The organism is Bradyrhizobium sp. CCGUVB1N3, from assembly GCF_024199925.1.
Taxonomy (GTDB): Bacteria; Pseudomonadota; Alphaproteobacteria; order Rhizobiales; family Xanthobacteraceae; genus Bradyrhizobium.
Window position 1 is genome coordinate 1,649,402 of the sequence record NZ_JANADR010000001.1, and the last position, 57,671, is coordinate 1,707,072.

47 protein-coding genes and 2 pseudogenes (2 of these 49 running past the window's edge) are annotated in these 57,671 nt (G+C 63.6%); 7 read left to right on the forward strand and 42 right to left on the reverse strand.

The features are described from left to right. Nucleotides 1–1,512, reverse strand: the 5' portion of a protein-coding gene (locus tag NLM33_RS07805; RefSeq protein ID WP_254095515.1) for a glutamine--tRNA ligase/YqeY domain fusion protein. The gene continues 168 nt to the left of window position 1, outside the view; the window shows 1,512 of its 1,680 coding nt (coding positions 1–1,512); it begins with the start codon at nucleotides 1,510–1,512; its stop codon lies beyond the left edge, outside the window. A 155-nt stretch (nucleotides 1,513–1,667) separates the two neighbouring features. On the opposite strand from NLM33_RS07805, the gene gltX reads away from it, so the two are divergent. Beyond that, nucleotides 1,668–3,092: a glutamate--tRNA ligase gene (gene gltX, locus NLM33_RS07810; RefSeq protein WP_254095516.1), complete on the forward strand. Its 1,425-nt coding sequence runs from the start codon at nucleotides 1,668–1,670 to the stop codon at nucleotides 3,090–3,092. A 142-nt stretch (nucleotides 3,093–3,234) separates the two neighbouring features. Further along, a complete protein-coding gene (gene gltA, locus NLM33_RS07815; RefSeq protein ID WP_254095517.1) occupies nucleotides 3,235–4,536 on the forward strand; it encodes a citrate synthase in 1,302 nt (433 codons plus the stop codon). Between the two features lie 167 nt (nucleotides 4,537–4,703). On the opposite strand, the gene lpxB is transcribed toward gltA, so the two are convergent. The 3 genes from lpxB to lpxA are packed head-to-tail and all read right to left on the reverse strand — an operon-like array spanning nucleotide 4,704 to nucleotide 7,550. Then, entirely contained in the window at nucleotides 4,704–5,882 is a 1,179-nt protein-coding gene (gene lpxB / locus NLM33_RS07820; protein WP_254095518.1) for a lipid-A-disaccharide synthase, read from the reverse strand. Beyond that, entirely contained in the window at nucleotides 5,879–6,736 is an 858-nt protein-coding gene (locus NLM33_RS07825; RefSeq protein ID WP_254095519.1) for an LpxI family protein, read from the reverse strand. The genes lpxB and NLM33_RS07825 overlap by 4 nt, the downstream gene beginning before the upstream one ends. Before the next feature lie 19 nt (nucleotides 6,737–6,755). Beyond that, nucleotides 6,756–7,550 carry an acyl-ACP--UDP-N-acetylglucosamine O-acyltransferase gene (gene lpxA / locus NLM33_RS07830; protein WP_254095520.1) on the reverse strand — a complete coding sequence of 265 codons (795 nt, stop codon included), beginning with the start codon at nucleotides 7,548–7,550 and terminating at the stop codon, nucleotides 6,756–6,758. Nucleotides 7,551–7,873: 323 nt separating this feature from the next. Here lpxA and NLM33_RS49575 point away from each other — a divergent pair, with 323 nt between their 5' ends. Next, nucleotides 7,874–8,038, forward strand: coding sequence for a KTSC domain-containing protein (locus NLM33_RS49575; protein WP_371930107.1), 165 nt, complete (start codon nucleotides 7,874–7,876; stop codon nucleotides 8,036–8,038). A 19-nt stretch (nucleotides 8,039–8,057) separates the two neighbouring features. Here NLM33_RS49575 and fabZ read toward each other — a convergent pair whose 3' ends face one another. The 20 genes and pseudogenes from fabZ to NLM33_RS07930 form a co-directional block, all read right to left on the reverse strand. Further along, on the reverse strand, nucleotides 8,058–8,516 hold the full coding sequence (gene fabZ / locus NLM33_RS07840; protein ID WP_254095521.1) for a 3-hydroxyacyl-ACP dehydratase FabZ: 459 nt from the start codon (nucleotides 8,514–8,516) through the stop codon (nucleotides 8,058–8,060). Then, entirely contained in the window at nucleotides 8,516–9,583 is a 1,068-nt protein-coding gene (gene lpxD, locus NLM33_RS07845) for a UDP-3-O-(3-hydroxymyristoyl)glucosamine N-acyltransferase (protein WP_254095522.1), read from the reverse strand. The genes fabZ and lpxD overlap by 1 nt, the downstream gene beginning before the upstream one ends. A 32-nt stretch (nucleotides 9,584–9,615) precedes the next feature. Then, nucleotides 9,616–12,150, reverse strand: a complete 2,535-nt coding sequence (gene bamA / locus NLM33_RS07850) for an outer membrane protein assembly factor BamA (protein WP_254095523.1) — start codon at nucleotides 12,148–12,150, stop codon at nucleotides 9,616–9,618. Nucleotides 12,151–12,330: 180 nt separating this feature from the next. Beyond that, entirely contained in the window at nucleotides 12,331–13,482 is a 1,152-nt protein-coding gene (locus NLM33_RS07855) for an RIP metalloprotease (protein ID WP_254095524.1), read from the reverse strand. Nucleotides 13,483–13,526: 44 nt separating this feature from the next. Next, entirely contained in the window at nucleotides 13,527–14,750 is a 1,224-nt protein-coding gene (gene dxr, locus NLM33_RS07860) for a 1-deoxy-D-xylulose-5-phosphate reductoisomerase (protein ID WP_254095525.1), read from the reverse strand. 4 nt (nucleotides 14,751–14,754) lie between these two features. Continuing rightward, complete coding sequence (locus NLM33_RS07865) at nucleotides 14,755–15,597, reverse strand: phosphatidate cytidylyltransferase (protein ID WP_254095526.1); 843 nt, start codon at nucleotides 15,595–15,597, stop codon at nucleotides 14,755–14,757. Then, nucleotides 15,594–16,352 (reverse strand): isoprenyl transferase, encoded by a 759-nt coding sequence (locus tag NLM33_RS07870; RefSeq protein WP_254095527.1) that lies wholly within the window; start codon nucleotides 16,350–16,352, stop codon nucleotides 15,594–15,596. Before NLM33_RS07870 ends, NLM33_RS07865 begins: the two co-directional genes overlap by 4 nt. A gap of 12 nt (nucleotides 16,353–16,364) precedes the next feature. Next, entirely contained in the window at nucleotides 16,365–16,928 is a 564-nt protein-coding gene (frr, locus tag NLM33_RS07875) for a ribosome recycling factor (RefSeq protein ID WP_254095528.1), read from the reverse strand. A 53-nt stretch (nucleotides 16,929–16,981) separates the two neighbouring features. Beyond that, nucleotides 16,982–17,698, reverse strand: coding sequence for a UMP kinase (gene pyrH, locus NLM33_RS07880; RefSeq protein ID WP_254095529.1), 717 nt, complete (start codon nucleotides 17,696–17,698; stop codon nucleotides 16,982–16,984). A gap of 61 nt (nucleotides 17,699–17,759) precedes the next feature. Then, on the reverse strand, nucleotides 17,760–18,683 hold the full coding sequence (tsf, locus tag NLM33_RS07885; protein WP_254095530.1) for a translation elongation factor Ts: 924 nt from the start codon (nucleotides 18,681–18,683) through the stop codon (nucleotides 17,760–17,762). 126 nt (nucleotides 18,684–18,809) lie between these two features. Then, nucleotides 18,810–19,799, reverse strand: a complete 990-nt coding sequence (locus NLM33_RS07890) for a 30S ribosomal protein S2 (RefSeq protein ID WP_254095531.1) — start codon at nucleotides 19,797–19,799, stop codon at nucleotides 18,810–18,812. A gap of 214 nt (nucleotides 19,800–20,013) precedes the next feature. After that, nucleotides 20,014–22,404 carry a caspase family protein gene (locus tag NLM33_RS07895; protein WP_254095532.1) on the reverse strand — a complete coding sequence of 797 codons (2,391 nt, stop codon included), beginning with the start codon at nucleotides 22,402–22,404 and terminating at the stop codon, nucleotides 20,014–20,016. Between the two features lie 170 nt (nucleotides 22,405–22,574). Continuing rightward, nucleotides 22,575–23,309, reverse strand: coding sequence for a carbonic anhydrase (locus NLM33_RS07900; protein ID WP_254095533.1), 735 nt, complete (start codon nucleotides 23,307–23,309; stop codon nucleotides 22,575–22,577). 126 nt (nucleotides 23,310–23,435) lie between these two features. Then, complete coding sequence (gene dnaE / locus NLM33_RS07905; RefSeq protein WP_254095534.1) at nucleotides 23,436–26,939, reverse strand: DNA polymerase III subunit alpha; 3,504 nt, start codon at nucleotides 26,937–26,939, stop codon at nucleotides 23,436–23,438. Between the two features lie 496 nt (nucleotides 26,940–27,435). Then, nucleotides 27,436–28,161 (reverse strand): outer membrane protein, encoded by a 726-nt coding sequence (locus tag NLM33_RS07910; RefSeq protein ID WP_254095535.1) that lies wholly within the window; start codon nucleotides 28,159–28,161, stop codon nucleotides 27,436–27,438. A gap of 214 nt (nucleotides 28,162–28,375) precedes the next feature. After that, nucleotides 28,376–28,573, reverse strand: a complete 198-nt coding sequence (locus NLM33_RS07915; RefSeq protein ID WP_254095536.1) for a hypothetical protein — start codon at nucleotides 28,571–28,573, stop codon at nucleotides 28,376–28,378. A 521-nt stretch (nucleotides 28,574–29,094) separates the two neighbouring features. Further along, nucleotides 29,095–30,852, reverse strand: a complete 1,758-nt coding sequence (locus tag NLM33_RS07920) for a cytochrome c3 family protein (RefSeq protein WP_371930108.1) — start codon at nucleotides 30,850–30,852, stop codon at nucleotides 29,095–29,097. A 339-nt stretch (nucleotides 30,853–31,191) separates the two neighbouring features. Next, nucleotides 31,192–31,443, reverse strand: a pseudogene (locus NLM33_RS49580) (hypothetical protein); the annotation flags it as partial. Between the two features lie 97 nt (nucleotides 31,444–31,540). Next, nucleotides 31,541–32,044, reverse strand: coding sequence for a DUF2721 domain-containing protein (locus tag NLM33_RS07925; RefSeq protein ID WP_254095537.1), 504 nt, complete (start codon nucleotides 32,042–32,044; stop codon nucleotides 31,541–31,543). A gap of 390 nt (nucleotides 32,045–32,434) precedes the next feature. Beyond that, nucleotides 32,435–35,116, reverse strand: coding sequence for an arylsulfatase (locus NLM33_RS07930; RefSeq protein WP_254095538.1), 2,682 nt, complete (start codon nucleotides 35,114–35,116; stop codon nucleotides 32,435–32,437). Between the two features lie 343 nt (nucleotides 35,117–35,459). Here NLM33_RS07930 and NLM33_RS07935 point away from each other — a divergent pair, with 343 nt between their 5' ends. Both NLM33_RS07935 and NLM33_RS07940 read left to right on the forward strand, forming a co-directional pair. Next, nucleotides 35,460–36,512, forward strand: a complete 1,053-nt coding sequence (locus NLM33_RS07935; RefSeq protein WP_254095539.1) for a transporter — start codon at nucleotides 35,460–35,462, stop codon at nucleotides 36,510–36,512. A gap of 197 nt (nucleotides 36,513–36,709) precedes the next feature. Beyond that, nucleotides 36,710–37,339 carry a hypothetical protein gene (locus NLM33_RS07940; RefSeq protein ID WP_254095540.1) on the forward strand — a complete coding sequence of 210 codons (630 nt, stop codon included), beginning with the start codon at nucleotides 36,710–36,712 and terminating at the stop codon, nucleotides 37,337–37,339. 127 nt (nucleotides 37,340–37,466) lie between these two features. Here NLM33_RS07940 and NLM33_RS07945 read toward each other — a convergent pair whose 3' ends face one another. Genes NLM33_RS07945 through NLM33_RS07960 form a run of 4 tightly spaced genes read right to left on the reverse strand, consistent with a single transcriptional unit; the run spans nucleotide 37,467 to nucleotide 42,377 of the window. After that, nucleotides 37,467–38,549 carry an ABC transporter ATP-binding protein gene (locus tag NLM33_RS07945; protein ID WP_254095541.1) on the reverse strand — a complete coding sequence of 361 codons (1,083 nt, stop codon included), beginning with the start codon at nucleotides 38,547–38,549 and terminating at the stop codon, nucleotides 37,467–37,469. A gap of 4 nt (nucleotides 38,550–38,553) precedes the next feature. After that, nucleotides 38,554–39,738 carry a carbohydrate ABC transporter permease gene (locus NLM33_RS07950; protein ID WP_254095542.1) on the reverse strand — a complete coding sequence of 395 codons (1,185 nt, stop codon included), beginning with the start codon at nucleotides 39,736–39,738 and terminating at the stop codon, nucleotides 38,554–38,556. Further along, the gene (locus NLM33_RS07955; RefSeq protein WP_254095543.1) at nucleotides 39,735–40,892 is read right to left on the reverse strand and encodes a carbohydrate ABC transporter permease; all 1,158 of its coding nucleotides are present in this window, start codon (nucleotides 40,890–40,892) and stop codon (nucleotides 39,735–39,737) included. Before NLM33_RS07955 ends, NLM33_RS07950 begins: the two co-directional genes overlap by 4 nt. Nucleotides 40,893–40,901: 9 nt before the next feature. Continuing rightward, nucleotides 40,902–42,377: an ABC transporter substrate-binding protein gene (locus NLM33_RS07960; RefSeq protein WP_254095544.1), complete on the reverse strand. Its 1,476-nt coding sequence runs from the start codon at nucleotides 42,375–42,377 to the stop codon at nucleotides 40,902–40,904. 264 nt (nucleotides 42,378–42,641) lie between these two features. Between NLM33_RS07960 and NLM33_RS07965 the strand changes: the two genes are divergently transcribed. After that, nucleotides 42,642–42,857 carry an Lrp/AsnC ligand binding domain-containing protein gene (locus tag NLM33_RS07965; RefSeq protein ID WP_371929916.1) on the forward strand — a complete coding sequence of 72 codons (216 nt, stop codon included), beginning with the start codon at nucleotides 42,642–42,644 and terminating at the stop codon, nucleotides 42,855–42,857. Here NLM33_RS07965 and NLM33_RS07970 read toward each other — a convergent pair. Next, on the reverse strand, nucleotides 42,854–43,627 hold the full coding sequence (locus NLM33_RS07970) for a helix-turn-helix transcriptional regulator (RefSeq protein WP_254095545.1): 774 nt from the start codon (nucleotides 43,625–43,627) through the stop codon (nucleotides 42,854–42,856). The genes NLM33_RS07965 and NLM33_RS07970 overlap by 4 nt on opposite strands. A gap of 113 nt (nucleotides 43,628–43,740) precedes the next feature. Here NLM33_RS07970 and NLM33_RS07975 point away from each other — a divergent pair. Continuing rightward, nucleotides 43,741–44,820: pseudogene (locus NLM33_RS07975) on the forward strand (zinc-binding dehydrogenase). A gap of 129 nt (nucleotides 44,821–44,949) precedes the next feature. Here the strand turns inward: NLM33_RS07975 and NLM33_RS07980 are convergent. From NLM33_RS07980 to NLM33_RS08040, 13 genes are all read right to left on the reverse strand, one after another. Next, the gene (locus tag NLM33_RS07980) at nucleotides 44,950–45,651 is read right to left on the reverse strand and encodes an ABC transporter ATP-binding protein (protein WP_371930109.1); all 702 of its coding nucleotides are present in this window, start codon (nucleotides 45,649–45,651) and stop codon (nucleotides 44,950–44,952) included. A gap of 4 nt (nucleotides 45,652–45,655) precedes the next feature. Further along, on the reverse strand, nucleotides 45,656–46,936 hold the full coding sequence (locus NLM33_RS07985; RefSeq protein WP_254095547.1) for a lipoprotein-releasing ABC transporter permease subunit: 1,281 nt from the start codon (nucleotides 46,934–46,936) through the stop codon (nucleotides 45,656–45,658). Nucleotides 46,937–47,010: 74 nt separating this feature from the next. Continuing rightward, complete coding sequence (gene proS, locus NLM33_RS07990) at nucleotides 47,011–48,330, reverse strand: proline--tRNA ligase (protein WP_254095548.1); 1,320 nt, start codon at nucleotides 48,328–48,330, stop codon at nucleotides 47,011–47,013. Nucleotides 48,331–48,504: 174 nt separating this feature from the next. Beyond that, nucleotides 48,505–50,067 (reverse strand): CopD family protein, encoded by a 1,563-nt coding sequence (locus tag NLM33_RS07995; RefSeq protein WP_254095549.1) that lies wholly within the window; start codon nucleotides 50,065–50,067, stop codon nucleotides 48,505–48,507. Beyond that, the gene (locus NLM33_RS08000; RefSeq protein ID WP_254095550.1) at nucleotides 50,067–50,594 is read right to left on the reverse strand and encodes a YcnI family protein; all 528 of its coding nucleotides are present in this window, start codon (nucleotides 50,592–50,594) and stop codon (nucleotides 50,067–50,069) included. The genes NLM33_RS07995 and NLM33_RS08000 overlap by 1 nt, the downstream gene beginning before the upstream one ends. 15 nt (nucleotides 50,595–50,609) lie before the next feature. Beyond that, the gene (locus tag NLM33_RS08005; protein ID WP_254095551.1) at nucleotides 50,610–51,386 is read right to left on the reverse strand and encodes a DJ-1/PfpI family protein; all 777 of its coding nucleotides are present in this window, start codon (nucleotides 51,384–51,386) and stop codon (nucleotides 50,610–50,612) included. A gap of 107 nt (nucleotides 51,387–51,493) precedes the next feature. Next, nucleotides 51,494–52,027 (reverse strand): copper chaperone PCu(A)C, encoded by a 534-nt coding sequence (locus NLM33_RS08010; RefSeq protein WP_254095552.1) that lies wholly within the window; start codon nucleotides 52,025–52,027, stop codon nucleotides 51,494–51,496. 40 nt (nucleotides 52,028–52,067) lie between these two features. Then, entirely contained in the window at nucleotides 52,068–54,533 is a 2,466-nt protein-coding gene (locus NLM33_RS08015) for a TonB-dependent receptor domain-containing protein (RefSeq protein ID WP_254095553.1), read from the reverse strand. Between the two features lie 85 nt (nucleotides 54,534–54,618). Next, complete coding sequence (locus NLM33_RS08020) at nucleotides 54,619–54,993, reverse strand: DUF2946 family protein (protein WP_254095554.1); 375 nt, start codon at nucleotides 54,991–54,993, stop codon at nucleotides 54,619–54,621. Nucleotides 54,994–55,070: 77 nt separating this feature from the next. Then, nucleotides 55,071–56,003 carry a copper homeostasis membrane protein CopD gene (gene copD, locus NLM33_RS08025; RefSeq protein WP_371929917.1) on the reverse strand — a complete coding sequence of 311 codons (933 nt, stop codon included), beginning with the start codon at nucleotides 56,001–56,003 and terminating at the stop codon, nucleotides 55,071–55,073. A 14-nt stretch (nucleotides 56,004–56,017) separates the two neighbouring features. After that, entirely contained in the window at nucleotides 56,018–56,386 is a 369-nt protein-coding gene (locus NLM33_RS08030) for a copper resistance CopC family protein (RefSeq protein ID WP_254095555.1), read from the reverse strand. Between the two features lie 3 nt (nucleotides 56,387–56,389). Then, entirely contained in the window at nucleotides 56,390–57,391 is a 1,002-nt protein-coding gene (locus NLM33_RS08035) for a hypothetical protein (protein WP_254095556.1), read from the reverse strand. A 55-nt stretch (nucleotides 57,392–57,446) separates the two neighbouring features. Further along, nucleotides 57,447–57,671, reverse strand: partial view of a DUF2946 family protein gene (locus tag NLM33_RS08040; protein ID WP_254095557.1) — the 3' portion only. 150 nt of this gene lie beyond the right edge of the window; the window shows 225 of its 375 coding nt (coding positions 151–375); its start codon lies beyond the right edge, outside the window — the gene reads right to left on this strand; its stop codon occupies nucleotides 57,447–57,449.

Genomic DNA, 57,671 nt, shown 5'->3' on the forward strand with positions numbered 1-57,671 from the left:
GGGAAGGATCTCCAGCGACTGCGGGTTGAGGTCGGCGGCAAAATTGGCAGCGTTCGGGCTCGGGTTCGAGAACAGCTGGTTGTAGACGCGGATCTCCGCCGGCACCGACTGCGCCGCAGGCAGCCAGTGCATCGTCGCCTTGACCTTGCGGCCATCGGGCGCGTTGCCGCCCTTGGTCAGGGGATCATAGGTGCAGCGGAGCTCGATGACCTCGCCGGCGTCGTTCTTGATCACGCCGGTGCACTTGATGAAATAGGCGTAGCGCAGCCGCACCTCGTTGCCCGGCGACAGGCGGAAGAACTTTTTCGGCGGGTTCTCCATGAAGTCGTCGCGCTCGATATAGATCTCGCGGGAGAACGCGATCTTGCGCGTGCCGGCGGACGCATCGTCGGGATGGTTGATCGCCTCGAGCTCCTCGACCTGCCCTTCCGGATAGTTCTCGATCACGACCTTCAGCGGTCGCAGCACCGCCATGCGCCGCTGCGACGTGCGGTTCAACTCCTCGCGGATGCAGAATTCGAGCATGCCGACGTCGACCACGCTGTTGGCTTTCGCCACGCCGATACGCTTGACGAACTCGCGAAGGGCCGCCGGCGGCACGCCGCGACGGCGCAGGCCCGCCATGGTCGGCATGCGCGGATCGTCCCAGCCTGCGACGTGGCCGTCGCGCACGAGCTGGGTCAGCACGCGCTTCGACAGGACCGTGTAGGTCAGGTTCAGCCGCGCGAATTCGTACTGATGCGGCTCCGAGGGCACCGGCAGCTTCTCGATGAACCAGTCGTAGAGCGGGCGGTGATCCTCGAATTCCAGCGTGCAGATCGAATGGGTGATGCTCTCGATCGCATCCGACTGGCCATGCGCGTAGTCATAGCTCGGATAGATGCACCATTTGTCGCCGGTGCGCGGATGATGCGCATGCAGGATGCGGTACATCACGGGATCGCGCAGATTGATGTTCGGCGAGGTCATGTCGATCCTGGCCCGCAGCACGCGCGCGCCGTTCGGGAATTCGCCCGCCTTCATGCGGCGGAACAGGTCGAGGTTCTCCTCCACCGTGCGGTCGCGGAACGGCGAATTCTTGCCGGGCTCGGTCAGCGTGCCCCGTGTGAGCCTGATCTCGTCCTGGGTCTGGTCGTCGACATAGGCAAGGCCATCCCGGATCAGCTTCTCCGCCCATTCGTAGAGGCGGTCGAAATAGTCCGAGGCGAAGAACAGGTTCTTGCCCCAGTCGAAGCCGAGCCAATGCACGTCGGCCTGGATGGAGTCGATATACTCCTGCTCCTCCTTGACCGGATTGGTGTCGTCGAAGCGCAGGTGGCAGCGGCCGCGAAATTCCTCGGCGATGCCGAAATTGAGCGCGATCGACTTGGCATGGCCGATATGCAGGTACCCGTTCGGCTCCGGCGGGAACCGGGTCACGATCTCCTTGTACCTGGCCGCATCGAGATCGGCCTGGACGATGTCACGAATGAAATCGCGCCCCGCCTCAGTCGCCACCGGTTCTGTCGTCATTCCGAAAATCCTGTAGGGAAATCAGCGGTCCTTCTGCCAGTTTCGGGAGGCTGAGCCAAGCCCTCAGCCCGGTCCGAAGCGGTCCGCCGGCAGGCTTTAGTTATGCACCGTTCCTGCTATACACCACCGCCTCCAATGCATAGGCCGTTCCACTCATGACCGATTCCGTCGTCACACGCTTCGCCCCCTCGCCGACCGGCTTCCTGCATATCGGGGGCGCCCGCACGGCGCTGTTCAACTGGCTCTATGCGAAGAAGCACGGCGGCAAGATGCTGCTGCGGATCGAGGACACCGACCGCGAACGCTCCACCGAGGCGGCGATCGGCGCCATCCTCGACGGGCTGAAATGGCTGGAGCTCGGCTGGGATGGCGACGTCATCTACCAGTTCAGCCGCGCCGCCCGTCACCGCGAGGTGGCCGAGCAGCTGCTCGCCGACGGCAAGGCCTATCACTGCTACGCCACCGCCGAGGAGCTCGCCGCGATGCGCGAGAAGGCGCGCGCCGAGGGCCGCACCCGCCTCTATGACGGGATGTGGCGCGATCGCGATCCGGCAACCGCGCCAGGCAACGTCAAGCCGACGATCCGGCTGCGCGCGCCGCAGACCGGCGAGACCGCGATCGAGGACCAGGTGCAGGGTCGCGTGGTCTGGCAGAACGAGAACCTCGACGACCTCGTCCTGCTCCGCGGCGATGGCACGCCGACCTACATGCTCGCGGTGGTGGTCGACGACCACGACATGGGCGTCACCCATGTGATCCGCGGCGACGACCATCTGATCAACGCCGCCCGCCAGAAGCAGATCTACGATGCGATGGGCTGGACGCTGCCGAGCATGTCGCACATCCCGCTCATCCACGGCCCGGACGGCTCAAAACTCTCCAAGCGGCACGGCGCGCTCGGCGTCGACGCCTACCGCGCCATGGGCTATCTGCCGGCCGCGCTACGCAACTACCTCGTCCGCCTCGGCTGGAGCCATGGCGACCAGGAGATCTTCTCGACCGAGGAGATGATTGCCGCGTTCGACCTCGCCAGCGTCGGCCGCGCCGCCGCGCGTTTTGACTTTGCCAAGCTCGAGAACCTCAACGGCCACTACATCCGTAGCGCGGACGATCAATCGCTCGTGAAGATGTTCGAGGACGTGCTCGACTACGTCCCAGGGAAGGCCGAGCTCAAGGCCAAGCTGAACGATGCCACGCGCGCTCAGATTCTGAAGGCCATGCCGAGCCTGAAGGAGCGCGCCAAGACGCTGATCGAGCTGATCGACGGCGCCTATTTCATCTTCGCCGACCGCCCGCTGGAGCTCGATCCCAAGGCGGCAGCCCTGCTGACGCCGGAGAACCGGGCGCTGATCGGCCGGCTTCATTCCGCGCTGGAGAATGTCGAGAGCTGGAGCGCGGCCACCGCGGAAGCCGCGCTGCGCGCTTTCGCCGAGGAAAATAGTCTCAAGCTCGGTGCGGTCGCCCAGCCACTGCGGGCCGCGCTGACGGGACGGTCCACCTCGCCCGGTATTTTCGAGGTTTTGGACGTCCTGGGACGCCAGGAAAGCCTGGGCCGGCTGAAGGATCAGTCTACGACGTAAGTCCTGTGCGGTGCCCATCTTGCAGCGCACACAGCAATAATATACCCATCTCACCCGTACCTTCTGGAATATCCGGCTTGCCCCGCCATCTCGTGGGGAACGATCAGGTCCGGCCCGTTTCACAATTCATCGGGGACTTACGATGGACGCAAAATCCACAAAAACAGCAACGCTGACGGTCGGAAACAAGAACTACGATCTCCCGATCCTGAGCGGCAGCGTCGGGCCTGACGTCGTCGACATCGGCAAGCTGTACGGCCAATCCGGCCTCTTCACCTACGATCCGGGCTTTACCTCGACCGCGAGCTGCCAGTCCAAGATCACCTATATCGACGGCGACGCCGGCGTTTTGGAATACCGCGGCTATCCGATCGAGCAGCTCGCCGAGCACGGCGACTTCCTGGAGACCTGCTACCTCCTGCTCTACGGGGATCTGCCGACCGCGGCCCAGAAGAAGGATTTCGACTACCGCGTCACGCACCACACGATGGTGCACGAGCAGATGGCCCGCTTCTTCCAGGGCTTCCGCCGCGACGCCCATCCGATGGCGATCATGGTGGCGGCCGTCGGCGCGCTCGCCGCCTTCTATCACGACTCCACCGACATCAACGATCCGAAGCAGCGCATGATCGCCTCCATGCGCATGATCGCGAAGATCCCGACGCTGGCGGCAATGGCCTACAAGTACACCGTCGGCCAGCCTTTCGTGTATCCGAAGAACTCGCTCGGCTTCGCCGAGAACTTCCTCAACATGTGCTTCGCGGTACCCTGCGAGGAGTACAAGGTCAGCCCAGTGCTCGCTGACGCGCTGGAGAAGATCTTCATCCTGCACGCCGACCACGAGCAGAACGCCTCGACCTCCACGGTGCGCATCGCCGGCTCCTCCGGCGCCAATCCGTTCGCCTGCATCGCGGCCGGCATCGCCTGCCTGTGGGGCCCGGCGCATGGCGGCGCCAACGAAGCCGCGCTGAACATGCTCTATCAGATCGGCACGGTCGACAAGATTCCCGAGTTCATCGCCAAGGTGAAGGACAAGAACAGCGAAGTCCGCCTGATGGGCTTCGGCCATCGCGTCTACAAGAACTACGATCCGCGTGCCAAGATCATGCAGAAGATGTGTCACGCCGTGCTCAAGGAGATGGGCCATGGCGACGATCCGATGCTGAAGGTCGCGCTGGAGCTCGAGAAGATCGCGCTCAGCGACCAGTACTTCATCGACCGCAAGCTCTACCCGAACGTCGACTTCTATTCGGGCATCACGCTGAAGGCGATGGGTTTCCCGGTCTCGATGTTCACCGTGCTGTTCGCGGTCGCGCGCACCGTCGGCTGGATCAGCCAGTGGAGCGAGATGATCGAGGATCCGCAGCAGAAGATCGGCCGCCCGCGCCAGCTCTACACCGGCGTCACCAAGCGCGACTACCTGCCGATCGGCCAGCGCAAGTAAGGTCGGGTCCAAGGCCAAACGAAACGGCGCCATCATGGATGGCGCCGTTTTTGTTTGGGTAGATCGTAGGGTGGGCAAAGGCGCAAAGTGCCGTGCCCACCATCTCTCCCCAACAATGACAGAAGCGGTGGGCACACTACGCTTTGCCCACCTTACGAAGCGGCCTCTTAACGCCTCCCCTTCCGCATCGTCGCAAGCACGATGTCGGCGGCGAGCACGCTCGGCGACTTGTTGCCGGTCGACATGATCGTGTCGAGCCGAGCGAAGGCCTCGACCTGTTGCTTCCGTGATGGCGTATCCGTCAGCACCTCGGTCAGCGCCTCGGAGAGCTTTTCCGGCGTGCAATCCTCCTGCAAAAACTCGGGGATCACCTCTTTGCCGATCACGAGATTGGCGAGGATCACGGAGGAGACGCGGACGGCGCGGCGCAGGATGAAGGCCTCGATCGCGCCGACGCGATAGGCCGTCACCATCGGAATGCCCGACAGCGCCAGCTCCAGCGTCACCGTGCCGGATTTCGCCAGTGCCGCGCGCGCGGTCCGGAACGCGGTACGCCGCTCGGCTTCGCCGACCACGATCTGCGGCTTGACCAGCCAGCTTGCGGTGCCCTCGCGCACCGTCGGTTCGAGATGCGACATGGTCGGCAGCACCAATTCGAAACGCTGGCCGCCGGCCTGCAACCGGCCGAGCGCCGCGCCGAACACGTCGAGATGATGCCTGATCTCGCTGCGGCGGCTGCCGGGCAAGACCAGCAGGATCGGCGGCTCGCCATCGCGGCGCTTCTGCTCCTCCGCATTCGGCCGCAGCGACGACAATTGCTCGATCAGGGGATGACCGACATAGCTGCACGGCGGGCCGCGGAGCTTGCGGTATTCCTCGGGCTCGAACGGCAGCAGGCCGAGCACGTGATCGACATAGGACAGCATGGCCCGTGCCCTGCCCGGCCGCCAGGCCCAGACCGAGGGCGAGACGTAGTCGACGATCGGGATCGCCGGATTGCTCGCGCGGACGCGGCGCGCGACGCGATGGGTGAAGTCGGGACTGTCGATGATGACGAGTGCGTCGGGCGCAGCTTCCGTCACGGCATCCGCGGTCTCGCGGATCAGCCGCAGGATTTTCGGCAGTTGCTGCACGACGGCGGCAAAACCGACGATCGACAGCTCCTCGATGGGGAAAAGGGAGACCAGCCCCTCGCGCGCCATGGTGCGGCCGCCGACGCCTTCGAACTGCACACCATCGCCGAGCCGCTGGCGCAGTACCTTCATGAGCGCGCTTCCCAAGCGGTCGCCGGATTCCTCCGTGGCGATCAGAAAGATCTTCCGCTTTGGATCTCGCACCGGCATCACGCTTGCAGGCCGATGACGAAGAGATAGTTGGCGTCGGCGCGCTCGATCATCGCCTGCGGCTCGGCGGCGATGGTGTTGCCCGCGATCACGGCGACGCCCGAAAGACCAGCGCTGGCGACACCTTCGACGGTGCGCGGGCCGATCGTCGGCAGATCGAAGCGCAAATCCTGTCCGCTCTTCGGCGCCTTGACCAGCACGCCGCGCCCGCGCGCCGCGCGGATGCGGCCCTCGCTGCGCAGCCGCGTCACGCGCTGGAGCAGCCCGTCGGTCCCCTCGATGTCCTCGACCGCGACCACATGGCCGTCGATCACGACCACGGCCTGGCCGATGTCGAACGGGCTCAGCGCAGCCAGCACCGCGCGGCCGCGCTCGATGTCACTCCTGGCGTTGTCTGCCGGCCAGGCGCGGGTGATGCAGCCCTCGGGCATCAGCAGATCGGGCGCGACGTCCTTGATCCCAACCATGCGAAAGCCGTCCTGCTCGAGCATGCGGCCGACGCCGGACAGAAGATGGTCGTCGCCGCCGCGAAACGCGCGGACGACATGCCCGAGGAGCCGGAGCGTCTTGAGATCGATGCGCACTTCCGACAGCGACGGCCGCATCAAGGTGCCGATGAAGATCAGGTCGCGGCAGCCCTCTTCGCGAAACAGCCGCATGGCACGGCCGAGCTGCCCGACCGAGATCCAGCGATGTCGGAATTTTTCCACCTGGACCGGATCGCAGGCGCCGCGCAGCGGAAACAGCACCGGCGCGATGCCACGCGCGGCGAGCGACTCCGCAACCGCAAACGGCATGGCGCCACCGCCGGCGATGACGCCGACCGGTGACGAAATCTCTGGAGCCGCCGATGTCATGCCTGCGGCCATCCCGTGACTATTGGCCGATCGCGGGAAGACAGAGCGGGCGATGCTTGGCCTTGCCGATGAAGTCGAGGATTTCGGCGATCGCGGGATCCTCAGCCGCAAGCGGCTGCACCGAGGCGAGCCGCTCGGCGAAAATGCCGGGGCCGTGGAACAGCTTTTGATAGAACGCGCGCACGCTCGCCAGCCGCTGCTTGGTGAACTTGCGCCGCTTCATGCCGATGATGTTGAGACCTTCGAGCACCGCATACTGGCCGTTGACGAGCCCGAACGGGATGATGTCGTCGCGCACGCCACAAACGCCACCGACCATGACCTGCGGGCCGATGCGGGTGAACTGGTGCACCGCAGACAACCCGCCGATGAAGACGAAGTCGCCGATCTCACAGTGACCTCCGAGCGTCGCCGAGGTCGCGAAGATTGCGTCGTTGCCGACGTGGCAGTCATGCCCGACATGGCTGCAGTTCATGAAATAGCCGCGGTCGCCGACCTCTGTGAGGCCGCCGCCAGCGACGGTGCCGGCATTCATGGTCACGGATTCGCGGATGGTGCAGCCTGAGCCAATCCGTAGCTTCGTCAGCTCGCCGCGATAGCTGAGCGACTGTGGCGGCGTGCCGAGCGAGGCGAACGGATAGATGGTGCAATCGTCGCCGATCGTCGTCTGTGCCGTGATGTGCACATGCCCGATCAACTTGCAATTTTTGCCGATCACGACGTTCGGGCCGATGATGCAGTAGGGCCCGATCTCTGTGCCCTCGCCGATCACGGCGCCGTCTTCCACGCGCGCGGTGGGATCAATCTTGCTCATTAAGAAGGTCTGGCTATCCGTTGAAGTCGCTCGGTTTTCCGGTGGTTAGCGCGACTTTGCGTGATCTGTCCAGTGACGTATCATCTCGGCTTGTTTCAAGTCCCAAAGGAGCGAGCCTCCTCGGCTCGTTAACGACTTCACACGGAGCTTGAAGAGACCGTGGTCAGGACCATAGCAATCCTGCTTTCGCAGTTGATGGCTGCGCCGATCGTATCTGAAATGGTCGAGATACGAGGACGCGGCCCCGTCGATCTCGCGGCGTTCGCGTGCCGCGATATCAACCGCAGTAGCGCGTCTGCTACGACGTCGCGCAAAATAATCTGATCGTCGCCGTCAACGGTACCTATGATCGCTATTGCGGCGTACCGCCCCACACCGTTGCGGCACTGATGGGCGCGCCGTCGATGGGCCAGTTCTTCAACCGGACGATCCGGCGACCGGCCTCCGGCGAACGCTATGACTGTCCGACGCAAAAGCCGGTGAAATAGCGCCGCTGGCCGGCTGGCCTCAGTCCGTCAGCATCGCGCCGACGTCGGCTTCGGCGACGACCTGGCCGTTGACCTTGGCGTCGCCGTGAAACCACCACATCGCCTTGCGACGGCCGATCGAGCGCATGTGATATTCGATGGTGTCGCCGGGCAGCACGGGCTTACGGAATTTGCACTTGTCGATGGTGAGGAAATACACCGCCCGTGGCTTCTCGGTGCCATCGACCGAGGTGATGCCGATCACGCCCGCGGTCTGCGCCATCGCCTCGATCATCATCACGCCTGGATAGACCGGCCGCTCGGGGAAATGCCCCTGGAAGGCCGGCTCGTTGAAGGTGACGTTCTTGACCCCGATGCCGCTATAGTCGGTGCGGATGTTGATCACCCGATCGATCAGCAGCATCGGAAAGCGGTGCGGAAGCGTACGCAGAATCGCGTTGATATCCACGAGCTCGAACCTGACCGGTGCTTCCTCCATCACTCCTGTCCCTCGTCCTTCGGATCGGCCTTGCTGTCGCGCACCAGACGCTCCACCGCGATAATCTCCTTGAACCACTGCTTGGTCGGCTTGGCAAAAAAGCCGCCCCAGCGTCCGCCTGCCGGGATGTCGTCCTTGACGCCGCTCATCGCGGTGACCTGAGCCCCATCGCCGATCTTGAGGTGATTGTTGATGCCAACCTTCGCTCCCAGCGCCACGTTGTCGCCGATCGTCAGGCTACCGGCGAGGCCGATCTGAGCTGCCAGCAGGCAGTTCCGGCCGATGGTCACATTGTGGCCGATCTGGACCTGGTTGTCGATTTTGGTCCCCTCGCCGATCACGGTGTCACGCAAGGACCCGCGATCGATCGTGGTGCCGGCGCCGACCTCGACGTCATTCTGGATCAGCACTCGTCCGGTCTGCGGGACCTTGAGATGGCCCTCGGGACCGAAAAAAACGAAGCCGTAGCCGTCCTGGCCGATCGAGCAGCCGGGGTGGATCAGCACGTTGTTGCCGATCAGGGCGCACTGGATCGCCGTGCGGGCGCCGACGTCGCAGTCCCGGCCGATCTTGACGCCGGGGCCGATCACCGCGCCTGCGCCGATCACGGTGCCGCTGCCGATCTCGACCTCGGGGCCGATCACGGCCAGCGGATCGACCACGACGCCGTCCTCCAGACGCGCCGTCGGATCGATGATCGCTGACGGCGCGATTCCGTCATTGCCGACCGAGGATTGCGGCCTGAGCGCATCGCCGTGCCATTCCCGGGAGATCCTGACGAAGGCGCGGAACGGCTGCGCCACGCGTAGCGCGGCGACGTGGGCCGGCACCTGCGCCTCGAAGCGCGGGCTGACGAGGCACGCGCCGGCCTTGGTCGCCTTGAGCTGGTCGACATATTTGAGGTTGTCGAAGAACGTCAGATGCATCGGGCCGGCTTCGTCAAGCGAAGCCAGGCCCGTGATGATATGGCCGGCCCGGGCCGGGTCGACCAGCTGCGCCTTCGTCAGCGTGGCGATATCAGCCAGCGCCGACGCAGGCGGCTTCTTGAAGAAGGACGGCTGCGCCATTCCACCCCGTCGAGGTCCGGCCGGAGATCCGCTTAGAACGACGTACCGCCGCCGAACCGGAACTGCTGCACGCGGTCATACGCACCCTTGGTCAGCGGGACCGCATAGTCGAAGCGCAGCGGTCCGAACGGAGACTGCCAGATCAGACCGACACCCACCGACGAGCGGACGACATTACCGTTGTCATACACCAATCCCGTACACGTTCCAGCCGTGGCCGGGTTGACCGTCGACGGCGTACAGTTCGAGTTCTTCGTCGTCGTCGTTTCGCCGGTAAGCGCCCAAGTCGTCGGGCCCTGGTAATCGTAAAGGCCGCCGGCGTCGGCATAGACCGCGCCCTTCAGACCCACTTCCTTGGGCAGGAACCAGAACGGCATCTGCAATTCGAGCGATGCGCCCCAGTACTTGGTGCCGCCAAGCGCGTCCTGCGTGCCGAACGGATTCAGGTCGCGCGGACCGATGCCGTTCGGCGCAAAACCGCGCACGAGGTTCGGACCCATCTGGAAGTGGTCGAGCATGCGCAGTTCGGTGCTGCCCCACTTGTTGAGGATACCGCCCTGCACGTGGACGAGGCCGACGAGATCGGACACCAGCGACTGGTAGTACTTCGCATCGACCGCAGTCTTCAGGTAGGAGACGTCGCCGCCGACGCCGGCGAAGTCCTGCTTGAAGTCGATCAGGAGGCCGTCGTTCGGGTTCTTGTTGTTGTCGAGCGTGTTGTAGTTCAGCGAGTAGCCGAGCGCCGAGGTCAGCGTCGCACCGTTCGCCAGCTCCTTGCGCACCGGCAGCGAAGCTTCGCCGTTCTGGTAGCACCCGAGGCCGTTGGTGGAGCTGAGATCGGGGACACCGCCATTTGCGGCGGAGAAGGCCGGGCTCGTATTCGCCGCGGTGCCCAACGTGTTGTTACAGTCCTGCAGATAGGACGGCAGCGTGATTTCCTGACGATAGACCGAGTACCGCAGCTGCAAGGCCAGATCTTCGCGCAGGCTGAAGCCGAGGCGCGGGCTGAAGCCCAGCGTCTTGGTGCCGTAGGAGATGTAGCTGTTGGACAGCTGCTGGCGCTGATAGAGGTCGAGGCCGAGCGCGACGCGGTAGTCGAGCAGGTACGGCTCGACGAAGGACAGCGAATAGCCGCGCGCATACTGCCCGTAGGTGACGGACGCCTTGGCGAATAGGCCTCGGCCGAGCAGGTTGCGCTCGGAGATCGAGACTTCGGCCAGCGCACCGTCGGTCGTGGAGTAGCCGCCCGACACCGAGAAGTCGCCGGTGGACTTTTCCTCGAGGTCGACGATCAGGACCACGCGGTCGCTGGACGAGCCGGGCTCGGTGGTGATCTTGACGTTCTTGAAGTAGTCGAGGTTCTTCAGGCGGCGCTCGGCGCGATCGACCAGCGCACGGTTATAGGCGTCGCCCTCGGAGAGGTCGAACTCGCGCCGGATCACATAGTCGCGCGTGCGGACGTTGCCGCGAATGTTGATGCGCTCGATATAGGTGCGCGGACCTTCGTCGACGTTGAACACGACCGACACGGTGTGCGCATCGAAATTGCGGTCGCCACCGGGCCGAACCACGGCGAAGGCAAAGCCGCGGCGCGAGGCCTCGATCTGCATTTCCTCGACCGACTTCTCGACTGCTTCGACGTTGTAGAGCGAACCGACGCTGACGCGCGAATAGGTGCGCAGCACGTTGGCATCGAAGTTCGGAATGCTCGTGCGGAAGTCGACCGAGCCGACGCGGTACTGCTGGCCTTCGTCAATCTTGAAGGTGACGAGGAATCCCTTCCTCTCCGGATCGTATTCGGTGATCGCGGCGACCACCTGCACGTCGGCGAAGCCGTGCTTGAGGTAGAAGCGGCGAATCAGGTCGCGGTCGGCCTCGACCCGGTCCGGATCATAGACGTCGGCACTGCCGAGGAAGCTCAGGAGATTCGTCTCGCGAGTCTTGATGACGTCCCTCAGGCGATAGCTCGAGTAGGCAACGTTGCCGACGAAGTCGATCGACTTGACGCCGGTCTTGGCGCCCTCCTCGACCGTGAAGACCAGATCGACGCGGTTGTTCGGCTGCTCGATGATCTCGGGCGTGACGTGCACGTCGTAGCGGCCGGAGCGGCGATAGATTTCGGCGATGCGCAGCGTGTCCGACTGCACCACGGCGCGAGAGAAGGTGCCGCGCGGCTTGGATTGGACTTCGGCGGTGAGCTGCTCGTCCTTGATCTTCTTGTTGCCCTCGAAGGCGACGCGGCCGATCACGGCGTTTTCGACCACCGAAACCACGATCCGGCCGCCGACGCGGTTGATCTTCACGTCCTGGAACAGACCGGTCTCGATCAGCGCCTTGAGGCCGTCGTCGATGGCCGCCTGGTCAAGGCGCCCGCCGGGGCCCGGCTTGAAATAAGAACGGATGGTCTCAACCTCGACACGGCGGTTCCCCTCCACCGAGATCGAATCCACGGTCTGGGCCGCAGCAGGCGAGGACACCAAAGCGGCCCCGACCGGGGCGAGCGCCGGCACGCCGAACATGATCAGGGCAGCGAGCAGGCCCCCCCGGACCTTCATACCAAACATCATGCGCAACGACGCCCTTATCATTCCAGTGCCAGACCCAACCCCAAGGCCCGGTCTGGGAGATTCCCCAAGTTTCATGCCGCTTGTAGCCAATTTCACCGACGCCGCAAACGGCCGAGCGCGTCGTGATTTCAATTTCAGTCCAAGACGTTGCCTAAGAGCAACGTCACAAAAAAGCCCGCTTCACGATGCCGCCAGATGGAGGATGTCGTTGTAGGTCGCGAACACCATCAACATCAGTACAAGCCCGAGCCCGATTCGGAACCCCATCTCCTGCGCGCGCTCCGACAAAGGCCGGCCCCGCACCGCTTCCACCGCATAGAACAAAAGGTGCCCGCCATCGAGCAGCGGAACCGGAAACAGGTTCAACAGCCCGATCGAGATCGACAGCACCGCGGCCAGATGCACCAGCGCCGCAAGCCCGATGGTCGCGACCTGCCCGGAGATCTGGGCGATTCGTAAGGGTCCGCCGACCTGATCAGCCGCCTCGCGGCCCGCAAACACCCCGCCGATATAGGCCAGCGTCCGGTCGATCACGAACCAGGTTTCCTTCACGCCCAGCCACAGCGCGGTGGCCGGATCGACCCGCTCGGTGACGGTATCACCGGCCGCCGTCTGCCGGGTGATTCCGAGCACGCCGAGCCGGTGCACGTTGCCGAACGGATCCTTCACCTCGCGCAGCTCCGGGGTCCCGGCCAGATCGACCAGGGAATCGCCCCGCTTCACGGTGAAGGTCAGCTTGTCGCCGGCATGCGTGCCGACGATTCGCTGCATGTCGGAGAAGCTTCCGATCTTGGTTCCGTCGATGGCGGTCACGACGTCGCCGACCTGGAAGCCGGCCGCCGCTGCGGCGCTGCCGGCCTCGATCTTGTCGACTCGCGCCGTCGTCGATGGCTTGCCGAAGAAGGTGAAAAGACAGGTGAAGATCACGATCGCGAGCAGGAAATTCGCGATCGGTCCAGCCGCGACGATCGCCGCCCTCGGGCCGACCTTCTTATGGTGGAAGCTGCCGGCGCGTTCTTCCGCCGACATCGCAGCCAGCGTCTCGGCCGACGGCGTCGAGGCCTCGGTGTCATCGCCGAAGAATTTCACATAGCCGCCGAGCGGGATCGCCGAGATCTTCCAGCGCGTGCCATGACGGTCGTTGAAGCCGACGAGCTCGGGGCCGAAGCCGAGCGAAAAGGTCAACACCCTCACGCCGGCCCAGCGCGCGACCAGGAAATGGCCGAGCTCATGGAAGAACACAACGATGGTCAGGACGAACAAAAAGGGGATCGCGTAGCCGATGAGCCCATGGCTCAACGTGCTGAAACTATGGACAAAAAACTCAGTCATCGATTTCCCTCACCCGCGGCCTCGCGGCCCCGGTCCCGAACCCTCTAGGTTGCCTTTAAGGCAATTTGAGGCAATAGGGTGGCCGCTCTATTTCGCGCAACATGGTCAACGGTGATCGCATCATCCGCGGAGGACAAGGGCGCCAGATTACCGCCCTTGATCCAGTCTTCGAGCGTCGCTTCGACCAGCCGCGCGATGGCGCCGAATCTGATCTTGCCGGCGATGAAGGCCGCGACCGCCACCTCGTTCGCTGCATTATATACAGTAGTCGCGCCCCGTCCGGTCCTTAACGAATCGTAAGCAAGCCGCAGTCCCGGGAAGCGTTCGAAATCCGGCGCCTCGAAGGTCAATTGCCCGATCTTGGCGAGGTCGAGCTTGGCGGCCGGTCCCTTGATGCGGTCGGGCCAGCCGAGGCAATGCGCGATCGGCGTGCGCATGTCGGGCGCGCCGAGCTGGGCAACGACCGAGCAGTCGGAGAATTCGACCATGCCGTGGATGATCGACTGCGGATGGACCAGCACGTCGATCTCGTCCGGCTTCAAGGCGAACAGATAGGACGCCTCGATCACCTCGAGGCCCTTGTTCATCATCGAGGCGGAGTCGATCGTGATCTTCTGGCCCATGCTCCAGTTCGGATGCTTGAGCGCCTGGGCGAGCGTCGCCTGCTCGATGTCGTTGCTCTTCCAGGTGCGGAACGGGCCGCCCGAGGCGGTGATGATGACGCGCACGAGCTCGTCACGATTGCCCGAGCTCAGCGCCTGGAACAGCGCGTTGTGCTCGGAATCGGCAGGCAGAATGCACGCACCCGCCTTGGCGGCGCGCTGCATGAAGAAATCGCCGGCGCAGACGAGGCATTCCTTGTTGGCGAGCGCGACATGGGCGCCGCGATCGACCGCGGCGAGCGCGGGCTTCAGTCCGGCCGCACCGCTCACCGCCGCCATCACCCAGTCGGCCGGCCGCGCACCGGCCTCGATGACCGCGCTCTCGCCGGCGCCGCATTCGGTCTTGGTGCCGGCGAGCGCGTCCTTGAGCTCGGCAAATTTCGAGACGTCCGCGATGGCGACGAAGCGCGCGGAAAACTCCTTCGCAAGCTTTGCAAGCGCCTCGACGTTGCCGTTGGCGGTCAGCGCCTCGACGCGATAGCGCCCGGGCGAAGCACGCAACAGATCCATCGTGCTGTCGCCGATCGAGCCGGTGGCACCGAGGACGGTGACGCTGCGCACCGCAGATGCCGCGGGCTTGTTGTTACGCAAAGGGACTGGGCTCATTGTTTCACCAAACCATAAGACCGCTTCCAGCGCTATGCACACCATGGCGCAGGTAGCCGAAAATCCAGGCCACCAGAATGGCTGCGATGAAGCCGTCCAGACGGTCCATCAGCCCCCCATGGCCGGGGATTAAGTGACTGGAATCCTTGACGCCGAACCGGCGCTTGACCGCGGATTCGAAGAGGTCGCCGGCTTGGGAGACCACCGACAAAATGGCGCTGAGGGCAAGCAGCGGAACCGCCTTGCCGAACCCGGAGGCGGCAAAACCGCCTGCGACCGCCAGGCTCGCGACGAAGCCGCCGAACGCGCCGGCCCAGGTCTTCTTGGGGCTTACGCGCGGCCACAATTTTGGACCGCCGATGCCCCGGCCCGCAAAATAGCCACCGATGTCGGTCGCCCACACCACAAGCAGCACGAACATCAGTGCGACGAATCCGTTCACCGGATCCTGCCGCACCAGGATCGAGGCGAGCAGCGCAGCCACCGCATAGGCGAAGCCGGTCCCTGCCCAGACAAACTTGTCTTTCGCCAGCAGCATGATCACGACGCCGCCGACGACGCCAATCACGACGGCAGCCTTGAGCGCCCCGAAGGCGACACAGAATCCCATGATGGCGAGAACGATCGTCCCGCACGCTGTCAGGACAACGCGCCCTGCCCCGACCACCGTCAGCCATTCGACGAACAACCCGATCGAGACGAGCGTAACCAGGAACGCCCAGAGCCAACCGCCGGCATAGGCGAGCGCGATCGCAAGCGGCGCCAGCACGAGGGCAGCGAGGACACGCATCATCAGGTTGCTTGAAGCCGGCGTTGAGCCCGCCGGCGCGGCGTCGTTTTCGGTCACGAGGCGGTTTTCGCGACCAGGCCGCCGAAACGGCGCTCGCGTCTGGCAAATTCGGCGATCGCGCCTTCGAGCGCGGCCTTGTCGAAATCCGGCCAATGGATCGGCACGAACACCAGTTCGCTATAGGCCGCCTGCCACATCAGAAAATTGGACAGGCGCTGCTCCCCGGAGGTGCGGATGATGAGATCGGGATCGGGAATCTCGGGTGCGTCGAGATAGTGCCCGAGCGTTTCGGCATCGATCGAGGCCGGATCGCGCTTGCCCTCGGCGACTTCGCGCGCGAGCTTTTGCGCCGCCTTCGCGATCTCCTGCCGCGAGCCGTAGTTGAACGCGACGATGAGGGTGAGACGGGTGTTGTTGCGCGTCAGCTCCTCGGCCTCGTTCAGAAGGGCGCAGATGTCGCCTTCGAGGCCGTCGCGCTCGCCGATGATGCGCACCTTGACGCCATCGCGGTGCAGGCTCGCGAGATCGTTGCGGATGAAGCGGCGCAACAGGCCGAAGAGATCGCCGATCTCGCTCGCCGGACGCGACCAGTTCTCCGAGCTGAAGGAGAAGATGGTGAGATAGCGGATGCCGAGCTCATGCGAGGCACGGACGACGCGGCGCAACGCTTCCACGCCGCGGCGGTGGCCCTCGGCGCGCGGCAGGCCACGGGCAGCCGCCCAGCGCCCGTTGCCATCCATGATGATGGCGACATGCGCGGGCGCCTCGGACCTTTCCGGTCCTTCCGTGACGGGCGCGGCGGCGTTGGACATGAAGGCGATGCCTTAGACGGTGAGAATTTCTTTTTCCTTGGCTGCCAGCAGCTGGTCGATCTCGGTGATCGTGCCGTCGGTCGCCTTCTGCACCTCGTCGGCATGACGCTTCTGGTCGTCCTCCGACATCTCGTGATTCTTCTCGAGCTTCTTGAGGACGTCGAGACCGTCGCGGCGGACGTGGCGCGCGGCGACCTTGGCGGCTTCCGCGTATTTGTGCGCGACCTTCACCAGCTCCTTGCGCCGCTCTTCGTTCAGCTCGGGGATGCGCAGGCGCAGCACCTGGCCCTCGGTGGCGGGCGACAGGCCGAGGTTGGAATCGACGATCGCCTTCTCCACCGGCTTGACCATCGACTTGTCCCAGACCTGCACCGAGATCAGCCGCGGCTCCGGCACGCTGACGGTGGCGAGCTGGTTGAGCGGCATGTGGCTGCCATAGGCCTCGACCTGCACCGGATCGAGCATCGAGGCGGAGGCGCGCCCGGTGCGCAGGCCCCCGAGCTCGTGCTTGAGGGACTGGACGGCGCCCTGCATGCGGCGCTTCAATTCGTTGAGGTCGAAATTACCCGTGGCCATCACGCTCTCCCTTCAAATACTTGGCCGGGCGCGCGAGCTGCGCCCGGCGGCCGTCAGCCGGCGACGATCGTCCCGTGGCCGGTGCCGCGCAGAATAGCGCCGATCGAGCCCGGCTCAGCGATCGAGAATACGATGATAGGCAGCGACGTCTCGCGGGCAAGCGCGAAGGCGGTCGCATCCATCACCTTGTAGCCGCCCTCGATCGCCTGCGAATGGGTCAGCCGGTCGAAGCGCTTGGCGGCCGGATCCTTCTTGGGATCAGCCGAGTAGACGCCATCGACATTGGTCGCCTTGAGGACGGCCTCGGCGCCGATCTCGGCGGCGCGTAGCACCGCCGTCGTATCGGTCGTGAAAAACGGATTGCCGGTTCCGCCGCCGAGCAGCACGATTCGGCCCTCGGCGAGGTATTTGTGCGCCGCGGCGCGGGTGAACAGCTCGGAGATCTCGGGCATGACGAAGGCCGACAGGGTGCGCGCCGGCGTGCCCTTGCGCTCGATCGCCGCTTCCACCGCGAGGCAGTTCATCACGGTGGCGAGCATGCCCATGGTATCGCCGGTCGGGCGCGACACGCCGCGGGAGGACACCTCGACCCCGCGGACGATATTGCCGCCACCGATCACCACCGCGACCTCGGCACCGAGACGGCGCGCGGCGATCAGATCGTCGGCAACCCGGTCAACCGTCGGCTGGTCGATCCCAAAACCCTGCTGTCCGGCGAGATATTCGCCGGACAGCTTGATCACCACGCGACGATAGACCGGATCAGTCATGAGCACTTTCCTTCTCCGGGCGCCGCTTCCGGCGGCACGCCGGAAGGAAACGTCCCGGCGCTTACTTCTTGCCGCTGGCGGCCGCGACTTCCGCCGCGAAGTCGCTTTCCTGCTTCTCGATTCCCTCACCGAGAGCATAGCGCACAAAGCCGGCGATCTTCACGGGTCCCCCGACCTTGCCCTCAGCTTCCTTCACCGCCTGCGCCACCGACTTGCCGGTGTCGTGGATGAAGGCCTGCTCGAGCAGGCAGACTTCCTTGTAGTAGGTCTTCAGGCCGGACTCGACGATCTTCTCGATCACGTTCTCCGGCTTGCCCTGCTGGCGGTACTTGTCGGCGAGCACGTCCTTCTCGCGCTTGACGACCGCCGGATCGAGACCGGCCGGTTCGAGCGCGAGCGGATTGGCGGCCGCGACATGCATCGCGAGCTGGCGGCCGAGCGCTGCCAGCTCATCGGCCTTGCCGGGCGATTCGAGGGCGACGATGACGCCCATCTTGCCGGCACCATCGATGACGGCACCATGGACGTAGCTCGACACCACGCCCTGCTGCACTTCGAGCGCAGCGGCGCGGCGCAGCGTCATGTTCTCGCCGATGGTGGCGATCGCGTCGTTGATCGCAGCTTCGATCGTGACGTCGCCGACCTTGGTGGCCTTGATCTTCTCGACATCGGCGCCGGCGTCGAATGCGACCTGGGCGATCATCTTGACGAGGCCCTGGAACTGGCCGTTGCGCGCAACGAAGTCGGTCTCGGAGTTGACCTCGACCACGACGCCCTTGGTGCCCTTGGTGAGCGCGCCGATCAGGCCCTCGGCCGCGACACGGCCGGACTTCTTGGCGGCCTTCGACAGGCCCTTCTTGCGGAGCCAATCCTGCGCCGCTTCCATGTTGCCGTCGTTTTCGGTGAGCGCGGCCTTGCAGTCCATCATGCCTGCGCCGGTCGACTCGCGCAGATCCTTGACCATCGCAGCTGTGATCGTAGCCATCGTTGAAAATCCTTCTTGCCTGCCGGTTGACCCGCGGCGCGGCGCTGTCTCGCCCCACCGCGGTCCATCACAGGACGTCGCGTCAATTGAAATGGCGGCCGGAATGATCCGGCCACCCCTCGACTGTTATTCCGCTTCCGCGGTGAGCGCCTTGGCCTTGGCCACCCAGGCATCCGCACGGCTGGGCAGACCGACCTCTTCGCCGATCTTGTGCGCGGTGGCGTGATCGAGCTCGGCGAGCTGCCAGTAGTGGAAGATGCCGAGGTCGTTGAACTTCTTCTCGATCGCACCCGACACGCCCGGAAGCTTCTTGAGATCGTCGGCGGTGCCGCGCGGACCTGCAAGGCCCTGGAAACCGCTGGTGGACGGAAGCTCTTCAGCAGCCGGCTTGACCGAAGCGCCGATATCGATGCCCGCATCGCCCTGGGCGCGCGAGATGCCGTCGATCGCCGCACGCGCAATCAGGTCGCAATAGAGCGAGATCGCACGGCCCGCGTCGTCATTGCCTGGCACCACATAGGTGATGCCCTTGGGATCCGAGTTGGTGTCGACGATCGCCGCGACCGGGATGTTGAGCCGCTGGGCTTCCTGGATCGCGATGTCTTCCTTGTTGGTGTCGATCACGAAGATCATGTCGGGCAGGCCGCCCATGTCCTTGATGCCACCGAGCGAGCGGTCGAGCTTGTCGCGCTCGCGCTGGAGCGTCAGGCGCTCCTTCTTGGTGTAGGAGTTGGCTTCACCGCCGGACAGCACCTCGTCGAGATGACGCAGGCGCTTGATCGAGGCCGAGATCGTCTTCCAGTTGGTCAGCGTGCCGCCGAGCCAGCGCGAATTGACGAAGTACTGCGCGCAGCGCTTGGCAGCGTCGGCAACGCCGTCCTGCGCCTGGCGTTTGGTGCCGACGAACAGGATGCGGCCGCCCTTGGCAACGGTGTCACTGACCGCCTGAAGGGCGGTATGCAACATCGGAACGGTCTGCGCGAGGTCGACGATGTGGATGTTGTTGCGGCTGCCGAAAATGAACGGTGCCATTTTCGGATTCCAGCGGTGGGATTGGTGACCAAAGTGCACGCCAGCTTCGAGCAGCTGACGCATAGTGAAATCGGGTAGCGCCATAGTGATAATTCTCCGGTTGGTTCCTCCGGAAACGTGTGAGCAAGACGGAGCGTTCTCGCCCCGGCTGCCACCGGACGGCCTTTTGAGCCATGTTTCCGTGTGAGATGGCGCGCTATATAGCGCGATTTCGGCCAGAAGCAAGGAAATAAGGGCCTTTGGAGGGCGTTTTGGCGCCCAGCCCCAGGCCCATTTTTCCGTAGTTCCACGCCCCTCCCTAGCACTTTGGCTGGTTCGGGGGGCATTTCTTCGCGGCAGCCGGTGCCGGGCGCGGCGGCGGCGGTGCGGCCGGACGCGGCGGCGGAGCAACCGCCACCCGCGGTGGCGGGGGCGGGGCCGGCCTCGCAGCCGGCGGCGGAGCTGGCCGGGCCGCAGCGACGGGCGGAGGCGCGGCGCGCGGGGGCGGCGGTGCGGCGACTCGCGGCGGAGCCGAAGGTACCGGTTTCGCGATGGCTTGCGGGCGCGGCGGCGGCGCGGCCGGCTTGGCCGCCTGCGGCGGCGGGGTGATCACCCGCTGATTCTGCGGCTTCAACGACTCGCGACCCGTAGGCTGCACCGCAGTGATGGCAGGCTTGCCGCCCGCCCCCGCCGCGGATGGCGGCGTGGTGCCCTGCTGAGGGATGGTCGACTTCGCGCGGCTATCCGGGGCGGTCGTCGCCGGGGTCCCGGCGACAGGCGGCTTTTGGCCCGGCGCTATGGCCGCATGTCCGGCCGGCGTCGTTGTGGTTGTGGACGGAGCCGTTGCGGTCGCCGCATTCGGATGGCCTGCTGGCGTGCCATTGGCCGGCGCGGTCGCAGTCGGTGCGAGCCTGCCATTCGGCGTCAGGGCAGCCGAGGGCGCCGGCCCGGTCGCGGCGGGTGCCGGCGGGGTCCCATGGGTGCCGGGGACCGGCAGCGTATTGGCCTCGGGCAGCCTGGTCGGCGGCGCGGCGGCGGTCGGCGCGACATTCGCGGGCGTCGCAGCCGGTGTCACCGGCCTTGCCGTGGGCGTGATGGTCGCACTCTGCGGCATCGGCAGCTTGCCCTGCTGGATCAAGGCGGCGCGCTGCGCAACGGCCTGCGGCACGGCTGGTCCCGCCGGCGTGGCGCGGCCGGCGACGGCCGGCGCGAGGCTGCCGGGCGCGAGGCCCGCCGCGGTCGCGGGCGGCCGGTTGATGACGTTGTTGATCACCGTGGTGTTGTGGATGTTCTGGTAGATGATGTTGTTCGGCGGCGGCGCGACATAGATCGGCGGCCGGACGAACACCGGGATCGGCACAAACAGCGGCTGCGGCAGCACGAACAGTCCGACCACCGGCAGCGGCGGCGGCAGCACGATGAAATCCGGTGGCGGCGGCGGCAGATAATAGACCGGCGGCGGCGGTGGCGGCACGAAGCCGAACACGGGATCGCTGAACACGAGGACGGGCCGGTCGACATAGACGATCTCTTCCGGTGGCGGCGGCGGCACGTCGTAATCCATCATGGCAAAGCTCGGCGGCGGCTCGAGCGGCGCGGTCAGGATCGCAAGCCTGCGCCGTGCGTCGCCCGCATGCGGCCCGCGCGGATAGCGGCGCAGATAGGACCAGTAGGCGTCCGGCGTGTCGGCGCGATAGGTCCGCCGCCAGGTGATCGCCTCGCGGCGCGCCGCGACGATCGCCATCACGCGCTTGGCCATGGGATCGCCGGGATACGCGGCGAGGAATTCCTCATAGGCCGGCAGCGTGTCGCGCTCGAGCGCGGCCGCATAGGCGTCCTGCACGCCGAGATCGCGGATCGGCTTGTTGCGAATCGCGGCAACCTGATCGGGCGCCGCCTGCGGCGGCGGCGCGTCGGGCCCCCGCTCGAAGAACGAGAACTGCGCGCTGATCTTCTGATCGTCCCAGGGCACCTGCGCGCCCTTGCTGGCGTCGTTGACGCGCAGGCGTACGCGGTCGAAGACCTCCGGCAGCAACAGGCCCCCGGTGCGGATCATCTCGGCGAGCGATTGGGCGTAGACGCCGTAGGGCCCCGGCTCTTCCGGCGCCACGGTGCCGGGCGCGGCGTTGTAGGCGATCAGCATGTTCGCATCGGGCTCGACCAGCGCGAGCCCGCTTGCGATCGGCTGGCCGCCCTCGATGAAGGGCTGCGCCCGGGCCGCATCGAGCACGACGATGTTCGCCTTCAGCGGCAGCGCGGCGAGCTGGCGGACGTAGTCGCTGATGCGCAGCGCCTCGGTCGGAACGTCGGTATCGCGCGCGATGTTGGAATCGACCGGGATGAAGTAGTTCTCGCCGGCGAGCTGCACGCCATAGCCGGCAAGATAGATCATCGCGACCGTGCCGGGTCCCGATGTCTGGGCCTTCTGGAGAAAATCGCGAAAGCTCTTGCGCAGCGTGTCGCCGTCGAGGTCGCGGGCGCCGACCACATCGAAGCCGGCGGCCTGGAGCGTCTGCGCGATCAGGCCGGCATCATTGGCGGTCGTTGCCAGCGGCGACTTGGCGTAGGCACCGTTGCCGACCACCAGCGCGATGCGCTTCTCCTGCTGCTGGGCATAGGCGGGGTCGAGCAGTCCGCCTGCCGCGAGCAGCAGGCTCGGAAGCAGCAGACCGAGGAAAGATCCAAGGAAAGATTGTCGTGTCCCACGCATGGCTTTCTCGCCCGCTATTGTTGTTGAGCTTGCCACCGCACATGAGACGCGCGGCTGGCTGAATGGCGTTTGAACGAAAAGCGCTTGGATTGAGGCGACGGCATGGCCGCCATCCGTCGCCCGTCAGCTCCGCGTCAGGTTCGCGCTTGCGAAAGCCTGGCCTGGGGCACCTACCCCTGGGAGATCAGGTCGACGGTGCCCGTGGCCAGCCGGTAGATGCCGCCGACAACCTTGAGCTTGCCCTGCTCGACCGCCGCATTGAGGATCGGTGCCGCGGACTTGAGCTTGGCAACGTTGTCGATCACGTTTTGCCGGATCGCCGCGTCGAGCGCGTCCCCGCCCTGCTGCATGGCCGCCTTGGCAGCCGGCGCGATCGCCTCGACCAGCGAGGGAATGTGTCCCGGCGGCGATTTGTTGTCCTTGAGCGCTTTCAGCGTCGCATCCACGGCACCGCAGCTGTCGTGGCCCAGCACCAGAATCAGCGGCGTGTTGAGCACGGCGACCGCGTATTCCATGCTGGCGATCGTCTCGTTGCCGGCGAAATTGCCGGCGACGCGACAGACGAAGAGATCGCCGCGGCCGGTGTCGAAGGCATATTCCGGCGCGATGCGCGAGTCCGCGCAGCTCAGGACCGCAGCATACGGATTCTGTCCCGCGGCAAGAGCTCCTCGCTCGTGCTTGAAGTCATGGCGCCGAGTCACGCCGTCGACGTAACGCGCATTGCCGTCCATCAGCCGCTTCAGGGCAGCGTCGGGAGACACCACGTTCTGCGGCTTGGGCGGCGTTTTCGTCTCCTTGGCGAAGGCCGTCGAACCGAACGCCAATGCCGAAGCGGCGAACAGGATCATCGAGCGCCGCGAGGGCGCGAGCGGATGACGCAAATTTTCAGAGCACTTGTCGCACATGTCTTTCCCCTACCATCTCAGTACAAATCTGCATGAACAGTACAGGACGTAAGTAACAGCAACGCGTCGCCGCCGACAAAATCATGCATGACCGGCACCGCCGGGATCGATCGGCAGAGACGGATGCTACAATTGCTGCACGTCGACGACACCCGCGACCGCCTTGATCGCGCCTGCGATCTGCGGCGAGACCTTGAAGCGGCCGGGCAGCTTCATTTCCACCTCGGTCTCGAGGTCCAGCATCATCACCAGCGAGACCTCGCCGTCGCCATTGGAGCGCGGCGCGATGCCGGGGCTGCCGACCTTCGGCGCGGCGCCGTTCGCGGGTGCGGCGTCGGGACCGGCAAGCCGCCGCGCGATGGATTCCAGCGGCTTGGTGTCGCGCAGGAAGATGCGCAGCCCCTTCTGCGTCTTGGCGGCGGCGTCATCGAGCGGCTCGGCGTGCAGCACGCGCGCGCGCACGTCCTCGCCCTGCAATTCCGCACCCAACTGCAACAGCACCGCAGCGCCGGGCTCGAGCACGTCGCGATATTGCGCGAGCCCTTCGGAGAACAGCACCGCTTCAAAGTGGCCCGTGGGATCAGAAAGTCCCATGATGCCCATCTTGTTGCCGGTCTTGGTGCGCCGCTCCATGCGCGACACCACCGTGGCGGCAACCTTGCCGGCGGTCGCGCCGGTTTTGACGGCGCGCGAAAACTCCGCCCATGTCTGCACCCGCAGGCGCTTGAGGATCGTCGCGTAGTCGTCGAGCGGATGGCCGGACAGGAAGAAGCCGATCGCATCATATTCGCGCCGCAGCCGCTCGGCCGGCAGCCATGGTTCGATCTGCGGCAGCATGATAGTGGGCGCGTCGGCCGCACCTCCGAACATGTCGTTCTGGCCGACGGTCGCCGCCTCATGCGAGCGCTGGCAGGCGGCGAGGATCGCATCCGCACCGGCAAAGACACGGGCGCGGTTCGGCTCCAGCGTGTCGAAGGCGCCGGCGGCTGCGAGGCTCTCGATGATGCGCTTGTTGATCGCGCGCGGCGACACGCGCGCGGCGAAATCCGCAAGCGAGGTGAACAGGCCGTTCTTGGTGCGCTCCTCGATGATCTGCTCGACGGCCTGCAGGCCGACGCCCTTCAGCGCAGCGAGCGCGTAGTAGATGGTCTTCTCGCCGACCTCGAAGGTCGCGCCGGAGCGATTGACGTTCGGCGGCTCGACCTTGATGCCGAGGCGCTGCGCCTCGGAGCGGAATTCGGACAGCTTGTCGGTGTTGTTGAGATCGAGCGTCATCGACGCCGCGATGAACTCCACCGGATAATGCGCCTTCATGTAGGCGGTGTGGTAGGACACCAGGGCATAGGCCGCCGCGTGGCTCTTGTTGAAGCCGTAGTCGGCGAATTTGGCGAGCAACTCGAAGATCGTCTCGGCCTGCGCTTTCGGCACGCCGTTCTTCACCGCGCCGGCGACGAAGATGTCGCGCTGCTTGTCCATCTCGGCGCGGATCTTCTTGCCCATCGCGCGGCGCAGCAGGTCGGCGTCGCCGAGCGAATAGCCCGACATCACCTGCGCGATCTGCATCACCTGTTCCTGGTAGATGATGACGCCGAACGTCTCCTTCAGGATCGGCTCCAGGACGGGGTGGAGATATTCCGGCTCCTCATCGCCGTGCTTGCGCGAACAATACGTTGGAATGTTCGCCATCGGGCCCGGGCGATAGAGCGCGACCAACGCGATGATGTCCTCGAAACGGTCGGGGCGCATGTCGACCAGCGCGCGCCGCATGCCCTGACTTTCAACCTGAAATACGCCGACCACCTCGCCGCGCGCCAGCATCTGGTAGCTCTCGGCATCGTCGATCGGCAGCGTGGCGAGATCGATGTCGATGTTGCGCGGCTTGAGCAGCTTGATCGCGACGTCGAGCACGGTCAGCGTCTTCAGGCCGAGGAAGTCGAATTTGACGAGGCCCGCCGGTTCGACCCATTTCATGTTGAACTGGGTCACCGGCATGTCGGATTTGGGATCGCGGTAGAGCGGCACGAGCTCGCTCAAGGGGCGATCGCCGATCACGATGCCGGCCGCGTGCGTCGAGGCATGCCGCGTCAGGCCTTCGAGACGTTGGGCGATGTCGAAGGCGCGCGCCACCACCGGGTCTTCGTCGCGGAACGCCTGCAGCTTCGGCTCGCTCTCGATCGCGGCGGCCAGCGTGACCGGCGCGGCCGGGTTCTGCGGCACCAGCTTGGTCAGCTTGTCGACCTGCCCATAGGGCATCTGCAGCACGCGCCCGACGTCGCGCAGCACGCCGCGCGCCTGCAGCGTACCGAAGGTGATGATCTGTGCGACCTGGTCACGGCCGTAGCGCTGCTGCACGTATTGGATCACCTCGCCGCGGCGGTCCTGGCAGAAGTCGATGTCGAAGTCCGGCATCGAGACGCGCTCGGGATTGAGGAAGCGCTCGAACAGGAGGCCAAACTTGATCGGATCGAGATCGGTGATGGTCAGCGCCCAGGCAACCAGCGAGCCGGCGCCCGAGCCGCGGCCCGGCCCGACCGGAATGCCCTGCGACTTCGCCCATTTGATGAAGTCGGACACGATCAGGAAGTAGCCCGCATATTTCATGCGGGTGATGACGTCGAGCTCGAAGGCGAGCCGCTTGTTGTAGTCCTCCTCCGTCGTGCCCTGCGACAGGCCGTGCACGCGCAGGCGGTTGGCAAGCCCCTCCTCCGCCTGCCGCTTCAATTCGCCCGCCTCGACCGCTGCCGCATCGGAGCTGCCTGCGGCGCCGACAGTGAAGAACGGCAGGATCGGCTTGCGCGTCATCGGGCGGAACGAGCAGCGCTCGGCGATCTCGATCGTCGAGGCCAGCGCCTCTGGAATATCGGCGAACAGCACGGCCATCTCGGCGCGCGTCTTGAAGCGGTGATCGGGCGTGAGCTGCTCGCGCTCGGTCTCCGCGATCAACCGCCCGCCGGCGATGCAGAGCAGCGCATCGTGCGCCTCATAGTCGTCGGTCGAGGCGAAGTACGGCTCGTTGGTCGCAACCAGCGGCAGGCCTTTTGCATAGGCGATGTCGATCAGCCCGCTCTCGATGCGGCGCTCCTTGTCGATGCCGTGGCGCTGCAATTCGATGTAGAGGCGGTCGCCGAACAGGGCCGCGAGGCGCTCGCAGCGCGCCGCCGCGAGCTCGGCATGGCCGGCCCCGAGCGCGAGCGAGATCGGCCCGTCGGGCCCGCCCGTGAGCGCGATCAGGCCGTCGGTCTCGCCGTCAAGCCAATCGAACTTGATGAACGGCGCGTGGCTGTCGGGCGTCTCCAGGAACGCACGCGAGTTCAGCCGCATCAGGCTGCGATAGCCGTGCTCCTGGGCGGCCAGCAGCACCACCCGAGAGGGCAGAATCGCGCTGCGCGCATTCGGATCCTGATCGCCGAAATCGATCGCGAGCTCGCAGCCGACGATCGGCTGGATGCCCGAGCCCGCCATCTTGTCGGAGAACTCCAGCGCACCGAACATGTTGTCGGTGTCGGTCAGCGCCAGCGCCGGCTGGTGGTCCTTTTTCGCAAGCTCGGCGAGCTTGGCGATCTTGATGGAGCCCTTGAGCAGCGAATAGGCCGAGTGAACGTGAAGATGGACAAATCCGGCGCTCGGCATGGTCGCTTACGGCCTCTCAGCATCGTGGGGACACCAGCCGGACCAGGGCGCAGCATGCGCACTTCGCTGGCCCGACTCGCCCGACAATGGTGGTGCCTCCGCCCCCAGGAGTCTACGGGGAGTCCACGGCGCGGGCGCACATTCCTCGCGCCGTCCCGCTTTTCAACAAGGCGCCACCGGTCCCCGCTCAGAGCTGGGGAATCAGAGCTGGGGGATGACTTGCGCCCAGATCGCGATCATCCCGACGAACAGCGTGATCGATGCCAGTGCAGCGGCTTCTTCCACGAAGATCTTCAACATAGCCTTGCTCCCTCGCTAGAACATAGAGAGAACATTGTTCTATTTTTGTTCCAAGAGTCAAGCGCCACCCCCGGCTCTCACGGCCGGCTTCGCACCCAATGGTTAACTCGATGAATTCCTGAAAGAAAAAAGCCCCGGCGCAAGGCCGGGGCTTTCGCAACCGCTCCAAGGGAGCGATCTTGTCGGTACTTGATAATCAGTACTTGGCGATGATCGGGCCGCCGAACTTGTAGTTCAGGCGGACGAGGCCCATGTCGACGTCCTGACGGATGCGATCGGTGCCGACGAGACCCGTGAAGGTCACGTCCTTGTCCTGCAGGAAGATGTGGTTGTACTCGACGCCAACCGACCAGTTCGGAGCGAAGCCGACTTCGAGGCCGGCACCGACCGTGCCACCCCAACGGGTCTGGCTGGTCGAGGCAAGCAGCGCGCCGGTGGCGGTGCTGTAGACGTCGAACTTGTCGCCGACCACGGCCGCGCCGCCCTTCGCGTACACGAGCACGTTGTTCCAGGCGTAGCCGACCTGGCCGGTGATCAGACCGAACGAGTTGATGCGGCTGCGGTTGCGATCCGCGAACAGTGCGCTGACGTTGTCGCCGGAGAAGTCGGCCCAGTTGCCCTGGCCTTCGACGCCGAACACCCACTGGCCGGTCTGCCAGCGATAACCGATCTGACCACCGACGGTGCCGCCGGTCGCGTTGTGCGAACCTTCAGTGCCCGTGCCGACGAAATCCCAGGTCGTGTGAGCCGAACCGCCACCGCCGTTGATACCGATGTAGAAGCCGCTCCAGTCGTAGATCGCGGCGACCATCGCGGGCGGAGCCTTCGTGTAAGGCCGTGCTGCGAGGTCAGCAGCCACCGCCGGCGCAGCCGCGCTGAGCGCGACGAGGCTCGCAGTGACAAGCAACAAACTCTTCTTCATTTGATTCCCGTTCCAGTTTCTTCAGTAGGCCCCCGGGCCGTGGGCACCTCTTAACAGCGATCGACGGAATTGCTGTAACCGTGACGCAACAGTCCTATCGAAAGGACCTGCGAGGTAAATGAATGTTTCTGGGGCACACCCGGAACTCGCTTGAGTCCTATTTTTACAGTGGTTCCGCGCCCATCGCAGACTCTCTGACGCGCACTGAAACTCTTCACATCTTGGTGTGAATGACGAGTGTGGCGCGCAAACTTTTTGTCTCCGCATTGTCGCCACAATCGCGCCAGCGCTGTTCCACAATGCGGCGCGCTCGCACTGGCGTGTAGATGACGAGCTTCAACGCAGGATCACGATCGAACAGTTTCACATGAGCCCGCTTGCAGACATTCCAGCTGCAGTCCACCTGATCCACGCGCTGCCATGCTGTTCCCTCCGCTAGACTAGGCGCTCCGGCGCAACACGTGCCGACGTGAGGACTTTAGGCTGTCTGCCATCGGCAACCGATATCCGCTCATGGTCACGAGCGGCGGTTGAGGGCAGCGCGAAGCAAGTCCGGTCGACTTGCGACAACGGACACCGCTGGGCCTCGAGCTTCCAAGGTTCGGGTCCACTTTGGGGCGGGACGGGCAGCGCCTGTCATCGGTAGCGCGCTACGGCTTTCGAACCCAAAACCGATGAAGCTTGCGGCGAGTTAATCCGCCTTACCAAAAGGATATTTGCAGCGGCGCGTGGCCTGGGGTTGCTGCACCGTAGTGTTTCCACGGAAGCGTAGCCTCCTCGCCGCACGAGGGGGACTTTAGTGGAGGAAACACTCGGCCCGGAAGTCTCCCCGACCCTCCGGGCCGTTTTCTCCCTCGGACTGATCGGAAATGTTCTGCGCTTAGGATTTGGATCCGTCCGCGAAACTAGCGAGCTGCGGCCTTTTGCGGCTCTCTACTGCTCGAGCTGCTTGATGAGGACCTCGATCTCGCGATTGCCCGGCATCAGGCGCGACAGCTGTTGAGCATAGCCCAAGGCCGATGCGCGATCCCCTTTTTCGCGGCTTAGCGCGAGCGCCGCAGAAAGGAGATCGCGATCGTTGCGATGCTTTTGCAGGCTGTTCCTGAGGACGGCAAGGGCGTCGTCGCGACGGCCGAACGAATGTAGCCCCACGGCATAGACGTAAGCATATCGCGCCTGGTTGGGGTCCAGCACCGCTGCTTGACGCAGCTCATCGAGCGCCGCCTCGCTACGCTTCAGACGCACGAGCGTCAAACCGAGTGCGTGGTGAAGCGGGGCATCCTGGGCGGACGCGGAGAGAGCCTCACGCAAGACCCGCTCGCCGTCACCGTCGCGTCCGAGCTGCCGGTAGAGATCGGAAAGATTGATGGCGGCAGGCGAGAACGACGGATCAAGCCCAAGTGCGGCCCGATATTCGGCCTCGGCCTCTGCGGCTCGGGCCTGTCTTGCGAAGAAGGTGCCGAGCGCAGTCCGGGCGCCCGGACGGTCCGCATTCAATTTCTGCACTGCTACGAATTCGGCTGCGGCCTGCGCGAACTTGTCACGATCTGCGGCGAGTTGGCGCGCGGAAGGCACGGAGGCGAGAAGCTCGGCGGCGCGGATGCGCACGGCCCGTAACGGATCGCTCAATTGCGCGGAGGCGAGTGTCCAAAGTTGGTCGGGGGGCACCCCTTCCAGCCCATCGAGCGCTCCCAGTCTTACGAGCGGATCGGGGTCGGACAGCCCGCGGCGGATCAGGTCGAAATCAGGCACAGGAAGCTCGGCCAGCGCGCTGGCGCGAACGATTCGGGGAACGTCGCCTGCGCTGGCGACCGCAGCAAGCAGGGCTTGCGCCTCGGCTGCTTCAGTCCAGGCGGAATGAAACGCGCGTGCGTAAGTCTGATAGCCACGCCGCTCCGGCCCGAACCAGGTCTCGATCTGCTGGGCCGCCCAAGCGGCAGCCTTGTCCTGATGGCAATCATTGCACGCATTCGGCGTCCCCAACTGTGCCGAGAGATCGGGGCGCGGAATCCGGAAGCCGTGGTCGTGGCGGCGGTCGACGACCATGTAGCGGCGTTCCGGCATGTGACAGGAAGCGCAAGCCGGCGGCGGCGACATGTCTGCGTGGTGCCGGTGCGCGGCGGATTCATATTTCGCTTCTGCATGGCACTGTGCGCAGACGCCGTCGCCGGGCGCCTTCAGGACCGCACTGTGAGGGTCGTGGCAGTCGCTGCAAGTCACGCCCTTGGCGAACATCTTGCTTTGCCTGAAGGGCGCGTAATTGTAGGTCTCCTCGTCATCCCGCATTTGGCCGTCGGCATAAAAGCGCTGCCGATCGAGCAACGACACCCGGTGGGTTTCCGAGAGTGGCCGGCCCGGCGTCCAATCCTCCGAAAGCTGGCCGCGTCGCGCGTGGCAGCGTCCGCAGGTCTCGACCTCCTTGTGCAAGTCTGGCGCGGGCGCGCTGCGTTTCGGCGTCAACGTGCCCGTCTCGGTTGACCAGGTGATGCCCGTTCGTTCATCGAACCTGACGAGCAAACCATCGTCCGGACCGCGCGACGCCGGCTTCTCGCGAGCCCACGCGACATGGCGCGAACCTTGTCCGTGACACGCCTCGCAACCGACGCTGATCTCGGCGAACGTCGTTGCGAACCTGTCGTTGGCGGCGTCATAGTTCTTGTGAACGCCGGTCGAGTGACACTCGGCGCACATGAAATTCCAGTTCTGGTTCAGCCGGGTCCAGTGCAGGGGATCGCTGCTGATGACGGCTGCATCCGGATAGAGGTGAAGCCAGCGTTGGCCGCCCCGATCCTTGGGCCTGGTATCCCATGCGATCGAAAGCGCCTGGATGCGGCCGTCGCTGAATCCGATCAGATATTGCTGCAGCGGCTCGACGCCGAAAGTATATCTGATCTCGAACGTCGCGAGCTTGCCGTCCGGCCCGTCGGTCTCGACGAGGAATTTCTTTCCTTCCCGGAAGAAGCGGGAGCGCGTGCCGGCATATTGGAACGTCGCATCGTTGAAATCGCCCCGCACGGATTGATCGGTGGCGTGATCCATGGCGCGGCGGTGCTGCGAGTTCTGCCAGAGCCTTGCCTCGGTCTGATGGCATCCGGCGCAGGTGTGGCTGCCGGCGAAGTTCAGTTCGGCAGCCTGATGCGGCTGGATAGGAACGTCCGAAGTCGCGAACCTGTAGATCGCCCCGGCCATCATCAGCATCAGCAGGCTGGCGCAGATCGCCAGCCAAGGGAGCGTCTTGCGGGTAGGAGCCTGGTCTGGTTGCGACGTGTCGAGAGCCCGCATCGGACGCGGGCCAGCGCGGGCCTTCTGGCGCTTGCGGTTCTTTCCGGAGCCTTTTGCCACATCCAACTACCGATCCGGGCGACCTCTATCGTCTGGATTATATGCGCAGGTCGTTGTCGTGGAGCGCGATTCTCGTCTCGCGCGCGAGATCGATCAACGACGCGCAGAACATCACCATGGCCGCCATGAACAGGATCGCGACGCCATATTCGTGCGCAAAGTGCAGCAGCGCGCTGACAAAGGCGATGATGACTATCAGGGCCGTCAAGATCGCCGCTATCACGGCGCAGTACAGGGACCGGTTGAGAAAGACTGCTCGCTGGCGGAGCCGCGGCAGATCGGCCTTGAGAAACGACCTCGACGCATCACTTTCGGGAATACCGTGGATGAACTGCGACCGGTCGATCACCCGGTTAATCCTGGAGATCAGCACGGAAATGAAAGCCGCGACGGCGCCAAGCAGGAAGGCTGGCGCCGCCACGCTGGCGATGATACGGCCGAGTTGGTCGATCGACGGCGTCACTGGAATCAAGTCGACTACACTCTGCATGTCTCGAGCCGCCGATGTGCCGATGCAAGCTTGGTCATCGAAGAGGCTCAACCTTCGCAGCCATATCAGGAGCGCGGCTCACGCGGTAACTCGCGTTGCTGCATCTAAGCACCCAGACCGCATGATCGGGCCTGGAACGCTTTGCATCCTTGCCTGCGCCGAGAGCCTTGTCGCACGCAAATCCCTGCGAGCGGATTTGGGCGGCGAGCATGCTCTGTACCGTCTCTTCGGCGGCTTGCAAGGAAGTTCCGCCGAGAGCCAGCGCACCAGCCAGCACAAGACTCCGCACGCATGTCCGACGATTATTTGTCATCAACACCTCCAATTCGCGGCATCGCGAGAATAGCCGACCGAAGCCGATTACATCCACAGGCTCTCATCGAGACGAGGGCAGGCAAAGCCAGCCCTCGTTGATTGGATGCGCATTCTGGCGCACTCGCGTCACTTCTGGACACATTGCTGGACGAACTTGACGCGGTCCGCCATGCCGAGCCCCTGCGCCTCGGCCTGCTTGCGACACCCCTCGCGCTTGTCGATTCGGAGCTGGACCTTATCGACCAGGCTCAGGCCGACAGTGCCGACTTGTGGTACGGCCGATGCCATTTTTCCGTCGTCCGCCGACGGACCGTCGCCGGCCGCACGCGCGGCCTCCTGCAGCCGCTTGACGTCCTCCGGGCTCAGCTTTGGCCGATCGATGTCCAGCGCGATCCTGTTGATCTTGCCGGTGAAGGCGAACGGCGCCTGATAGTCGTTGTCGTCGACCGGCGTGCCGGTGTCGGAGCCGATGTCGAACGCCTCGTCCCATTGCAATATGAGAGGAAGCGTGTGTTCCATCTTCTCCGTGGCCACGGCGTTGCCGTCGACTTTCAGCGTGCCGGTACCGCCCTGTCCGATGCCGCTATAGTTTCCGAACACCATGGTGGCAGCGCCGAGACCGTCATATCTGAAGTCGAACTCGATTACGTGCTTGCCGGGCGTCAACTCCGGCCCCTCCCAGCGCACGCGCTTGAGGTCGACGAGATTCCACGTGAACACGGGCTTGTTCTTCAGGAGATAGAGGCCATAACCGGCGAAGCGGCCGCCTTGTGTCACCAGCATGCCCTCGGCGCCTCCCTGCGGAATGTCCACATCGGCCTTGAAGGTGTAGGACGAGTTGAGCAGGCTCGGCGCATCGCCATTGGGCGTGCCGGTCAGCGGCCGCGTCCACGCAAAGCTCGTGCGGCCCGCGCTCAGGCTCGGACGCGGCGTGACCAGCCGGGCGGCCACCGATGAATCGAGCGGCAGCACCTGGTATTTCTCCGCCTCCTTCCAGAACAGCGCCTGCAGTTCCTTCAGCTTGTCCGGATACTTGGCCGCGACGTCCTCTGCCTGCGTCCAGTCGTTGCGGAGATCATAGAGCTCCCATGGGTAATCCTGCGGGCTCGGCAGTTTCGCAATCGTCACCCACGGCGGACGCAGGACCTTGGTGCTCGCGATCCAACCGTCATTGTAGATGGCGCGATCCGCAAACATCTCGAAATACTGCGTCGTGTGGGTGGATGGTGCGTTCGCCTTACTGGCATCGAACGTGTACATCATGCTGACGCCCTCGATCGGACTCTGCTTGATGCCATCGACGAATTCCGGCTGCTTGATCTGAGCCGCCTCAAGGATGGTCGGCACGATATCGATGACGTGGTGAAACTGAGTCCGGATGCCACCCTTGTCCTTGATCACCGCCGGCCAGGAGATCGCCATGCCCTGGCGCGTGCCGCCGAAGTGGGACACAATCTGCTTGGTCCAGGAGAACGGCGTGTCGAACGCCCAGGCCCAGCCGATCGACATGTGGTTGTAGGTGCGGTCAGTACCCCAGACGTCGTAGAAGTACTTGAGCTGATCCTCGACCGACGGGTTGATCTGGTTGAACATCGCCACTTCGTTAGGCGTACCGTTCGGCTGGCCTTCCGCGCTCGTTCCGTTGTCGCCCTCGATGTAGATGATCATCGTGTTGTCAAGCTTGCCCATATCCTGAATGGACTGGATCACCCGACCGATTTCATTGTCGGCGTAGGCGGCAAACGCGGCAAAGACTTCGGCCTGGCGGACAAAGAGCTTCTTCTCGTCGGCCGAAAGCTGATCCCATTCCTTGATCAGATCCTTCGGCCACGGCGTTAGCTTTGCATTCTGCGGAATGACGCCGAGCCGCTTCTGGTTCTCGAAGATCGTGTCGCGCAGTTTGTTCCAACCCTGGTCGAACAGATGCATGTCGCTGATCTTCTTGACCCACTCCGGCGTCGGGTGGTGCGGCGCGTGGGTTGCGCCGGGAGCGAATTTCACGAAGAACGGCGTGTCCGGCGACAGCGCGTTCATCCGATTCACATAATCGATCGCCTCGTCCGCCATCGCGGTGACCAGATTCCAGCCGGGCTTTCCTTGGAAGGGATAGATTGGCGTGGTGTTGCGAACCAGATTGCCCGGCTCCCATTGGTTAGTGTCACCACCCATGAAGCCGTAGAAATATTCGAAGCCCATGCCGGTCGGCCACTGGTCGAACGGACCGGCCTGGCTCGACTGGTATTCAGGTGTGTTGTGGTTCTTGCCGAACCAGGCGGTGCGATAGCCGTTGTCCGTCAGAATCCGGCCGATCGTCGCCTTATCCTTCGTGATGACGCTGTCATAGCCGGGATAACCGGTCGCCTGTTCGGCGACCACGCCATAGCCGACCGAATGATGATTGCGCCCGGTGATCAGCGCGGCGCGCGTCGGCGAGCACAGCGCCGTTGAGTGGAAATTGGTGTAGCGCAGCCCGTTCTGTGCGATGCGGTCGAGCGCAGGCGTCGGGATCACGCCGCCAAAGGTGCTCGGCACGCCATAGCCGGCATCATCGGTGATGATCAGCAAAACATTCGGCGCGCCTTTCGGCGGCACGACGCGCGACGGCCAATATGGTTTCGACTCCCTGGCGTCGCGTTCGATCTTGCCGCCGAATTTTTGTGGCGGGGGCGGAAGCTGATCGCCCGGAATCGTGATCGTCGCGGCGGGAGATCCGGGCGGTGGCGCACCTTGTTGTGCTTGCTGCGCGTTCGCGGGAGCAGACAATGCTGATGTCAGGATCAGCGCGACAAAGGTCTTGCGAATATTCATTGCAAAATCCTCGGCGATACGCGGACGCGCGCAATTTGAGGAGCCTTCGGAACCGCAGATGTTGACCCAGATCAACCCACTCCAAAGTGGTTACTCCGGAATAGTGAGGGGTTCGACGGGAGCGACGCGCCGACCAGCGGTATCGGATTGTGTAGTACGCAAGGTGACTCCGCAGCCGAATACCGCAAACGAGCGACGTTGTGTTCTTTCGATCACAACCTGCTGCAAACGACTCCAGTTGTTGCAACTGTACCATAGCCGCGTGCGGCGAGGCTGCTAGATTGTCTGCACTTGCATTCGGCGTGTGAGCGCGACTCGTGGTTTAACGAAGAAGGGGATCACCATGAGAGTGACGAAAGCATGTGTCGCTGCTGCATTTGCAGCAATTGTATCGGCGCCGTCGACAGCGTTGGCAGATGAAGGTGGAGTGAGCTTCTGGATTCCCGGCCTGTACGGCAGCCTCGCAGCCACGCCACAGCAGCCCGGGCTGTCGGTTGCCGCAATCTATTATCACACATCGGTATCCGCCGGCGGTGACGTCGCGCGGGCGCGAGAGATCACGATCGGCCGCTTCCCCGCAAACCTGACGGCGACGTTGAACGCCAACCTCAACGCCAATGTAGACCTCGGCTTGCTGAACGCGACCTACGTCTTTGCCACGCCGGTGCTGGGTGGACAGGCGGCCGTCGGGCTGTTGGGGCTCTATGGCGCCAACAGCACCTCGCTCGCCGGCCTGCTGACCGGCACGCTTTCGACGCCGGGCGGCTCAATCCCCTTCTCGCGCTTCGACTCCATCAGCGACTCCATCATGGGCTTTGGCGATCTGATCCCGCAATTTTCACTGCGGTGGAATGCCGGCGTGCACAACTACATGACTTATGTCACGGGAGACATCCCGGTCGGCGCTTATAGCCCAACACGCCTTGCCAATATCGGGATCGGACACGGGGCGATCGACGCCGGCGGCGGTTACACCTATTTCAATCCGCAGACCGGACACGAAATTTCGGGCGTGCTCGGTTTCACCTACAATTTCAAGAACACGGATACCCAGTATCAGAATGGCGTGGACATGCACTTCGATTGGGGCGCATCGCAATTCTTGACCAAGCAGGTTCAAGTCGGGCTCGTCGGATACGTCTACCAGCAGCTCGGCTGCGATAGTGGCTCCGGCGACCGCGTCGGCTGCTTCCGCTCGAGGGTTGGTGGCATCGGCCCGCAGATAGGATTTATCTTCCCGGTCGGCGACATGCAGGGTTATCTGAACTTCAAGGGCTACAAGGAATTCGCCGCCGAAAACCGGCCCGAGGGCTGGAACGCGTGGGTGACCTTCGTCATCTCGCCGCCCGCGCCGCCTCCAGCGGTCACGCCAACCAAGCACGTGATCACGAAATAACAACTTCCCAAACACGCAGTCGCGCGTTTTGGGTCGCAGCCCCTCGTCAGCTCTGATTGGTGCTCAAGCCGACAGCGTTCCGCGTCTCCTCGAAAAAAGTTCGACTCGCTTTGCGTTAGATCAAGACCGCGCGTGGCGGCTCCCATTCTAAAAGGAGAAAGAAACGCATTCGTATGCGCTGCCGCAGGAGGCAGGTCATGACGCAACGATGTGGGCCTGAAGATCTCCGCGGCGAGGGTTCCGGTACGGGCGAGCCGCAATCTACCTTCGATCGCCTTTTGAGGGAGTATTTCGCAATCTCGCTTTCGGCCACTCTCGGCACAGGAGCCGATGGAGCGAGGCTGCTCGAAGTCAGCTACGACAGGACCTGTTCGATCGTGCCGACCCGAACAATCCCGGGTCAATTGGTCAACCCTGCCGGCATAACCAGTGCAGTTCTAGGAATGGAGACAAAGATGAACGCCATCCTATTCTCACTTGCAATCCTTGGAAGCCTTCCGACCATACCTGTATCCGATCGTGTTCCCGAATTGAAGGTCGAGGCGCTCTGCAAGGCGACGTCCGAAACGGACAAGGCCATGGGGTTGGTGCTGGCGCAGAGTGTTGCCGATTGCATGCGCGACGAAACAGCGGCGCAACAGCAACTCGGCACAGTATGGTCGACGACCAAGCCGGCTGTCCGCGACGCATGCGAGGGGGAGGCTAGCTCGGGCGGAATGCAAAGCTATGTCGATCTGCTCACCTGCATTCAGTTGACGGACACGGCGAGTGCAACGTCACCCGCGCCGCCGCTCAGAGGCGCCAGCAAGAATCGAAAGAAGCAGTAGCGAAAGCCGCCGGCCTCAGTGAGGCCGGTCCCGCTGCGTGGCGGGTTATTCCAAAAACACCTACTCAGATCTTGATCCGCAAGATATTGATCATCAATGCGATGGTATCCTTGCGGGTGGAGTCCGCTCAGCGCACACGTAGACCACTCTCAGCATCAAAAACGAATGTGCGTGACGGCGTCAGCGAGACACCGATGCGCTCGCCTTGCCTGCCGGCAAACTGCTTGGGGGCCTTCACGGCGATGAAGTCATTTTCGTCTTTGACCGTCACAAGCGTGTGGTCGCCGATCAGCTCGTTGGCGTAAATTTCGCCCTTCAGATCGCCCTTGTCGTGCTCAACGATCGTACAGTCTTCAGGCCGCACGCCGAGGACGGCCTTGGCGATCTTGCCCGACACCGGTGACATCAGCTGGGCTCCGTGGCCCATGAAGGCCCTACCGTCCAGAGCCCCATGGATGATGTTCATAGGCGGTGAGCCGATGAATTGGGCGACGAACAGATTGGCAGGATCGTTGTACGTGTTCACCGGCGTATCGAGCTGCTGCAGAACTCCCTTTTCCAGAATCGCGACCCGGTGGGCCAGGGTCATGGCTTCAATCTGGTCGTGAGTGACATAGATTGTCGTGATGCCTAGCGACTGCTGCATGTGTTTCAGTTCGGCGCGCATGTGACCACGAAGCTTGGCATCGAGATTTGAAAGCGGCTCATCCATGAGAAACACCGACGGGCGGCGGATGATGGCCCGAGCCAGAGCAACCCGCTGACGCTGGCCTCCGGATAGCTCTCGGGGGTAGCGGTCGAGTAGGGTCTGGAGTTGAACCTGAGCGGCAGCCTCCTTGATCGCGGCGGTACGCTCAGCTTCGGGAACGCGGCGAACCTTGAGCGGAAAGCCGATGTTCTCGGCCACGGTCTTGTGCGGGTAGAGCGCGTAGGACTGAAACACCATCGAGATGTCGCGGTATTTCGGCAAGATGTCGGTAACATCGCGGTCGCCGATCAGCACGCGGCCGGCGGTGGCCGTCTCGAGGCCGGAGAGAATGCGGAGCGCGGTGGTCTTTCCTGAGCCGGAAGCGCCGAGCAGCACCAGGAATTCGCCCGGCGCGATGTCTAGATTGAATTCCTCGAGTACCTTCACGGTACCGAAATATTTCCGCACTTTGTCGAAACGGACCGGGACCTGGCGAGCGGCGCCTGAAATCGTCTTGTTCATCCGCTCATCCCTTGACCGCGCCAAGCAAGACGCCTTTGGCGATATATCGCTGCAACACGACAGCCATGATGATCACCGGAAGGATCATGATCATGATAATGGCGCACATCTCCCACCAAAGAATGCCCCGCTCGCCCGTGTTCTTGGCGGCAACCATGATCGGCATGGTCTGGGCTCGAGCGGTCGTGAGGAAGATCGCAAAGAGATACTCGTTCCAATTGAGAATAAGCGTCAGCAGGGTGGTTGCAGCAAGCCCCGGACGGGTCAAGGGCAACACGATGTCCCAAAATATTTCGAAGCGTGATGAGCCATCGAGTTGTGCCGATTCCTCCAGTTCAACGGGAAGATTCGCGAAAAAGTCATGCATGAGCCAAACGACGATTGGCAGATTGGCTACCGCATAGACGATGATAAGCGCGAAGTGCGTGTCGATCATGCGGACCGACTGAAACATCATGTAGACCGGAATAATGACAACGATCGGTGGCAATATGCGTTGAGATACGATCCAGAACAGAATGTCGTCATTTCCGAGCGTGGACTTGAAACGCCGCCCTAAACTGCGGGCAAGAAGGAAAAACAGGGCGAGGGCAATGGAGCCTGAAATCGTCCAATGAACATCGAAATAATTCGAAGCGACGATGGCCGAGAGGGCCAGCAGCACAAACACCACGATGTTCCCGAACTTCGGCTTGTAGCTAATGCGCGCCAGTGCGTAGGCAGCCATGGATCCGACCGCAATGCAAAGCGCGGTGGCGCCGAAACTGATCACAAAGGAATTCGTATAGGCCAGGTAGACCTTGCAAATCTGCGGCTCCATTTTTTCGATCTTGATAATCGGCGAAACAATGAAGGCGAACAGATTGTAGACCAGCAGGAAAAGCTGGCGGCCGACGGAATAGGCATCGCAATAGGGGTCTGTTGCGAATTGCGCAGTCCAGCCCTTTAGCGTCGGTTGGAAATCGACAAAAGGGATAAAGAACGGTCCGTTATTGACGGTCGCGGCATCCTTGAAGGCCGTTATGACCACCCAGTAGATCGGAAAGAGCACGAACAGCGACCAAAACAACAGGATGGCCCAGGCCAAAAGGTTGGCCATGAGGGACATCTTGCCCACGGCAGGCGGCTCGAACAGCCGCTGTCTGAAGGACCGGTCCTCCCTGGAAATCTTGTAAGTCGCCCCGCTCATGCCCGCGCCTTGCGTAACCGTTTGAGAACCACATAATTGAAGAACGAGGAGCACACGACGACGGTCAATATCAGGAGAAGATATGCCACGGCAGCAGAATCACCCATGTTATTGGCGCGCCAAAGAAACAGAGAATGCAGTGTCATTGACTCGGTTGCGATCCCGGGCCCTCCGGCTGTCATGATGTTTGGCAGATCCACGATTTTGAACGCCTCGATCATACGAATGAGCATGACGGTTGCAGCGACTGGAAGAATCTGCGGCCAGGTGATTTCGCGGAAGATCTGGAAACTGGAGGCGCCATCGACCTGGGCGGCCTCGACATGATCCTTGGGCACGTTCTCCAGAGCGGCGAGCAGAACGATGAACATGAAGGGGATCCATTGCCAGGAGTCCCCCAGGACAACAAACCAGCGGGCGGCCCAGGCATCGGTTGACCACGCCCAATTCCCGAGACCGACCAATTGCCAGAAGGGCTGGAACGGACCTTTGGTCACGTCCAGAATCATCTTGAAGGCATAGCCCACCCCGAGCGGGGTGATCATGAGCGGGATGAAGAACAGGATGCGGAAGAAATTCTTGCCGATGACGGGCTGCGAGCACAGGAACGCCAGCATCAGGCCGATGACGAACTGGATGGAGCAGCCGACGACGACATAGAACAGGGTATTGAGCAGCGTGCCCCACTGATTGCCGGAGAGCAGGGTGGCGGCGAATAGAAGCGCAATGAACATAGCCATGGCAGCGCTGATCAACCGTCCGGCCAGGCCGACCCAGGTGGTTCCCCTGACGGCGGCGCGATAGAGCCACCACAGCAGAGCGCCAGCAACCACGAGGCTGAATACCCAGCCGGCGATGCTCATGCTGGTGAAGCGGCCGAGGAAGTGAACCTGCTGGTTGCCGGTAAATTGGGCCGCGAAGTTCTCGAACCAGACCGTCCGGAATTTGAGACCGGTGGCCGAGAACCTGACATGACTGATCGCAAAGACGATTGTGTAGAAGGTCGGGAAGATCGCAAAGAGCAGGACAAGTGTCACAGCCGGGGCGATGAAGAACGTTCTCGAATGGCGGTCAAACCACTCGCCCCAGCTTTCACCCCGAGAAAGTCCAGCCGGGGAAATCCCCGGCTGGCTCGTAGCGGTCCCATCAGACATCAGGCTCGCTCACTTTGCAGGTCCGATAGCGAGTGCCATCTGCTTGATCTGCTCGTCGCGGCCGAAGTCCTTGGTGATCTTTTCCCAACCGGCCTCAATGTTCTTCAAGGCCTCGTCCACGGTGATCTCGCCAGCCATATAGCGCGCCAGCTCGGTGTCGAGAACGACCCCGGTGTACTGCTGCGCACCGGGGATCTTGAGGTCCGAAGACATGTTGGGGTTGTTGAGGGCATCGTTGATGGCGCCCATGTAGTTTTTGGCAAGGCCCTCATCCATGCCGGATTTCACCCAAAGGTCCGTGCTCTTGAGCTGGCTGAGGCGGTATGGGTTGAAGCCTGTCCAGCCCATGGTCACATCGACGTTGGATTGCTCTTTCTGACTTATGAACGACAAGAAGTCGTAGGCCGCCTGCTTTACCTTCGGGTCCGACTTGGCGTTGACGACGCCGCCCCAGCCGCCAAAGGCGGAGAACGGAGCATAGTTGATGCCGTCGATAGCATTCGGTGCAGACTCTTTGCTGACAGGAACAAGCTTGCCGGTCTTGCGGTCCAAAACTTCCTTCGAACCCACATTGGTGGCGTAGAGCTTGTTCTTGATCACCTTTGCGTCGTCTTCGAGCTGGAGCGGGCCCGGATCGCCCCATTCGATCAGGAGGCCGCATCGGCCCGACTTGAACAAGGAACGGGTGTCGCCGATGTCCATATTTAGTTCTTCAGGCGGTCCATATTTGCTTGTCTCTTTGTAGAGTTCAAAGGCCTTCTTCCAGCCGGCATTGTTGACAAGGGGCTTCATTGTGGCGTTTTCGAACTGAAAGCCTTGGGCCGTCCCCTGAGTCTGAACGAACGTCGAAGCGATCGTCTGTACAGCGAAATAGCTCTGCGCGTTCCGCTTCTTGAAGATGCAGGAGCCATAGCCTGGCTTGCCGTCGCCGCTCATATCCTGGCCGTTGATTGCCTTGGCGATGGCGAGATAGTCGTCCCAGGTCTTGGGCGGCTGCAGATTGTTTTTCTCCAGGATGTCCTTCCGGTAATAGACCATTTGGAAGTCGCCATCGACCTGGATCACCATCGTATGCCCGCCGATCTTCTGGGCAAATTCGCGGAAATAGGGGGCGATGTCCTGGAGGTCGATCTTCTTGTCCTTCTCTATGTAGGGATCGAGATTTTCGAGCAGCCCAGCCGCCGCGAGCTCGACGCCCCAGCCGGCGGCGAAGACCGCAACATCGATGGAATTCGTTCCCGTGGACCAGTCCTGCTGCACCTTCGGGAAGATCTCAGCATACGGCACTTCATTGACGATGATCTTGGCGCCCGTCAGCTTCTCGAATTCCTTGCCGCGCTGGGACACTGCGCCGGCGATGACGGGTCCCGGGCGCGTCAGGATGTTAATCGTGATGCCGTCATACTGGCCGGCACCGGCGATGCCCGACCACCCGCACAAGGCGACAGCCGACGCGGCAGTTGCCGCAAGCTTTCGAATGTCCATAGGTCCCTCCCGTGTACATTTGATTGAAGTGCCGAGCCTGAGCCCACGCAATTCGTAGCCTACAGCATTTCGCTGTCCGGAAAAGCCTGTGCATTCTTAATATGGTGATTGGCGCGCTGTCCTGCCGGCCTGGAGCTGGTGTGCAAGCGCAGCAAGACCGAGTGCAGGTCATCAGCATCGCGGCCGCCGGGAAATGGTCCTCGACCTCGCCGCCAACCTGGGCCTCCTTCATCGGCAACTGGCCAACCAACCGCCATTGAGGAAGTGCTGGCACGTCTCGGACAACTGCTTGCCGATTTTCCCGAAGTCATCGAAGCCTATCTTACCACCGGCGATTGCGATTACCTCGTGAAGGTGGCGGTCGAAGGCACCGCGGGCTACGAGCGCTTCCTGCGTGAAAAGCGCTATCGCATTCCAGGCATCCGCCACAGCCGGTCCGCTCGGCCCTCAGATGCTGACGCCCGGCCCTTGGGAAGCTAGACCGGCGTGTAGATGACGAGCTTCAACGCCGGATCGTCATTGGCCTGAAAACTCGTGTGCTCGAAATGCAGCACGCCCTTAGTGGGATGAGACATGGTCTTGCGGCCCGAGATGGTGCTGCGGATCTCGTGCGCCTCCCACCATTTGACGAACTCCGGACTGCCCTGCCGCAGCCGTACCAGCAATTCGGCGAATGCGGGATCGCCTGCCCAGACGTCGTGGGTGGCACGAAACATCGCCACCATGCCCTTGGCCACTTCCGCCCAGCTCGCACCGTAAGATTTTCGCGTCTGCTTGTTGGTCATCATGAGGAGCAGCGTGTTGCGATCCTCCTCATGCAGCCGTCCGAACGCAAAGACCTCCTCGGCTGCATCATTCCAGGCCAGCACGTCCCAGCGCCGCCCGGTGACGTAAGCTGGCTGATCCAGGCTCTCGATCATCCGCCGAATGGGCGGCGGCACGACCTCGCGCGTGAACGCGCCCCTCGCGCCGTCGCGCGCCAGCGCCTTCAGATGCGCATACTCAGTCTTGCTCAGACGTAACGCCCTAGCCAGCGCATCGATCGTGGTGACCGACGGGCTCACGGTGCGACCCTGCTCGAGGCGGATGTACCAGTCGACGCCGATGCCTGCGAGCTGCGCCACCTCCTCGCGCCGCAGCCCCGCCGTGCGCCGCCTGGGTCCTGCGGGAAGGCCGACGGATTTCGGCGTCAGCTTCTCACGGCGCGAGCGCAGGAAGTCGCCGAATTCGACACGCCGGGGATCGGCCACGATCTCTCTCCGCCTGTTACGCAGGGCCTCCATAATACTAGGATAATACCAGGCCTTCATGCGCCTTCAAGGCAGGCGCATATGCGCCTCTATTCGAATATGAGGTGAACATCATGAAAGCCGCCGTCCTCAAATCCCTGGGAACACCACTCGTCATCGAGGATGTCCCCGCTCCCGTGCTCGGCACCGGTGAGGTCATCGTCGACGTCGTCGCCACCCGCGTGCTGCCGTACCTGAACGAGGTCTTCAGCGGCGCGCGCAATTACGCGCTTGACCTTCCCGTGATCCCGGGCCCCGGCGGCATCGGCCGTGTCCGCGCCATCGGACCGGATGCGACCAGGCTTGCGGTCGGCGATTGGGTGTTTTGCGATCCGACCGTGCGCTCCCGCGACGACGCACTGTCGCCCGACATCACCCTGCAGGCGCTGAGCGCCCGCGACGAGGGCGGCATGAAGCTGCAAAAGCACTTCCGTCACGGCTCGTTCGCCGAGCAGATGCGCGTGCCAACGGAGAACGCGAAGCGGCTCGGCGAGATCACCTCCGTCGAGGCCACGCAATGATGCGCGCTCGGCACCATGCTGGTGCCCTATGGCGGCTTCCTCGCAGCGAATGTCAAAGCCGGCGAGACCGTGCTGGTCAGCGGCGCCACCGGCAATTTCGGCAGCGCCGCCGTGGCCGTGGCGCTCGCCATGGGCGCAGCCTGCGTCGTGGCGCCGGGGCGCAACGAAAAGATCCTCGCCGATCTCGTGCGGCGTTTCGGCGCGCGCGTGAGGCCCGTGAAGCTCTCCGGCAACGAGAGCGACGACCGCGAGCAGATGAAGCGCGCCGCACCCGCGCCGATCGATTGCGTGTTCGACATCATGCCGCCCTCGGTCAGTCCCACGGTGGTGCGCGCTGCGATCATGACGGTGCGCGCCTACGGCCGCGTCGTGCTGATGGGCGGCGTCGGCATGGCCGGTGGACCCGGGCTGGAGCTGCCCTACCCCTGGGTCATGCGCAATTGCGTCACCATCCATGGCGTCTGGATGTATCCGCCCGATGCGGCGGTCCGCCTGATCGCGCTCGTGCGCGCCGGGCTGCTTCGGCTCGATCACTACGAGACGACGGCGTTCGATCTCGACCAAGCCAACGAGGCCGTCGCGCACGCCGCCGCCCATGCCGGCCCGTTCAAGATGACGGTGATCCGGCCGTAGCCCATCCCCGCGTGCAACGATGATGGCATAGTGCCGCTGATTTGCCCGACGCGTCAATCGGCTTCGCAAAATCCGCAAGACGCGAGCCGGCGGCCGCCGGCTACTTTGCATGGGGTTGTTTTCGAGATTTTAGTCGAGCTCGACAACCTGGCCGTTGGAAAGCGACACCCGCCGATCCATGCGGCCGGCGAGCTCCATGTTGTGGGTCGCGATCAGCATCGAGACTTGGGTCGCCTTGACGAGCTGCATCAGGGCCTGGAACACGTGCTCGGCGGTACCGGGATCGAGGTTGCCGGTCGGCTCGTCCGCAAACAGCACGCGCGGCGCGTTGGCGACCGCGCGTGCGATCGCGACGCGCTGCTGCTCGCCACCCGACAGCTCGGCCGGTCGATGGGTGATGCGGTCGCCGAGCCCGAGATAGGACAGGATCTCCTTGGCACGGTTGACGCTCTCGGAGCGCTTCAGGCCGCGGATCATCTGCGGCAGCATGACGTTCTCCAGCGCCGAGAATTCAGGCAGCAGCCGGTGCGACTGGTAGACGAAGCCGATCTCGGTGCGGCGAAGCTGTGTGCGCTCGATGTCGGGCAGTTGCGAGGTCGGGGAGCCCCCGACATAGACCTCACCGGAATCGGGCGCCTCGAGCAGGCCCGCGATATGCAGCAGCGTCGACTTGCCCGAACCCGACGGCGCCACGAGCGCCACCGACTGTCCGGGCCACAGCGCGAGCTTGGCACCGTCCAGGATGGTCAGCACGTTCTCGCCCTGCACGTACTGCCGCTTTATCTCGTGGAGATAAATGACCGGTACATCTTCCGCCCCCTGCTCCATCAGCCCCTCACTCGTACCGGAGCGCTTCGACGGGATCGAGACGCGCGGCGCGCCAGGACGGGTAGAGCGTCGCAAGGAACGACAGCGTCAGCGCCATGATGACCACCGCCGTGGTCTCGCCGACATCGATCTCGGCAGGCAGGCGGGACAGGAAATACAGCTCCGGCGAGAACAATTCCGTGCTGGTGAGCCAGGACAGGAACTGCCGGATCGATTCGATATTGAGGCAGATGACAAGGCCGACGAAGAAGCCGACAAGCGTGCCGACCACGCCGATCGAGGCGCCCGTGATCAGGAATATCCGCATGATCGAGCCTTGCGAGGCGCCCATCGTGCGCAGGATCGCGATGTCGCTGCCCTTGTCCTTCACCAGCATGATCAGGCCGGACACGATGTTGAGCGCGGCCACCAGCACGATCATGGTGAGGATCAGGAACATCACGTTGCGCTCGACCTGGAGCGCATTGAAGAAGGTCGAGTTGCGCTGCCGCCAGTCGACCAGGAACACCGGGCGGCCGGCGGCTTCCGTCACCGCCTTGCGAAACGCGTCGATGCGATCGGGATTGGTGGTGAACACCTCGATCGCGGTGACATCGTTGTTGCGGTTGAAATAGGCCTGTGCTTCCGGAAGCGGCATGAAGACGAAGCCGGCGTCATATTCGGACATGCCGATCTCGAACACCGCGACGATCTTGTAGGGCTTGATCCGCGGCGTCGTGCCCATCGGCGTGACCGCGCCCTTCGGCGCGACCAGTGTCACGCTGTCGCCGGCATGCAGCGACAATTGGTCGGCGAGCCGCCGGCCGATCGCCACGCCCTGCCCTTCGTCGAAATTCTCGATCGAGCCCTGCTTGATGTTCTTGGCGATCGAGGTGAGGTTGTTCAGATCATCGGCGCGGATGCCGCGCACCAAGACGCCGGAGGCATTGAACGGCGATGAGGCCAACGCCTGGCCGTCGACCACGGGGGCGGCGAGCCGCACGCCGTCGACCTGGCTGATGCGCTCGGCGACATCCTTCCAGTCGGTCAGCGGCGATTCCAGCGGCTGCACCAGGATGTGGCCGTTGAGGCCGAGGATCTTGTCGAGCAGCTCCTTGCGGAAGCCGTTCATGACGGCCATCACGATGATCAGCGTGGCGACGCCAAGCATGATGCCGAGGAAGGAGAACCCGGCGATGACCGAGATGAATCCTTCCTTGCGGCGCGCCCGCAAGTAGCGCGCCGACAACATCCATTCGAACGGCGCGAAGGGCGCGGTTTGCACAGGCTCGGTCATGGTCTCATCCATCGCTCGATAATCCCATGATTCGGGGTCAAATGTGGCCGGATTGCCTGCCCCGCAGATGGCGCGGTGGATAATATTCAACCGGTCAGGCGCGCGACCGCGTCGGCCGGCGACATGGTCTCGCGCGAGCCATCGGCGCGCCGCTTGATCTCGACCTTGCCGTCGGCGAGCCCCTTCGGCCCGATCATGATCTGCCAGGGGATGCCGATCAGGTCGGCCGCGGCGAACTTGGCACCGGCGCGCTGGTCGGTATCGTCGTAAAGCACGTCGACGCCCTTAGCCTGGAGTTCGGCATAGAGCTTCTCGCAGGCCGCATCGACGGCAGCATCGCCCTGCTTGAGATTGAGCACGACGGCCCGGAACGGCGCCACGGCTTCCGGCCATTTGATGCCGGCCTCGTCATGACAGGCCTCGATGATGGCACCGGCCAGGCGCGAGACGCCGACGCCGTAGGAGCCGCCGTGGATCGGTACGTCGACGCCGTCGGGCCCCGCCACCGTCGCCTTCATCGGCTCGGAATATTTGGTACCGAAATAGAAGATCTGGCCGACCTCGATGCCGCGGGTGTTCAGCCGCTTGGCTTCGGGCACCTCCTGCTCGAAGCGCGCGGCATCGTGCACGTCTTCGGTCGCGGCATAGACCGAGGTCCACTGCTTGATGATCGGCGTCAGATCGCTCTCGTAGTCGACGTCCTCGCCCGGCACCGGCAGATCGAGCACGTCGCGATTGATGAAGACGCCGGACTCGCCGGTCTCGGCGAGCACGATGAACTCGTGGCTGAGATCGCCGCCGATCGGGCCGGTCTCGGCACGCATCGGGATCGCCTTCAGCCCCATCCGCGCGAAGGTGCGCAAGTACGCGACGAACATCTTGTTGTAGGCGACGCGCGCGGCTGCCTCGTTGAGATCGAAGGAATAGGCATCCTTCATCAGGAATTCGCGACCGCGCATCACGCCGAAGCGCGGACGCTGCTCGTCGCGGAATTTCCATTGAATATGATAGAGATTGAGCGGCAGGTTCTTGTACGACTTCACATAGGCGCGGAAGATCTCGGTGATCATTTCCTCGTTGGTCGGCCCGTACAGGAGCTCGCGCTTGTGGCGGTCGGCGATGCGCAGCATCTCCGGACCATAGGCATCGTAGCGGCCGCTCTCGCGCCAGAGATCGGCAAGCTGCAAGGTCGGCATCAGCACCTCGATCGCGCCCGAGCGATCCTGCTCCTCGCGCACGATCTGCTCGATCTTCTTGAGCACGCGGAAGCCGAGCGGCAGCCAGGCATAGATGCCCGCGGCCTCCTGCCTGATCATGCCTGCGCGCAGCATCAGGCGATGCGAGACGATCTCCGCCTCTTTCGGATTTTCTTTCAGGATGGGCAGAAAGAACCGGGACAACCGCATGGATACACTCGAAGAATCAGTGAGGGGTTGCAGTGAAACCGGATTGGGAGCGAAAACACAAGGCCGGGAATGAAGAAAACGCGCTAACGTGACGAAATTCCTGTCATTTTTCTGTTTCCTTGATGTCCTGCTTGAACACGCAGGCGGCCGTTTCGGAACCCGGAGGCGAAGCCCTCAACGCGGCGCGACCTCGACCTCGTCCTCGAGCGTGATCTTCTCGAAATCGGTCACCAGCGCATCGATGCGCACATGCCAGCGGCCGGCGAACGGCAGCTCGACCTTGCGCACGTGCCAGTAGCCGTCAGTGCCGAGCTCGGCATCGTATTCGATCGGCTCGATGCCGCGCTCCGGCAGGCTCAGGGTCAGCGTCGCTTCCTTGGCCTGGAGAGGCGTCGCCTCCTCTGTCATGAGCTGGAGGACGAAATCGTCGGTGCCCGCCTTACCGGGCGATACCAGGACCTGGAACATCGCCTTCTCACCGTGGATATGGATCGCAAGCGGTGCCTCCGGGACGATCGTGCGCGGCGGCGGCGTAAAGCGCCAACCGGCGACGACGGCGAAGACGGCAAGCGCAAGCGCGCATTCGGCCAGGATCGAGCGCCTGAGAGCGGAGGCTGCCTTGAGGTTCTTGGCCAGCGCCGGTGTGAGGCGAAAGCGGTTGATCGCGGCAAGCGCCAGCAGCGCGGCGACGAGCGCGAGCTTGATCGAGAGGATGATGCCGTATTTGGTCTCGACCAAAGCAACAAAGCTCTCGAGCTGAATGACAGCCAGCGCCAGGCCGGTCAGCGCCAGGATGGCGACGACCGGCAGGGCAACGCGCGAGAACCGGCTCAGGATCGGCAGTGTGGCGGCCGTCGGTCTCGACATCAGAACGGCCAGCGGCGCCAGTGCGCCCATCCAGAATGTGATGCCGAGGCCATGGAGAAAGATCGCCGGCCGCGTCAGCGCTTCCGGCGGAGCAGTCGCGGCGTGGCCGGTGCTGGAGAGCGACAGGCCGACGCCGGTGAGCGCGATGGCCGAGAGAACGCGCGCACCCTGCCCTCCACACAGCGCGACTCCGGCGGCCAGCATGGCGGCGATCGCGATCAGAAGCGCGGGGCCGGCACTCGTCGTGAATGCAATCGTCCAGGGCGCGGACGTCAGAAGTGCGGTGAGCGACAGACCGAGGAGATCGAGCCCCAACAGGGGAAGCGAGACGAACGCACTCAGCGCGCCCACGACAAGCGCAGCACGCGGCACAAGCATGCCATTCGTCGATCGCGCGATCCAAACCGCAAAGAACACGCCGCCAACGCCCGCGAAGAGCCCGAGATAGAGCCCTATCCGCGTCAGCCAGATCAGCGCGTTCACACCGCCATCGGCGGCCGCGGGAACTTGCGTCGCGGACGGCGCGCCGATCGAGAACATGACCGATCCCGCGACGGGATGGCCATCCTGCGAGATCACGCGATAGCTGACGACCACCGTGCCCTGCGGGAGAACCTGCGGTACCGCGATCGAAATGGTCTCGCCGGACACGCTGACGCGGGCCTCGTCGCGCGCCTTTCCGGTCCCGTCGATCAGCCGGATCGCGCCGGGCGTCACCGCCTCGTTGAAGCGCAGCTCGACGCTCTTCGGCGCGCTCGCAACGATGCTGCCGTTGGCCGGCTCGACCGAGACCAGCGCCGCATGCGCCGACGCACCGGTCACAAAGCCGATGCAGACCAGCAGCGTCGCGAGCGCGGCGAGGACGCGCATCAGGGCTTTGGCAGCAGCTTCACGCCAGGCGCCGGCGATTTGCCCTCATGCGAAGGGGTCGCCCCCTCCGCGGGGATCTCGATCCAGCGGCTGACGCCCTTCTCGCATTCCTGCACGACCGGGAAATACAGCATCGTGTTCGGCTTCAGGCTGTCGGTGAGAAACGTGCTGATCACGAACTCATCATAGTTGTGATCCGGCAGCTTGCCGCCCGACCACACCACTTCCTTCGGCCCGGACGAGACCTTGTTGCCGTGGTAATCGTATTCGCCGGTGTACTTGCCCTCGACGACGTCGACGCTCCAGCCGGCCTTCGGCATCGGCTTCACGGCGATGACGCCTTCAGGAATCTGCACGCGGATCTTCACCGTCGGCGAGCCGGCGCAGCCATGCGGTACGGCGAACACGGCCTTGTAGGACGCGCCGGCCATCGCCTGCTTGGTCTCCAGCGAGATATGCGCGCTTGCGGACGTGCCCGCCAACACGCATGCGGCCATCGTGGTGGCGTAAATCAAACCTGTTCGCATTGGAGCCTCACTTGTTCATAGATTCATTGCGGCACCAGCTGCCTTGGCCGCAGCTTCCGCTTCACGAATGAGGTCCTGCCGCCGCTTCAAGACGTCGCCCACCAGCGCAGGACCGGCATGCTCGGGCGATCCCGAATCGAAGGGCGGCCTGGGATCGTATTCGATCACGAGCTGAATTCGCCGCGCAGCCTCCTCGCCCGCAAGCCGCGCTGCGATCGCCAGCGCAAAGTCGATTCCGGCCGTGACGCCGCTGCCCGTCACCCGGTTGCGATCCTCGACCACGCGATCCCTGCGTACGACCGCCCCCATATGCGCGAGCAGATCGCGAACGTACCAGTGCGAAGTCGCCTGATAACCCCTAAGCAGCCCCGCGGCGCCGAGCAAGAGCGAGCCGGTACAAACGCTTGTGACGAGGCGCGCGGCTTCACCCTGCTGCCTGAGAAATTCGATGGTCTCACGGTCCTGCATCGCCGCGACCGTTCCCTTCAGACCTCCGGGCACGAACAACACGTCGAACATCTTCGGCGCGTTTTGGAAGGTTACCGTCGGTGCAACCGGCAAGCGGACGTCGGTCATGACCGGCTGCTCGGTCCTGCCAATCAGGTGAATATCCGCCTGCATGATGCTGAACACGGTGAGCGGGCCGGCCAGATCAAGCAGGATCATGTCGGAATGGATCAACAGGCCCACGCGCGGGCGAGCCGGCGACGCCGGCTGCGCCAGTGCGGCCGGCGCGACGAGGTTGAGCAAGGATGCGGCCGCCAGCGTCGCGTTGAACTCTCTTCGATCCATGCTCTTGCTCCACGAAATGTCAGCGAACGGGGACGGGTGAGACGAGATCGGCTTCATCCGCTCCCAGCAAAAGCGAAAGGCTCAACGGTTTGATAAACACCGCACCCTCACATCTTCATCCCGGAGTGATCCGGCGATTTCTTCATATCCATGTGTCCGCCATGCTCGCCGCCACCCGGTGCCTGCGCGCCGACGGCCTGGACGTCGAGGATGACGGCAACATTGCCGGCCTTCTCGAACTGAAGCGTGACCGGGACCTTGTCGCCCTGCTTGAGCGGCCCCTTCAGCTCCTGCATCATCAGATGATAGCCGCCCGGCGCGAGCTTCACGGTCTTTCCCGGCTCGATCGCGAGACCCTTGTCGAGCGGTCGCATCTTCATCACGCCATTGTCCATCGCCATCTCGTGGACCTCGATCTTGCCGGCGATCTCGGCCGAGACGCCGACCAATTTATCCGGCGCGTTCCCCTTGTTCTCGATCGTCAGATAGCCGCCGGCGACCTTTGCGCCGCCGGGCGTCGCCCGGCTCCACGCTTGCGTGACGACGAGATCACCGGCCTTGACCTCGTCGGCGCGGCCGGGTGCGGTGAACGTCAGTGCCGAGAGCGCAGCGAGCGCGAGGATGCGTGAGAGCTTGTTCATGTGGCTTGCCTTTCTTTTCATTGTTGCGCCCACCTCACCGTCAGAACGTGTACTTGCCGGCAAGGACGAAGGTTCGTCCCGGGAACGGATGGAACAGGAAGTACTGGTAGTTGAAGAGATTATCGATGCCGAAATCGAACGAAAAATCCTTCGTGGCATTGTAGTGGATTTTCATGTCGACGACGAAAAACGGATCGAACGCCTGGTACACGTGGGGAACGACGTCGGTATTATCGAGGGTCGCATACTGCTTGCCAGTGTAGCGCGCCGCAACGGTATAGACCCAGCTCTCATTCGGACGATAGCTGACGCCGGCCTTCGCGCGCCAGTCCGGAACATAGGGCACGCGTTTGCCGACGACGGTGGTGGCTCCCGCCCAGCTCGGATCCGAGATGATCCTGGAATCGACGTAAGTGACGCTGCCAAAGAGCTGCAGCCCGCTGATCAGGACATTGTCCTTGTCAGCCGACAATTCGACGCCTCGCATGCGGATGGCAGCGACGTTGCTGACCGCGGTCTGGAACGACTGGTTTCCGGCCACGTCAGTCACGGTGGTCGTCTGCGAGATCAGCGCGTCGTTCGTGCGTTCGCTGAACACCGTGAACCTGACCCGGCCGTCCTGCCAACGTCGTTCGAGATTGAGCTCGCCGGTGAAATCCTGCTCGGGCGCGAGCCGCGGATTGGCAAGGTAAATAATGTTGGCGACGGAAATGTTCTGATAAAGCTCCGTCACCGTCGGGTAGCGATACGCCTCGCCGAAATTCGCAGTGATGTTCCAATCCTTGTTGGGATCGTACGCGAGCGAAACCTTCGGCGAGAAATTGGTCGACGAGAGCGAGGGCTGTTGCGTCGTCCTCACCGAGGTGATGGCGCCGGCACTAGTCGCCGTCGTGTTGACGTTGAGGCCATCGAGGGCCTGCCAGCTCTCCAATCGTCCACCGAGCGTCAGCTTGACGTTCGGTGTGATCTTCCAGGCGTCCTGAACCCAGAGCGCCTCGGTCCGAGTCTCGCCGACACCCGTTGAGTAGAGCACCCCGTTCCCCGTCGAAGGGGCCGCATACCAAACCGTGGAGACATAGACGGGGTTCTCGAGCCTGTAGCGGTCGCCGTGAACGCCGAAGCTGACCTCATGCGAACCGTCGGCCCCGTCGGGACGCCAGATGCCCTTGGCATCGGCGTTCTGCCAATTGGTGCCGTCCATCCGCGTCACCTTGCCGTTCAGCGAGTAGCCAAGTCCGGGCGAGGCCACGACGGTGTAGGGGTTGAGAAGAATATCCTGAAGGTAATTGTAGCTTGATGCCGAAAGATCAAAATCGAAGACGCCCTTGGTATCGCTCCGGAGCGAGACGGCGTTGCTCACATGAAGCTCGTCCCAGGTATACTTGTTGGGAGCAAATCCCGAGAGACCCGCAAACGTCGGCTGGCCCGTCACGGTCGATCTCAGATAGGTCTGCGGCTCCGAGGTCTGGTGATTGTTCCGGACCGCGAGCGAATAGGTTGCCTGCACCAGCGGGGTCAGGTCGTAAGCCAGCCTGATATTCCCCGACGTCTGCTGCGAGTGCGCCACCGCGCCGGCGCCGACGACATCCGCGACCCCGCCGGTCCGGCTCGGTGCGATGAAGGTGCCCGTGGTCCTGGCCGGGACCGAGCCATTCGTCACGTAGCTCAGCGGTTGCTGATAGCTGTCACGATAGTTGGCGCCGATGAGCCACGACAGCGCACCGTCGCGGTTGCCTGCGGCCGCGCTGGTCTGGCTGGTGACGTAGGTGCTCTTGGTGCCGTACTGACTCCACGGCATCACCGAGACCGTCTCCTTGGCCGTCGCAAACGGCTTGTCCGGCATCTTCGAGGTGATCAGCAGCACACCACCGATCGAGTTGCCGGGATAGGCCGCGGCGAAAGGACCGTTGAGATAGTCGACCCGGCCGATCGCCTCCGGCACGATCAGATTCCACTTCGGCGAGGCCCCCGAGTTGTTGTTGCCGATCAGCGCCGAGATCAGGAGATCGTCATAGTAGACGAGCGTGCGCGCGCTGGAATTCAGGCCCCAGCTTCGCGTCGCCAGCACCGCCTGATTGTCGCCGTCGTGCCGTTTCCGCACGAAGAGGCTCGGCATGTATTTGACGGCATCCTCGGGGTCCTTTGTGTTGATCGTCTCGTCGATCTCCCTGGCGGTGATGCTGAAGGACGTTTGCGGAAGCTGATAACGCGCCACCGCCGGCGGGGTCTCCAGCGAGGCACGAGCGGTGCCGGCGCCCTGCCCGCTGGTTTTGACGGCCGCAGGAGGCCCCTCTGCGGAGCTTGCAGGTTTCGCGCTCCGGCTCCGCGCGGCCGAGGATTGGACGGCCGGTTTGCGCTGCTTATGTGGTGCCGCAATCGGCGCGTCGACCGTCACCGGCGGCAATGCGCTTTCGCCGCTCTGGGCGGCGGCTCGGCCCACCGACGCGAGCAACGCGGCCTGAACGGCGACGACACTCACACCCCAGCGGGCATGACGAGGTAACATGGGAATGTCCTGACGCCGGTCTTTCTCTCCGGCCCTTCGACAGCATCAATCGCCTGCGGACGCGCCGCAGCGATCACGAGGGTCGTCAGGAAAATTGAGGTGGTGCGCGCGCCTGCGCGTTGGAGCCGCCGTGTGGCACGTCGACACGATGCACCGCGTCGTGCCACGCCACGCATTCGGCAGGTCGGACAGGAGTTGGGAAGACGGTCTGCGGTGCATCGAGAGACGCGTTCGCCTGTGCCAGGCAGCAGAGCGAGCAAGCGCCTACATGTGAGCCGGGCGCACTGGTCCGGTCGTCAATGCCTGCGCTTGAACCGCCATTGGCGTGGCAGATCACGGCATTCTGAAGCGGATCGGTGACCGCCACGCCTGCTGCCCAGCAGGCGGCGATCGGCGCCAGCACCTGCATCGCCAATGCGATCAGCACCAAGGGTAAGTATTTTTGCAGCCGCGCCCGCATCCGCCGAACCATTCGTTCGCTTACTAACTAGACACGATCCGCCATGGAGTCGAGATCGCTTTTTCACCAACAACTATTCAGTTCACCAGGTGCATCGCGGGATGCATCGTCCCAAGCATCCCGACAATGGTGAGAATGGCAAGGCCGAGAGCAAGCTCGACGGCGCTATTGCGCGTAAGCCAGCGCAACGCGCCGCGCCCGGCCGGGGCAAGCCGTGGCGTCAGCACCAGCCGGTTGACCAGGGCGAGCACCAGCATGAGCGCGAACAGGACAAGTTTGAGCAGCAGCAGCCGTCCATACTCGGTGACGACCAGCGCGTGAACCGAGCCCACCAGGATGGCGGCATTGATGAATCCTGTGAGCAGCAGTGTTGCCACGCTGACCATACCCATGATCGAAAATCGGCTCACGGCGTCGCGGGCCAGCGAAATCGTCTTGTTTCGGCAGGCCGCGGCCAGCAACAAGATTAATGACGCCAACCCACCGATCCAGGCGGCGGTGGCGGTCAGGTGCAGCGCGTCTGCGGCAAGATGCAGGTACCCCGCCTCACCGGCGGTCGAGCCGGCATGGCCGCTCCAGGCGAGGCTTGCGGCGAATGCGACCGCAGCCGCAAATCCAACCCATCGCGCGATCGCCATGCGATCACAGAGGAAGCAAGCCGCCAGACAGATCGCCAGGCCCGCTCGAAGCGTCATCACCTGGCCGAATTGCGTTTCGTTGATCACCGTCGACAACACGTCCGCGGACATTGCCTCATCGAGCAGCATCCCGCTCATCGAGGCGGCCTGAAGCACTAACCAGATCGCGCCGGAGATCAGCGCAAGACCAAGACCGAGCCACGAGACCCACAAGGTGGGAGCCTCGAACGACATAGCCGCGGCCCCCTCCGAGCGCACGACCGGCGCAACGATGACGGCTCGAAACATGACGTCTCCAACCGTGATCGCGGTTGCCGCGAAGTGCACGGCGCGCATCGCGACCAGCGGCGCTTGTGCTGCTGTCCAGTCCATCTGCGGTCAGGCCTTCATGGACCGACCTGGAAGGTGAAGCTGCCGTCCGTCGTGTGGGCGTCCACGGACAGCACGCGCCAGTTCACGTGGTATGTGCCCGGCCCACCCGACTTCAGCGGGATCGACATCTGGTTGCCGCTGACGCGCGCCTTGCCGCCGTCGACGCGCTGACCGGAGGGACCCGTAACGGTGATCGAGCTGAACGCCGCCTCCAGTTTCTGGGTGAACCAGAGCATCACCTCGCGAGGGGGGCTTGCCACCTTGTTGCCGACGCGCGGCTCGGCGTGGTCGAGCTCGGCATGGGCGCTTGCTTCGCCAGGCGTCAGCGACGTCAGCAAGAGGACCACGAACAGCATCATTGAACTGAGGGATGAGCGTCGCATCGGTCAATTCCTTGCGAGGGGGTTGGCAGATTGGACCGTGCCACCGAAAAGCGGCTTGCCGATACCACGAGGATCAATGTCATCGAGATAGAAGTGCAACTGTCCGATCACGCCGACATGCGTCCCGCTTTGCCGATTGATCGGAATCAGCGCCTCAACACCCACCTGATACTTGTTGCCGACCCAGATGACGCCGGGATTGATGGTGCCTGTCGTCGTCGTGCCCGAGGTGAGCGTGTTCGCAATCGGTGTTTGCAGATTGGCTTCGACGAGCGGGATCAGGTGGTTGACGAACTCCGGCAGGCCGAGGTCCACGACGGCGGATTTCAGGTAAGGCATGCTGTACTGGATCGTTCCGCCCCAATTCAGCACGCGCGGATGAAATTCGGTATCGGCGGTCAAGTCGCCGGTATCGGGATCGATCCCGAACGTGGTCGTGAAATTCCTGGCAGGAATCGCGTAGCCGACCTGGCCGGTGACGGCGACAGGACGAAGCCAGGAAAACGTGTCCGGCAGGTCGCCAAAACCTTTGCCGAACCAGAGCATCGGCGAGTAGGTGTTGAAGGGATCGGCACCGACATTTTGCGCGCCTGTGCCGCCCCATTCGATGTTGAGGCCGACCGACATCACGAATTCATGCGCGGGATCTTTGAAGACCCGGTACTTGAACGTGGTCTCCAGGTTCTGAAATCCGTTGGCGCCGGGGACGGTCGGGTCCGTCGGATTGAGAAAGGTGTGGGTCGAGCCGAAGGAGATGGCAAAGTCCTCGGTGATCCGCTTGGAGAATTCGCCCGAGACGTCGTGCTGCCGAACGGGCGGGACATCGCCGGTCTTGAAGCTGTCGACCGTTGGAATGGACAGTTCATCGTTGACGCCGGGGTCATCGATGCCCAGCGTTGCCGGGAAGAACCGGTTGCCAACGATCTCGTGAGCAACGCTTCCCGAATGAGGGACGAGGGCGAGGGCGAGCCCCAGAAGGCCCGCACGCGTATGACAGATGGACATTTGAGAACCTCCGCGAGGCTGACGTGCGAATTCGGCGGCCGATTGACCGCCAGGCTCACGTCAGCTGCGGAGGCGCTCGTGCGCGGGCGTTGGATCTGCCGTGCGATGTTACCGCGGGTGCGGCCTGCTCATGCCACAGCACGGGTTCAGCGCGCCGGAGCGGATTCGCGGACGTGGGCTGCGGCGAATCAAGCGTCGCATTGGCCTGCGCCAGGCAGCAAATCGAACAGCTTCCCGCATGCGTCGCTGGCAGATTAGTTTGGCCTGCCGCGCCTGCGCC

What these genes read in the sequence shown, in the direction of transcription:
- gltX (WP_254095516.1), top strand. Translation starts at nt 1,668, where the DNA reads ATGACCGATTCCGTCGTCACACGCTTCGCCCCCTCGCCGACCGGCTTC.
- gltA (WP_254095517.1), top strand. Translation starts at nt 3,235, where the DNA reads ATGGACGCAAAATCCACAAAAACAGCAACGCTGACGGTCGGAAACAAG.
- NLM33_RS07825 (WP_254095519.1), bottom strand. Translation starts at nt 6,736, where the DNA reads ATGACATCGGCGGCTCCAGAGATTTCGTCACCGGTCGGCGTCATCGCC.
- lpxA (WP_254095520.1), bottom strand. Translation starts at nt 7,550, where the DNA reads ATGAGCAAGATTGATCCCACCGCGCGCGTGGAAGACGGCGCCGTGATC.
- fabZ (WP_254095521.1), bottom strand. Translation starts at nt 8,516, where the DNA reads ATGGAGGAAGCACCGGTCAGGTTCGAGCTCGTGGATATCAACGCGATT.
- lpxD (WP_254095522.1), bottom strand. Translation starts at nt 9,583, where the DNA reads ATGGCGCAGCCGTCCTTCTTCAAGAAGCCGCCTGCGTCGGCGCTGGCT.
- bamA (WP_254095523.1), bottom strand. Translation starts at nt 12,150, where the DNA reads ATGATGTTTGGTATGAAGGTCCGGGGGGGCCTGCTCGCTGCCCTGATC.
- NLM33_RS07855 (WP_254095524.1), bottom strand. Translation starts at nt 13,482, where the DNA reads ATGACTGAGTTTTTTGTCCATAGTTTCAGCACGTTGAGCCATGGGCTC.
- dxr (WP_254095525.1), bottom strand. Translation starts at nt 14,750, where the DNA reads ATGAGCCCAGTCCCTTTGCGTAACAACAAGCCCGCGGCATCTGCGGTG.
- NLM33_RS07870 (WP_254095527.1), bottom strand. Translation starts at nt 16,352, where the DNA reads ATGTCCAACGCCGCCGCGCCCGTCACGGAAGGACCGGAAAGGTCCGAG.
- frr (WP_254095528.1), bottom strand. Translation starts at nt 16,928, where the DNA reads ATGGCCACGGGTAATTTCGACCTCAACGAATTGAAGCGCCGCATGCAG.
- pyrH (WP_254095529.1), bottom strand. Translation starts at nt 17,698, where the DNA reads ATGACTGATCCGGTCTATCGTCGCGTGGTGATCAAGCTGTCCGGCGAA.
- tsf (WP_254095530.1), bottom strand. Translation starts at nt 18,683, where the DNA reads ATGGCTACGATCACAGCTGCGATGGTCAAGGATCTGCGCGAGTCGACC.
- NLM33_RS07890 (WP_254095531.1), bottom strand. Translation starts at nt 19,799, where the DNA reads ATGGCGCTACCCGATTTCACTATGCGTCAGCTGCTCGAAGCTGGCGTG.
- NLM33_RS07895 (WP_254095532.1), bottom strand. Translation starts at nt 22,404, where the DNA reads ATGCGTGGGACACGACAATCTTTCCTTGGATCTTTCCTCGGTCTGCTG.
- NLM33_RS07900 (WP_254095533.1), bottom strand. Translation starts at nt 23,309, where the DNA reads ATGTGCGACAAGTGCTCTGAAAATTTGCGTCATCCGCTCGCGCCCTCG.
- dnaE (WP_254095534.1), bottom strand. Translation starts at nt 26,939, where the DNA reads ATGCCGAGCGCCGGATTTGTCCATCTTCACGTTCACTCGGCCTATTCG.
- NLM33_RS07910 (WP_254095535.1), bottom strand. Translation starts at nt 28,161, where the DNA reads ATGAAGAAGAGTTTGTTGCTTGTCACTGCGAGCCTCGTCGCGCTCAGC.
- NLM33_RS07920 (WP_371930108.1), bottom strand. Translation starts at nt 30,852, where the DNA reads ATGTGCGCCGAGTGTCACTCGACCGGCGTTCACAAGAACTATGACGCC.
- NLM33_RS07930 (WP_254095538.1), bottom strand. Translation starts at nt 35,116, where the DNA reads ATGAATATTCGCAAGACCTTTGTCGCGCTGATCCTGACATCAGCATTG.
- NLM33_RS07935 (WP_254095539.1), top strand. Translation starts at nt 35,460, where the DNA reads ATGAGAGTGACGAAAGCATGTGTCGCTGCTGCATTTGCAGCAATTGTA.
- NLM33_RS07940 (WP_254095540.1), top strand. Translation starts at nt 36,710, where the DNA reads ATGACGCAACGATGTGGGCCTGAAGATCTCCGCGGCGAGGGTTCCGGT.
- NLM33_RS07945 (WP_254095541.1), bottom strand. Translation starts at nt 38,549, where the DNA reads ATGAACAAGACGATTTCAGGCGCCGCTCGCCAGGTCCCGGTCCGTTTC.
- NLM33_RS07950 (WP_254095542.1), bottom strand. Translation starts at nt 39,738, where the DNA reads ATGAGCGGGGCGACTTACAAGATTTCCAGGGAGGACCGGTCCTTCAGA.
- NLM33_RS07955 (WP_254095543.1), bottom strand. Translation starts at nt 40,892, where the DNA reads ATGTCTGATGGGACCGCTACGAGCCAGCCGGGGATTTCCCCGGCTGGA.
- NLM33_RS07960 (WP_254095544.1), bottom strand. Translation starts at nt 42,377, where the DNA reads ATGGACATTCGAAAGCTTGCGGCAACTGCCGCGTCGGCTGTCGCCTTG.
- NLM33_RS07985 (WP_254095547.1), bottom strand. Translation starts at nt 46,936, where the DNA reads ATGGATGAGACCATGACCGAGCCTGTGCAAACCGCGCCCTTCGCGCCG.
- proS (WP_254095548.1), bottom strand. Translation starts at nt 48,330, where the DNA reads ATGCGGTTGTCCCGGTTCTTTCTGCCCATCCTGAAAGAAAATCCGAAA.
- NLM33_RS07995 (WP_254095549.1), bottom strand. Translation starts at nt 50,067, where the DNA reads ATGCGCGTCCTCGCCGCGCTCGCGACGCTGCTGGTCTGCATCGGCTTT.
- NLM33_RS08000 (WP_254095550.1), bottom strand. Translation starts at nt 50,594, where the DNA reads ATGCGAACAGGTTTGATTTACGCCACCACGATGGCCGCATGCGTGTTG.
- NLM33_RS08005 (WP_254095551.1), bottom strand. Translation starts at nt 51,386, where the DNA reads ATGGATCGAAGAGAGTTCAACGCGACGCTGGCGGCCGCATCCTTGCTC.
- NLM33_RS08010 (WP_254095552.1), bottom strand. Translation starts at nt 52,027, where the DNA reads ATGAACAAGCTCTCACGCATCCTCGCGCTCGCTGCGCTCTCGGCACTG.
- NLM33_RS08015 (WP_254095553.1), bottom strand. Translation starts at nt 54,533, where the DNA reads ATGTTACCTCGTCATGCCCGCTGGGGTGTGAGTGTCGTCGCCGTTCAG.
- NLM33_RS08020 (WP_254095554.1), bottom strand. Translation starts at nt 54,993, where the DNA reads ATGCGGGCGCGGCTGCAAAAATACTTACCCTTGGTGCTGATCGCATTG.
- copD (WP_371929917.1), bottom strand. Translation starts at nt 56,003, where the DNA reads ATGGACTGGACAGCAGCACAAGCGCCGCTGGTCGCGATGCGCGCCGTG.
- NLM33_RS08030 (WP_254095555.1), bottom strand. Translation starts at nt 56,386, where the DNA reads ATGCGACGCTCATCCCTCAGTTCAATGATGCTGTTCGTGGTCCTCTTG.
- NLM33_RS08035 (WP_254095556.1), bottom strand. Translation starts at nt 57,391, where the DNA reads ATGTCCATCTGTCATACGCGTGCGGGCCTTCTGGGGCTCGCCCTCGCC.